Origin of the sequence: Actinoplanes subglobosus (assembly GCF_042650585.1) — a bacterium.
GTDB lineage: Bacteria > Actinomycetota > Actinomycetes > Mycobacteriales > Micromonosporaceae > Actinoplanes > Actinoplanes subglobosus.
In genome coordinates this window covers 57,672-110,563 of sequence record NZ_JBHSBL010000007.1, presented here as the reverse complement: position 1 = coordinate 110,563, position 52,892 = coordinate 57,672, and the positions used below count along the sequence as shown (strand labels likewise).

Genomic DNA, 52,892 nt, shown 5'->3' with positions numbered 1-52,892 from the left:
CCCGCCGGGATCGCCGTCTACGAGCGTCCCGACGCGGGCCTGACGGCGGCGTCGGCCAGCCTGGAGCGGCGCAGCGCCGACGGGGTGCGGCTGGCCGACCGGGTCGCGGTGCCGGGCGGCCGCGGCGCGCTGGTGCGGGTGCTGTCGGCGCCGGGCGCGTCGACCACGTCGACCACGACGTACCTGGTCACCGATCAGGGTGTGAAGTACGCGCTGCCCAGCGCGAACACTGCGGAGGTGCAGGCGACGCTCGGCCTGGGCGGCGCGGCGCCGACGCTGGTGCCCGCCTACCTGCTGGCGCTGATCCCGACCGGGGCGGCGCTGGATCCGGAGCGGGCGCGGCAGTTCATCGGCCCGGCCGCGGCCACGACGACCGGACCGGCGCCCGGTGGCACACCCGGCGGCACGCCGAGTGCCGCGGCCAGCACCGGCACGGGGCCGGGCGCCTGATCCAGGTCGATATATTTCGCCCGGGTGAAGTACCGTGACTCAGACGCCGGGAACGAACGGGGAGGCGACGGGATGAGTAGCGGCAATACCGACATCGACCTGCTGTCGCTGGAAGACTTCCACAAGACGCTGGACGCACGGCTGAGCGAGGCCAACGCCGTGGTCACCACGCTGACGACGGCGTTGGGTGACAAGACTCCGGCGCTGGGCGGTTTCACGGACGCGTCGAAGACGTCCGGCCGCTATCGACAGCTCTATCAGGAGCATCTCGACCGGGCCGAGCGGCTGGTCGAGGCACTGACCGCGGCGAAGACCGCGACGACGACGATCATGAGCAACTACCGGACCGCCGAGGAGCGCAACCACGCCGACGCGACCGACATCGCCAGTGTCCTGAACAGCGTGGGGACGGAGCTGAACGGTGACCGATCCGATGCCTGACGAGTACTACCAGCGGTACAAGCCGCAGAGCCACGAGACTCTCTTCAACCAGCTGATGGCCGGCTCGCCGACGCAGATCGACGGCATGGTCACGTCGTGGAAATCGGCCGAGGGCAGCGCCCGGTCGGTGTCCGACACTCTGAAACGCGATCTGGAGCGGCTGCAGCCGACGTGGAACAGTGCGGCAGGCCGTGAGTTCCAGCGCCGGCTCGGCCTGATCGTCTCGTTCGCCGACCACCTGGCCGGCGAGTTCACCACTATGCACACCGGTCTGACCAGCATGTCCGGGGCGCTGACGGAGGCGAAGAAGCAGGCCGAGGCGGTCGATCCGGAGAAGACCGACGACAACGACAAGACGGTCAGCGGCGCGGCCAAGGGCGCCGCGGTCGGCACCGTCTTCGGTCCGGTCGGCACGGTCGCCGGTGGTGTGGTCGGTGGTTTCCTCGGTCACGACCAGGACGAGGAGGAGAAGGCGAAGGCGCGGGAGCGCATGGTCGTCCTCGTCGCGACGCTGGCCGCCGGGTACGGGGTCACCGACCACGGCTGGCCGAAGACGGCGGTGCAGCCGCCGGCGGACCTGCCGGGCGGTAGTCCGGACGGCAAGGTGGCGCCGAAGTCGGCCCCGCACAGCGGCACCCCCCGCCAGGCTCCGGGCACCGGTTTCTCGGAGCGCACCTCGAAGACGACGGGCGCCGGCACCACCCGTGGTGACGACTCGTTCGGCTCCGGGGACGACGGCCTCGGTGGTCCGGGCGGCGCGACGACCGTGCCGGTCACCGGCCCGGGCGGCGACCAGACGGGCGGCTTCGGCCCGTCGGCCGACGACCCGTCGACCGGCACCGCCCTGCAGTCCGGCGGTGGCAGCCTGACCGGCACGTCGGGCCTGGGCGGCGGCTCACTGGGCGGTCCGCTGGGTGGCGGCTCCCTGGGTGGCGCGAGCCCGATCGGCTCCTCGGCGGGCACCGCCCTGTCCAGTGGCACGCTCGGTACGAGCGGCACCGGGCTGGCCGGTCTCTCCGGTGGCGGCACCGGTGGGGTCAACGGCACGGGTTCCGGTGACGGGCGGTCCGCCGCGGTCGGTGGCCGCAGTGCCGCCGGGAGCGGGAGCGGCCGGTCGGCGGCGGGTGCCGGGCGTGGCTCCGGCTCGGAGGAGCCGGTCGATGAGCGTCTGACCTGGTTGACCGAGGACGACATGGTGTGGGGCGAGGACGACGCCCCACCGGGGGTGCTCGGCGCGGTCGGCCCAGGCGAGGATTAGCGGTCGGCCCAGGCGAGGATCAGCGGTCGGCCCGGCCGAAGATCAGCGGTCGGCCCGGCCGAAGATCAGCGGTCGGCCCGGCCGAAGGTCAGCGGTCGGCCCGGGTGAGGATCAGACATCCACGTGGGTAAGCGTTCGGCGCGGATTCGGCCCCACTATGATCCCGTAGAACATTCGCGGGTTGGGGAGTCGAAATGCAGCCGGACAGTCCATACCAGGTGACCAAGCCGTTGGGATCCTCCCAGCTTGGCACGGTGTGGGCGGCACACGATCGGGACGGCCAGCAGCTGACCGTGGCGGTGCTCGAGGCCGGTGTCGCCAGTGACCCACGGTGGCGGCAGGCGTTCACCTCCGCGGCGAACGCGCTGCCGCCGCAGGCCGACGGCCGGCGGTATGTGACAGCCGACTTCACCGCGGATGCGCCGTGGGTGATCCGGGTCGCCGACGGTGGTCCCGGCGCGGAGCAGGTGCTGGTGGCGCTCGGCGCCGAGTATCGCCCGTTCACGACGGATCCGCCGACCGTGGTCATCCCGCGCCAGCAGGACGCGACGGTCGCGGTCGACGACCGGATGCCGGCCCATCCGGTGCCGGCTCCCGCCCCGCCGCAGCCCACGGTTCCCGTCCCGGCGCCGCCGACCGTCCCGGTTCCCGCACCGCGGCCGGCCGCTCCCGCGCAGGGGTGGCGCCGCCGGTCAGGCCGATGGGTGCTGGTCGCTGTGCTGGCCACGATCACCCTGACCGGTGCGGGCACACTGTTCGCGCTGACCCGGGGCGACGACCCGGGGCCGGGTAAGACCGGTTCGCCGCAGCAGTCAGCGGTGGCCGCGCCGGTGCTGACGCCGTCGGCGCTGCACCCGGGTCTCGAGCCGCCGAGGGTCGGTGACTGGCCCAACTGGGAGAAGTACACCGGTAAGGACAAGACCCAGACGCTGACGCTGGACCGCATCGGGTTCCCGGTGACCCTGCCGAAGGGCTGGACCTGCACGCCGGCGGCCGCCGGTGAGGACGTCGTGGAGTACTACTGCGGCATGTCGACGGGGTCCGACAACATCGGCGGCGAGCTGATCGTCCGGACCTGTGCGCAGCCGTGCGACGCCACCCGGCAGAACACCATGCGCAAGGTCGAGGAGGCCTGGGGCAAGCAGTGGCGGTATGCGGGGCCCAACGTGACCCTGGCCGAGGCGACGGAGATCGACGACGTCCCGCGGTACGGGATCGTGGTGCTGGCGTACATCCGCGACACCCCGCAGGAGCCGATCAACCGTCAGCTGGTGCTGCGGATGACGGCGCCGATCGGCTGGGAGAACGATCTGCGCAAGGTGGCGAACAGCGTACGGACCGCTGCGGAGTTCTGACCCTCACGGATGTGATCTTCGCCAGTGACACATGTGCCTCTATGATGACGCCCTGTCTCACGCGCCGGCCTTCCGCAAAGAGTGGTGAAATCGATCCATGGCTATCGCCGCTTCTGATGATCCGGTGGCCGGCCAGGACCCGGGGGCACCACGCCGGCACCGCAGGCTGGGTGCCGGCGGCCGGCTGATCGAGTTGCTGGCCCGGGCCACCGCGGCCGGGCAGATCTTCGTGATCCGGCTGCTGGCCAGCCCGAGCCGCTCGGCCACCGCTTTCCTGGTGCTGACGCTCGCGCTGGCACCGGTCGCGCTGGCACCCCGTGACCAGCAGATCTATGTCGGTATGGCGAGCGCCGTGCCGACTCTGTACAACTACACGATCGCGATCGTGGTGGCCGCCGTGGTGATGGCGGTGACGGCGCCCCGGCTGTTCCGGACGGCGCTGGCGGCGTGGGTGCCGTTCATCGCATGGGTGGCGACTCTCACACTTCTCGACTGGTCGCCGACCGAGCTGCACCTGTCCGGGCTGCTCCAGCTGGGTCTGGGCATCCTGGCGTTCGCGGTGGGTGTGGTGGTGGAGCGGCTGGACCGGCGGGACTCGCTGGTGCCGCTGGCGTTCGCCGCGGTCGCCTGGGGCCAGCTGGTGGCGGTCGGCCTGGCGGTGGCCGGGATGCCGCTGCGCACGATCACCGGGGCGCAGGCCATCGACATCCAGGGCCGGGCCACGGGGCTGACCGCGCATCCGGGCGAGCTGTCGAAGCTGCTGTTCTTCTGCGGGGTGTGCGCGCTGGTGCTGCCGCAGCGCAACCGGCGCGAGCGGTGGCTGGTGTGGTCGACGCTGGGCGTGGTGTTCCTCGGGGTGTTCCTCACCCAGAGCCGCACGATCCTGGTCGCCATCATCGCGATGGTCGGCATCTACATGCTGGTGGAGGTCGTGTTCGGGCGCTGGCAGCGCAAGCACTTCGCGATGCTGGGGCTGACCGTCGTGCTGGGCCTGGTGTCGCTGCCGTGGTTGATCTCACGTTTCGCCGCCGACCCGACCGGCGGCGCCCGCGGGCACGTGGCGGCGGTGGCGCTGGACGCGATCTCGGATCACCCGGTGGGTGTGGGGCCGAACGGCTACGTCGCCGTGGTGGGCCTGGTCGACCGTCTGACCCAGACCGGTGTCCCGGTTCACAACGCGTTTCTGCTGATCACGGCCGAGTTGGGCATCGCCGGCGGGCTGGCGTTCTGGCTTCCGGTCGGGCTGGTGGTGTTCCGGTCGTTCGGGCGTACCTTCCGCAGCCGGGGCCGTGATGTGCCGGCCCGTGTGGTCGTCGCCGCGACGCCCGGCATCGTGCTGATCTGCATGACCGGATGGGGCATCCTGCAGGGCCCGTACTTTGCTATCTTCCTGCTCGTGCTTGGCTACTTCGGTGCTCGGGCCGGGTCTGTCGGGGAGCTGGAAACGGCCTGGACCGAAGTGGACACCGATGCCCGCCGTTGACGATCCGGCTGCTACCCGGCGGTCGTCCTCTCTCGCGATCTCCTCGGGCCTGCTCGGCCTGGGCACCATCGTGACCCGTCTCACCACCCTGGTGATCATGGCGTTGCTGTCCCGGGGCGCCGGCGCCGAGGCGGTCGGTTTCTACGGTCTGGCGACGCTGGCCGCGTCGTTCACGGCCGCGGCGCTGTCGGTGGGTTTCCCGACCTATCTGACGCGCAACGTGCCGGCCGGCCTGATCTCCGCGGGCGAGGTCGCACGGATCCACTGTGTCCGGCTCGGGGTCCTGATGCTGGCCGCGGTGGTGGCCTATCCGGTCGCGGGCCTGCTCGTGCCGGCCGCGGTGCTGCTCGGGTTCGTGTTGTTCTTCCTGTCCAGCCTGCTGGAGCAGTGGAACGAGACGGCCTGGGTGCTGGTCCGCGGTACCGGCGACGCGTGGCGTGAGCCGCTGACGAACGCGGTCACGAGCGTGCTGCTGATCGGGGCGTGCGCGGCTGACGCGCTGTTCTCCGGCGCGTTGTCGTACGACCGGGCCGCGCTCTACCTGGTGGCCGCCTCGGTGTTCCGCTCGGTCATGGCGTTCGGGATGGCCGGGGTGGGCCGGGAGCTGCGTGGCCGGGTGCGGGTGGATCTGCCCGCCCGGACGCGGGAGGCGGTGCCGTACTTCGCCGCCGATCTTCTCGGTCTGATGTATTTCCGCGGTGACACCCTGGTGCTGGCGCTGTTCGTGGCGGCGAGCCAGGTCGGTGAGTATGTGTCGGCGACCGCCCTGATCGGCCCGGCGGTGCAGGTGGCCGCCGCGATGGGCACCGGCGCGCTGGCGTACGCCGCCCCGCGGATCGTGGGTGGCCGGACCGGTGAGCCGCTGACGATCTTCCGATTCTTCATGGTCACCGGGTTCACCGTGACCGGTCTGATGCTGGTGGCGCTGCCGGTCGCCACGGTCGTGCTGTTCGGTGACGCCGGTGACACCATCCTGCACCTGTCGATGATCCTGGCGCTGTTCCTGGCGATGCGGTTCGCCAACTTCGGCCTGTCGGCGCTGCTGCTGGCCGGCGGCCGGGCCAGCAGCCGCCTGATCGTGCTGGTCCTGAGCATCGCCGGCAACCTGGGCCTCAACCTGGCGCTGGACGGGCGGTTCGGGACGTTCGGTGCGGCCTGGTCGACGGTGCTGACCGAGCTGATCGTCGCCGGGTCGCTGCTGTACTTCCTGCGCGACCGCACGCTGGTGCGGGCGGTCGCCGGTTCGACGGCGTTCGTCGCGGTCACCGCCGCCGTGCTGGTGCTGACCTCGCTGACGATCTCGCTCACCCTCGCCGCCGTCGCCACGGGACTGGTGTTCCTGGCCGGCGCCGGCGTCCTGTTCCTCGCTCGTCAGAAGTCATCAACTGTGGAGGGTTCATGAGGGTCGGGATCGCCGGATGGTTCGGATCGGACAATCTCGGTGACGAAATGCTCCTGCACTCTCTGATCACCTCGGTGCGCACCACGGTGCCCGACGCGACGTTCGTGGTGCTCTCCCCCGACCCGGAGCGGGTCACCCAGCTGCACCAGGTCGACGCGGTGCACATGCCGGTGCTGCGGGCGCGGGGTGCCGGGGAGCGGCAGAAAGCCGTGCAGCGGGCGATGCGGGAGTGCGACATCCTGTTCCTCGGTCCGGGGACGGTGTTCCAGGAGCGGTCACCGAACCTGCCGTGGCCGGGCACGCTGCCGATGTTCGCGCGGATCGTCGCGATGGCCCGGCTCGCCGGGACGAAGGTGGCGGTCGCCGGGGCCGCGGTGCGCGAGGACGGTACGCCGGTCGGCGAGCGGGTGCTGCGGTGGATCGGTGCGCGCTGTGTCGCGGTCGGTGTCCGGGATCAGCGCAGTGCGAACGTGTTCGGCCGGGACGCGCAGGTGATCGGCGACATGGCGTACACGTTGCCGCTGCCGTCGGTGGCCGGGACGGCGCCCGCGCCGCGGTTCGGGCTGTCGCTGCGCCCGCTGGCGCCGGAGGTGGAGGCGTCGCTGGTGGCGGCGGCCTCCGGGGCGGTGCAGCGGCTGCGCGGGGACGGCCTGTCCGGCATGTTCCTGTCGATGGCGTACGGCCGTGGCGCGAACGGCGAGAACGACGGCACCGTCTACGAGCGTTCGTTCAGCGACGTGATGGGGATCGTGACGAGCCCGCTGGACGGTGACCGTCCGCTGTCGGCGACCCTGGACGACTGGCTGGCGGGCCTGGCGTCGTACCGGCTGGTGATGGCGACCCGCCTGCACGCGGCGCTGCTGGCGGTGGCGATGGGCGTGCCGACGGTGGCGATCGCCTACGAGCGCAAGGTCCTGGACGCCTTCCACGACCTGGGGCTGGGTGACTACGTGGTCGGCAAGGACGTCGACGCCGACACGCTGTACCGGACGTCGGCTGCCGCCCTGTCGGCACCGCACGTGTTCCAGGAGGCGGCCGAGCGGGTGTCGGCTCAGGGTGCGATCGCGCGGGCGTACATCGCATCGGTGTTGAAGGGTTTGAACTGATGCGTGTCCTGTTGCTCTCGCCGTTCGCTCCGGCCGGGCGGCACGAGCACGCCGCCGCGGACACCATCGTGCAGCTGGTGCCGCGGCTGGCCGCCAAGACCGAGCTGTTCGTCTACTCCCCCGAGCACGATGCGGAGTCGCGGGCCGACGGCTGGACGCCGCTGGCCCCGCAGGCGCCGCACGTGAGCGGCCCGCTGGACCGGCTCGGGGTCAATCCGGGCTGGCTGCGGCAGGCCTGGCCGCGGACCGCGACGCGTGAGGTGCTCGACCTGGTCCGGCGGCTGAAGCCGGACGTGGTGCACGCGGAGTATCTGCAGTCGGCCGAGGTGGTGACGTCGGTGGACAACACGGTGCTGACGCTGCACGACATCACCGAGAACGTGATGGCCGAGTCCTACCGGGCGTCGTCCGGGCCGGAGAGCGCCTATCGGCTGGCGGAGCTGCTGCGCACCAGGCGTTTCGAGCGTACGGCGATGCGCCGCGCCGGCTTCCTGATGACGCTCTCCGAGGCCGACCACACGATCGCGTCACGGTTCAACGCGCACACCGCGCTGGTCCGTCCCGGCATCGACATCGGCCCGGTCGCGTGGACCGCGCCGCCGGCCGGCACGCCGCCGCGCCTGGTGTTCGCCGGCGCGATGTGGCGGCGGGCGAACGTGCTGGCCGCCCGGCTGCTCGCCGACGAGGTGATGCCGCTGGTGTGGCGCACGTTCCCGGAGGCGGAGCTGCGGATCGTCGGCGCCCGGCCGACCGACGAGGTGCTGGGCCTGGCGCACGCCGACAGCCGGGTGGTGGTGACCGGGGCGGTGCCGGAGCTGCGCGACGAGATGCTGGCGGCGCACGCCGTGGTGGTGCCGTCGGTGCTCGGCGGCGGGGTGCTGATGAAGGTGGTCCACGCGATGGCGCTGGGCTGCCCGGTGGTCACCTCTCCCGGGCCGGCCGATTCGGTCGACGCCGACGAGACGATGCTGTTCACCGGCCGTACCGCCGAGGAACTCGCCGCCGGGATCCGCCTCGCCCTGGAGGACCCGCGGGTCGCCGCGGATCGTGGTGGCCGCGCCCGGGCGCACATCGACCGCACGTTCCGCTGGGACGACACCGTCCACGCCTACCTTGATGCCTACGCGATTGCGAGCCGACGTTGAGAATCGCGGCGATCATTGTCGCCTACAACTCCTCCCGTGACCTGCCCTACAGCCTGGGCTGCCTGGGCGCGCTGCCGATCGACACGGTGGTGGTCGTCGACAACTCGTCGACCGACGACAGTGTCGAGGTCGCGAGACGGTACACCCCGCACGTCATGTCGCTGCCGAACGTCGGCTTCGGCAAGGCGATCAACGCGGCCGCCGGGACACTGCCCGACGCGGACGCGTACTTCCTGCTGAACCCGGACTGCCAGCTCGACGCCACGGCGTTCGCGGCGCTGGTCACCGCACTGGAGACCGATCCGCGGGCCGGGGTGGTGGCGCCGCTGATGCGCTACCCGGACGGGAAGTACGGGGTGTCGTCCGGCTCGGACCCGAGCATGGCCAAGGAGTGGCTGGCCGCGCTGCGTGTCGACGAGATGGTGCCGGCCGGGGTGCGGCGGTCGCTGGCGCGGTCGGCGTTCCTCCGGTCGAAGATCCGGATGCTGGACTACCTGGACAAGGAGCCGACCGCGGAGACGCGTCAGGTGGACTGGGTGTCCGGCTTCTGCATGCTGGCGCGGGCGGAGGCGTTCCGGCAGATCGGTGGTTTCGACCCCGGCTTCTTCCTGTATTTCGAGGACGTCGACCTGTGCAAGCGGCTGCGCGAGGCCGGGTGGGGTGTCGCGTCGGTGGGCGCGGCCGTCGCCGAGCACAAGGAGAGCACCAGCACCGCGGCGGTGGGCAAGAACCGGCTGTACCGCGAGGGCATGGCCGCCTATTTCGATCGTCACGGCTCGCGCCGGCAGCAGCAGCTGGCCACCGCACTCCGGAGGTTCCCCGTATGAAGATCCTGTTCGTGGCCCCGTGGATGCCGTCGACGTACCGGCCGCGCAGCCTGGCGTTCCTGGAGATCCTGGCCGAGGAGCACGAGGTCGCGTTCCTGGCGTTGACCCACGACGACAACGAGGTGCGGGAGGCCGAGGCGCTGCCGGTGGCCAACCGCAGCCTCGTGCCGAACACGAAGGCCGGCGCGATGGTCCGTAGCCTGCGGTCGCTGGTCACCGGGCAGTCGCTGCAGACCGGCTACGCCGACCCGGGCGGGTTGCGGGCCGAGCTGCGCCGGATGCTCGACGAGTGGAAGCCGGACGTGGTGCACCTGAACGTCTTCCGCACCGCGCACCTGGTCGAGGAGTGCGGCGACGTGCCGGTCGTCATCGACCTGGACGAGTTCCGCAGCGAGTACTACGAGCAGCTCGCCGAGACGGGCTCCAATCTGGCGTGGCGGGCCCTGGGCCGGGTGGAGCAGCGCCGGATGAAGGCCCGGGAGGACAAGCTGGTCGACATGCGGGTGCCGATCATCCTGTCCGCGCCGGATCTGTCCGGGCAGGAGCGGCCGGGCACTTATGTGGTCCGCAGCATCTGTGACTTCCCGTTGCAGCCGCACACCGCGCAGGCGCCGACGGTGCTGTTCGTCGGGCGGCTCAGCTACGAGGCGAACATCGAGGGCCTGATGTGGTTCGTCCGCGACTGCTGGCCGGGCATCCGGCAGGCCGTCCCGGACGCGCGGCTGCGGATCGTCGGCCAGGACCCGCCCCGGTCGGTGAAGGCGCTGGTCGGCAACGGTATCGAGCTGGTCGCCAACGCGCCGCGGATCGAGCCGCACTACGGGGACGCGACGGTGGCGATCGCGCCGATCTTCCGGGGTACCGGCATCCAGATGAAGCTGATCCAGGCGCTGTCGGCCGGTGTGCCGACGGTGACCAGCGCCATGGTGGCGGCGCGGGCCGGGGTCCGCGACGGCGAGCACGTGCGTACGGCCGAGGATCCGCAGGGGTGGATCGCGGCGACGGCGGAACTGCTGACCTCACCGCGGGAGCGGGAGCGGCTGGCCGTCAACGGGCGCGAGTGGGCGGTGGCCAACCACAGTTCGGCGGCGGTGCGCGGGCAGCTGGCGGTGGCGTACGCCGCGGTCACCGACCCTCAGCGCGCGACCCGGCCCGGTCATCACATACATTGAGGCACATGGCCGGTGACATTGGACTGCTGCTGCACCGGGCGGGCTTCGGCCCCACCCCGGTGGAGCTGGCGGCGGCCCGCCTGGCCGGCTACGAGGCGACCGTCCGGGCGCTGACCGCTCCGTCCACACCGGATGTCGGCGCCTCGGCGTCGCCGATGCCGCAGATCGGCGCGGACCCGATCAACCGTTACCGCAATCCGACCGACGCGCAGCGGGCGGCGGTCGACGTCGAGCGCCGCCGGCAGACCCGGCTGATCACCCAGTGGTGGCTGGACCGGATGACGGTCGCCGACCACCAGACCAGGGAGAAGCTGATCTTCTTCTGGCACGGGCACTGGGCGACCTCGATCGGCAAGGTGATCCGCCCGCAGCTGATGATGCTGCAGCATCAGACGTTGCGCAGCACCACCGACTTCGGCGTGATGTCGCACCGGATGGTGCGTGACCCGGCGCTCAACTACTGGCTCGACAACCAGCTCAACACCCGCTCCGCGCCGAACGAGAATCTCGGCCGCGAGCTGATGGAGCTGTTCATGCTCGGCATCGGCAACTACACCGAGCAGGACGTCAAGGCCGCCGGCCGGGCGATGACCGGGTGGAAGATCGACTACAACCGGGCGGTCACCTACTTCTCGAAGGCGTCGCACGACCCGGGCGAGAAGACCATTCTGGGGGTCCGGCGCCGCTACACCTCCGACACCCTGGTGGATCTCCTGCTCTCCAAGGAGGTGTGCCGCCGGTTCGTGGCGGCCCGCCTGTGGTTCCGTTACGGGTCGACCCATCAGCCGATCCCGGCCGCGGTGGAGAGCGCGATGGTCGCGGCGTTCCCCGACTCGATGGCGATGCTCGCGGCGATGTTCGGCTCCGAGGGTTTCCAGGCGACCGCCGGCCAGATGGTGAAACAGCCGGTGGAGTGGCTGGTCGGGGCGATGCGCCAGCTCGGGCTGCGGCTGGGCAGCCTGCCCGAGGAGACCGTCGATCTGATTCTGTACGGTCTGGGCCGTCTCGGTCAGCTTCCGTTCTCCCCGCCGAGCGTCGGTGGCTGGCCGGCCGGGACGCTGTGGCTGACCGCGGGGACGGCGCAGTTGCGGCTGTCCACGGCGGGCCGGCTGGCGGGCCTGGCGAGTGTCGGTCCGCTCAGCCCCGAGTCGCTGGCGAGCCTGCTGGCCGTACCCACCTGGTCGAACCGGACCTTCGCGGCGCTGAAGCATGCCGCGAACCCCCGGGAGCTGCTGACCCTCGGCCTGATCAGCCCGGAATATCTAGTGACGTGACATGGACCTGGTGACGCGACGCAAGTTCCTGATGGCCTCCGGGGTGACCGGGGCGGCGGCCCTGGCCGCGGGTGCCGGCGCGATGGGGTTGCACGCCCTGTTCGCGAAGGCACCGGAGCAGCCGACGTTCAACGACGAGTGGGTCAAGCAGGGCAAACTGGTCATCGTCACGCTGTATGGCGGGAACGACGGCCTGAACACGGTGATCCCCTACACCGATCCGGCGTACCGGAAGGCGCGGCCCGATCTGGCGTATGCGCCGGAGGACGTGCTGCGCCTGGACGGCGAGGTCGGGCTCAACCCGGTGATGGGCGGCCTGAAACAGCTGTGGGACAGCAAGCAGCTGGCGATCGTGCGCGGGGTGGGCTACCCCCGCCCGGACCGCAGTCATTTCCGGTCGATGGACATCTGGCAGACGGCGGCGCCGGCCCGGCCGATCCAGACCGGCTGGATCGGCCGCTGGCTGGACGGGACGAAGGCGCCGGCGGAGACCGCGGTGAGTTTCGAGCCGGTGCTGTCGCCGCTGTTGGTCGGCGAGACCCGGGCCGGGGCGTGCATCGACATGGGCGGCCTGCGCCTGCCGGACGGGGTGACGGCGGCGATGCTGTCGGCGTTCAGCCAGGCCGAGCCGGGTGAGGCCGACCTGATGGCGCGGGTCGCGGGGACGTATGCGGACCTGATCCGTGTCGACAATCTGGTGCAGGAGACGAACCGGACGGTGCCGGCGTCGTCGACGGTCCCCGGTGATTCGCTGCCCGGCACCGGGACGGGCGGGGCGGATTCGCTGACCTCGCAGTTCGATCTGATCGCCCGGTGCGTGGAGGCCGGGGTGCCGACCCGAGTCTACTCGGTGAGCCTGGGTGGTTTCGACACACACGCCGGGGAACGGCCCGGTCACGAGCTCCTGCTGAAACAGCTGGACGGGGCGGTGACGGGCTTCCTGGGCCGGATGGCGCGCAGCGAGGCCGGCAAGCGGGTGTCGGTGCTGGTGTACAGCGAGTTCGGCCGGCGGGTGGAGGCGAACGCGTCGGACGGCACCGACCACGGCACGGCCGGTCCGGTGTTCCTGGCCGGTCCCGCGGTCACCGGCGGGCTCTACGGCGACGAGCCGAGCCTGACCGACCTCGACGACGGCGATCTGAAGGTGACCGTCGACTTCCGGGACGTGTTCGGCACGGTCCTCACCTCGGTGCTGAAAGCGGATGCGGACCGGTACCTCGACGGGTACCGGCCCACACCACTGCCGCTGTTCTCCGAGTGACGGTCAGCGGCCTCCGCCGCGCAGCACCTCGCTGATGGTCCGCAGGATGACCTTGACGTCCAGCCACAGCGACCAGTGCTGGATGTAGAAGTTGTCGAACCGGGCCCGGTCCGAGATCGGGGTGTCGCCGCGCAGGCCGTTGACCTGTGCGAGGCCGGTCAGGCCGACCGGCACGCGATGGCGCATCGCGTACTCGGGGTGTTCGGCGGAGAACCGGTCGACGAAGTAGGGCCGCTCCGGCCGGGGGCCGACGATGGTCATGTCGCCGCGCAGGATGTTCCACAGCTGGGGCAGCTCGTCGGCCGAGGTGCGGCGCAGGAACCGGCCGATCGGGCCGACCCGGCTGTCACCGGCGATCGACCAGGTGGTCTGCGAGTCGTTCTCGTCGCGGGGCATCATCGAGCGGAATTTGATGACGTTGAACGGCCTGCCGTAGTGGCCGACACGCTCCTGCTTGAAGAAGATACCGCTCCGGCCGCGGCCCTCCAGCCAGACCGCGATCGCGCAGAGCAGCAGGATCGGACTGAGCAGGATCAGCGCGGTCGCGGACAGGGCGATGTCGGACCCGCGCTTGACCGCCCACCGCGGGCCGCCGAACGCGTTGTGCCGCATGTGCAGCAACGGGATGGCGCCGATGTGATCGGGCACGTCGCCCTCCAGACCGGCACCCCACAGCCTGGGTACGATCCAGACGTCCCGGCTGATCCCGGCCGGGGTACCCAGCACCGCCAGGACGGCGTCGTCGGGACTGGCCGAGTCGGCGACGATCAGCACGTCGCAGTCGACCAGCTCGATGCTGCGGTCCAGACTGTCGAGCCCACCGAGCAGCGCGGCGACCGCCGGTTTGACGAGCGCCCCCTCGACCGGGACGGTGTCGATGCAGCCGGCGAACCGCAGGCCGTACTGAGGGTGGCGGCGCAGCAGGCGGGCCAGTTCGAGCGCGATCGGGCCGCTGCCGATGATGATCGCGTTGTGCTCGACCCAGCGTCGCCGGCGGGCCACGATGATGGCGGTCCGGGTGAGGGTCCGCCCGACGATGACCAGCCCCGCCGAGAGCGCCACCGACCGCATGAAGCCCTCGACGTAGCCGACCGAGTCGTGGCGCATCGCCGCGATGATCGCCACGACGGCCGACGACGCGAGCAGCCGCCCGCAGATGGTCGGCAGCTCGTCGAGGATGCTGACGTAGCGGCGGGCCCGGTAGAGGCCGCCGAGCGCGAAGAACGCGATCGTGACGACCACCATGGTCAGCGTGCCGCGCCAGTACTGCAGGGTCAGCAGCATCGGCGCGGCCAGCGCCGCGGCGTCGACCGGCGCCACCAGCATCCAGCCGCGCAGCCAGCGGGTCCGTTTGGACGGGCTGGACACCGCGTACGGAATGACCGACGTCGACGGCGGCGGTAGAGGTGGCAGGGTGGTGCTCGCCTCCGGCGCCGTGCGGGGCGCGGGGATGCGGGCGGTGATCGCCGGGTCAGGCTCCGGCTCCGGTTCCGACTCTGGCGGAGTGGTAGGGGGTTCCCCCCACCACGCATGCGCCGCCGCCACGGCGTTGTCGTGTCCGGATGATGCGGACGCGCTCCCCGTATTCACGTCTCTCCCCGTGTTCCTTATAGGGCTCTACATCGATTGCTCTATCACCGCGCGCATCGGAATCCGCCGCCGTGTCACTTCTTGGCGGCGGACAGGATCTCCGAGACCGAGTCGCGCTTGACCGCGTCGTACAACTCCTTGGCTTTCGCCTTGTCCTCGAAGACGACGCTCTCGCTGCCCACCCGGCCGGTCCCCTTGGTGGGGTTGGTCAGGAAGGTGAGGTTGCCGCTGCGCAGGCCGCGCATCTGGGTGGCCGTGTCGATGATCGACATGGTCTTGTCGACCGACACCGCGTCCGCGGTCGCCTCGAGGAAGTCGGTGAGCTTGCTCGGGTTCGCCAGGGTCCCGCCGGTGGCGGCCTTGTCCAGGATCGCCCGGATCACCTGCTGCTGGTGACGGATGCGGGCGAAGTCGCCGTCGGCGAACTGCTTGCGCTGCCGGGCGTAGTCGAGCGCCTCGGCACCGTCCAGGTGCTGCATGCCCTTCTCGAACTTGCGGAACGGCTCGTGGATCGAGGTGAAGTTCTGCTCGATGTCGACGTCGATGCCACCGAGGGCGTCGACGATCTCCTTGAAGCCGGCGAAGTCGATGATCGCCACGTTGTCGATCCGGACACCGGTGTACTTCTCGACGGTCTGCACGACCAGCGGGATGCCACCCCACGCATACGAAGCGTTGATCTTCGCATCGCGGCCGCCGTGCTGACCGTCCTTGCTCTTCGGCACGTTGACCCAGGTGTCACGCGGGATCGAGATGAGCTGCGCACTGGACCGGTCGGCGGTCAGGTGCGCCACGATGATCGTGTCGCTCCGGGAACCACCGGTGTTCTCCGGGTCACGCGAGTCACTGCCGAGCAGCAGGATGTTGCGGGCCTCGGTGGCGACCTTCTGCGGGCGCTCCGCCTCGGGCACGTCGTCGAAGGCATCGACGCGCTCGATGCCTTTCTCGACGGAACGAAGGTAGAGGCCACCGGCGAGGGCGCCGCCGACACCGAGCAGCACGACCACCAGCAGACCGATGAGGACGTACCGCAGGCGCTTGCGCGGCTTCTTGTGCTTGGGCGGCTGTGGCACCTGCCCCGGCAGGTTGATTTTCTCGGTCTCCGCGAGGTGCGGCTGGCTTGACATGGCGAGGATCATACGAGTCCGCCAGCGCCTGCAGTTACCCGCTCATCCATATATGCCCAAGCTTGGAAGCGGTTTGTGACGAACATGACCCTGAGTCCGGCCCGTACACATGCCTGAGATAGGGATTGCCGGAATTCGCACCTACTGATCGGTAGGTGCCGGAGAGGGCAGATGATGCACGGCCCCGCTCCGCCCGGAACCGCACATGAGAAAGGCCGGGCATCCACGGGGGGAGATGCCCGGCCTTTCGCTCCAAATCGAACCACACGCATCGGCATTTCGCTAGCCGCACGGCACTTCTTTGATCGATTCCAGTCTTGCTAGGCCGGAGAGTCCGGGTCACTCCAGGCCGTCTGCACCAGGGTGACGCCGTCGGAGCGGCGCACCAGGAAGCCCCGGCCGGGTGGCTGCGGGCTGGGCCGTACGGTGCCGAAGAGCTGGCCCTCCTCCCGATTGCCGGACATGATCAGCGCGGGGACGGAGAGTTCACGCAGGCGCAGCAGCAGCGGCTCGTACAGGGCCCGGCCGGCGCCTCCGGCCCGCCGCGCGATGATCAGGTGCAGTCCGATGTCGTGCGAGTAGGGCAGCAGCTCGGCCAGCCGTCCCAGCGGATTACCGCCACCGGTGGCCACCAGGTCGTAGTCGTCGACCAGGATGTACAGCTCAGGACCGCTCCACCAGCTGCGGTCGCGCAGCTGCTCGGCGGTGACGTCGGGGCCGGGCAGCCGCCGGGCCATGGCCGCGTAGATCGACTCGATGTTGTCGGCCAGGTGCTGGCCGGTCGTGGCGTGGACCAGCAGGTGCTCGCCGTCGATGGCGCCGCGCAGGTTACGCCGGTAGTCGACCAGCACCACCCGGGCCTCGGCGAGCGTGTACCGCGCGGCCACGGCGCGGGCGATCAGGCGCAGCAGGTTCGTCTTGCCGCACTCGCCGTCGCCGAAGATCACCAGGTGGCGGTCGGCGACCGGGTCGAACGAGACCGGCGCCAGGCCCGCCTCGTCGAGACCGAGAGGCAGGCCGGGTGCGCCGGCCAGGTCGGCGGCCGGGATCAGGGCGGGCAGCAGCCGCACCCGGGGTGCCGGGTCGTCGGGCCAGGCCGCCTTGACCCGGCCGGCCAGGTCGGTGACGCCCTCGCCGATGTCGGTGGGCTCGGTGGATCCGTCGATGCGGGGCAGCGCGGCCAGGAAGTGCAGCCGGTCCGGGGTCAGGCCGCGGCCCGGGCGCCCACCGGGCACGTCGCTCGCGGCCCGGCGGTCGATCACCGAGTCGGCCGGGTCGCCGAGCCGCAGTTCCAGCCGGTCGCCGAACAGGTCCCGCATGCCGAGCCGGATCTCGCTCCACCGGTTCGTGGCGATCACCACGTGGACGCCGAGGCCGAGACCGCGGGTCGCCAGGTCGACGACGGCCTGCTCCAGTTCCTCGAAGTCGCGGCGCAGCGCCGCCCAGCCGTCGACGACCAGGAAGACGTCGCCGAACGGGTCGTCGGTCACCTCGCCGGACGCCCGCTTGCGCCGGTAGGCGGCGAACGAGTCGATCCGTCGCGCGGACCGCTCCTCGACCAGGGCGCTCACCTCGGCGACGATGCGGCGGACGGTGTCCGGCTCGGTCCGCCCGGCGACGCCGGACAGGTGCGGCAGCCCGTCGAGGCTGTGCAGTCCCCCGGCGCTGAAGTCGAGGCAGTAGAACTGCACCTCGCGGGGGCTGTGGGTGAGCGCCAGCGCGCTGATCAGGGTCCTCAGCAGGGTGCTCTTGCCCGACTGCGGGGCGCCGACCACGGCCAGGTTGCCCGGCTCCAGGACGAGCGTGTCCCTGCGCTGCTCGAACGGCCGGTCGACGACACCGAGCGGCACCCGCAGCCGCCCGCTGTCCGGCCAGCCGTCGGCGACCAGGCCGCGCCCGGCGACCACGTGCAGGTCACCGAGCAGCTCGCCGAGGCTCGGTGCCTCGGTGAGCGGCGGCAGCCAGACCTGGTGGGCGGGCCGCCCGTGCCCGGCGAGACGGCCGATGACCACGTCGGCGAGGCTGGGGCCCCAGACCCGGCCGTCATCGTGGGCGAGGTCGTGGCGGCCGGAGACGTAGGTGGCGCGGAACGGGATCACCGGGTCGGCGCCGACGCGCAGCAGACCGGTGCCGGGCAGTCGCGGCAGGTCGTAGGCATCCGGGACGCCGAGCACGGCCCGGCTCTCGGCGACGGAGAAGGTGCGCAGGGCGATGCGGTACGACAGGTGGGCGTCCAGGCCACGCAGGCGGCCCTCCTCGAGCCGCTGCGTGGCCAGCAGCAGATGTACGCCGAGCGCATGCCCCGACCGGCCGATCTCGACGAACAGGTCGAGCAGATCGGGCCGCTGCTCGATCAGCTCGGTGAACTCGTCGCAGATCACCAGCAGCCGGGGCAGCGTGGCGCCGTCGCCGATCGCCCTCTGCCGCCGGTCCAGCTCACCGGCGAGGGCGCTGTGCAGGCGCGCGACGGCGGCCGGCTCGTCGGTGTGGCCCATCACGGCACTGATGTGCGGCAGCGGCGCGAACCCGGCGAAGGTCGCGCTGCCGCGGTAGTCGACCAGGACGAGATTGAGGTCCTCGGGCGGGTTCGTGACGGCGAGAGCGGTGACGATGGTACGCAGCAGCTCGCTCTTGCCGGAGCCGGTGGCGCCGACGACCAGGCCGTGCGGACCCATGGTGCCGAGGTCCAGGTCGACGACCGCGCCGCCCGGGGACAGGCCGAGCGGGATGCGCAGCCCGGTGCCGCGCGCCCGGACGACGTCGGGGTCGAGGGTGGCCGGGTCGCCGAGGTCCAGCAGATCGGGCAGCTCGTTGACGCGCGCCGGAACCGGCGGCTCCTCCTCGACGGGCGGCACGGGCTCGACGGGCGGCACGGGCTCGACGGCCGGGACGGGCTCCATCGGTGGCACCGGATCGGTGGACGGACCGGACAGGTGGTTGAGGGCGATCTGCTGGGCCGTCTGCTCGGCCTGCATCGCGCTCAGGGTGTCGGGCCGGCCCAGGGACGTCACCCAGAGCCCGGTGTCGACGGTGAGCGACGCCGGCGAGACGTCCAGCCGCAGCAGCGAGGGCATGGCACCGGACCCGGCACCGGGCTCCGGCGGGCCGGCGAGCTCGACCACCGTCAAGCTCTCCGGAACCGGCCCGGCGTGGTCGGCACCGTCCAGGACCGCCACCACCGGGACGCCCGGTGGCTCGGCCGCGAGAGCCCGATCGAGATCGGCCACGGTGTCGAAGATCAGACGGCCGCCGGCGACCCCGGTGTGGGTGTGCGGCAACCACAGCAGCCAGTCCCAGCCGGCGCGGCGCTCCGGGGCGGCGACCACGGCCAGGCGCAGATCGTCCGGGGCGTGCAGGGTGGCGAGCTGGCCGATCAGAGCCCGGGCCAGGCCGGTCACCGGCTCGCGGTGACCGCGTAGCAGCACCCTGCGGTACTCGCGGAGCCGCACCGCGACCGGCAGGCCCGGCAGCGGCCCGGCGGTGGACGGCGCCGCCTCGGGGACGACGAGGCCGGCCGGCAGCCGGTGCCCGCCCACCGCGACGCGGACCTCGGCGAAGTCGTCGTCACCGGCCCGGCGCTCCCACATCCGCGGCGATCCGGCCACCGACGCCAGCGCCTCGGGCTCGGGGTGCCGCCACAGCAGGGCGGTCCGCTGCCCGGCGAGGAACCGCAGGTAGTCCCGCGACTCGAGTAGCACCTCCGCACCCGGTGGCGGGGGTCCCGCCTGACGTGGCGGCCGTCGGAACACCTCTGCACTCACGCTGCGTCCTCCCGCGAATCGACGCCCATCGTATGTGCTGCCCGACGTGATCGCGGGGTGACCGCCGGTGCCGGCGGTGAGCTCGGGTTGACGGGGCGACGACGCCGGCTTCCTCGGCCGGGCCCGCTCCTGTACCGGTAGCTGGTCAGATCGCCGGCCGTCGCTCAGGCCGGTTACCGGCCACTCATGATGTGTCTGAGCGACGGCCGGCGATCTGGCGTCAGCCGCCCTTGACCGGGTGGAACGGCCTGGGTGCGGTCCGGGGTGCCGCCTCGCGGAGCGCCGGGGCCGGGGTGGGCAGGTTGTCGAACAGGGTGCGGCCGATCCTGGCGTGCGCCTCGACGGCCGGGTGGGTGGCGCCGTAGTTCTCCGGGTCGCCGAGGCCCTCGGCGAACATCGCGTACGTCAGCAGCGGCGTGCCGTCGGCACCGAACATGATGCCGGCCTCGTGCCGGGACTCCCCCAGCTCGTTGAAGTCGGCGCCGTACTTGGTGGCGACCCGCTCCCGCTCCCGTGACGACATCACCCGGCGGACCCCGTCGTGGTAGCCGTTGAGCCAGCGGGTGACACCGAGCAGGAAGTCGCACGACGACGGTGACAGCAGCGTCTTGGTGGCCAGCCGCCACAGCAGGTCGTGCATCTCGCGCGGGGTGGTCGTACCCAGGAAGAAGCGGTTGGGGTTGGCGACCGGCTCGACCCGGGTGTGCACGAACCCCTTGGCTGCCAGGATCTCGTTGATCTCCAGGGCCGGGACGACACGGCCGCACATCCGCACGGCCGTGTTGTCCGAGACCAGCAGCATCGCGGTGAGGAAGTTGGCGACGGTGATGTCGTCACCCCACACCCGGTGCAGGTGGTAGATGCCGGAGCCGCCGAGGATGATGTCGGCCTGCAGGTCCAGCTTGGTGCCGAGGGTCAGCTGCCCGCGGTCGATCTTGTCCATGACCGCCGTGGCCACGGCGAGTTTCTGCACGCTGTAGCCGTAGGTGACGTGGTCGGCGTCGTCCTCGACGATCGGCTCGGGGCCGCCGCTGGCCCCGACCGCGGCGATGTGGGTGTGCCAGACCCCGCCGGCCTTGCGTTTCTCCTTCTCGTACACCTTGCGGATGCGTGCCGGTCCTCTCGGCGCGGCCTGGGCGGGGCTGCTCACACCGGCTCCGGCGGCAGCTGCCACAGCGCCCAGACCGAGCGCCGATCTGCGGGACATGCTGGCTGACATCGCTCTCCCTCAATGCGAAAACGGTGAACCAGCGGCAAGGTACACCACACCCGCACATAGGTCGCGTTTCAGCGTCGGCCGAGCCTGCGGGCTCCCGTAGGTCCCGCCTGGTAGGGCAGTCCGTAGTGAGCGAAGACCGCAGGCTCGTCAGCGGCCGCCAACTCCCCGTCGAGGTCGATGCCGGGCGCGTTGCCGACCAGCTTCTTGTCGTAGCGGACGCGGATCGCCTTGGGACTCACGGTCGCGCCGGCCAGGGGGACGAAGACGAGCCGGTGCCGGCCGATGAAGCCGACCCGCACGGTGGCGAAGGCCGGCTCGTCGTCGACCGTGTCGACGTAGACCGCCTCCAGGTCGCCGATCTTGTCGCCTTGCGGGTCGACGACGTTCTCGCCACGCCAGTCACGCAGGTTCTCCGCTGGGAACATGCCCTGTGGATTGCCCGGTGACCGCCATCGGAAACCCGGGTGTCAGCTCCCCTCGATCAGACCGGCGGCGAACTCCGCGGCCTGCTGGACGGTGCCGTTGCGCGGGTAGGCCAGGTGTGCCGCGAAGTTGTTGCCGCCGCCGCAGACCGGGTCGCCGTTGTTGCAGAACTCCTTGGCCTTCGGTCCGAACTCGGCACTGCTGCCGGCGATGGTGCGCCGCTGGAGGCCCAGTGGGTTGCCGAAGACGACGACGGCCGACACCCGGTCGGTCAGGTTCGCGTCTATCGCCTCGCCCGCCGTGCCGGCGCCGCGGATGCCCATCGCGATGTCGGTGACGCTGGCGCCCTGCGAGTAGCCGCCGATGACGAACCGCGTCTCCGGACACGCGGCGGCGACCGACGCGATGTGCTGGCTCATGTTGGTGGCGCCGGGCCCGGCGCTGCGCTGGTTGCCCGCGGCCGCGTAGACGACGGCGAACGAGCTGACCGTCCGGCCGGGCAGCTCGGAGGCGAGCTCCTGGGCCAGGGGCCGGCCGACGATACCGAGGCCCTGCGGTTCACCGGTGCCACGGGCGAAGACGAGTTGCACATCGGTGCAGTCGCCGTCGCCCGCGGCCGGTGCGGCCGCGTTGTTGCGGGAGCCGAAGAAGCCGAACCGGGTGGCGGCGAACGCCTGGGGCGTCACCGCCGCTCCGACGACCACGACCGCCGTGCTGATCCCGAACAGCATGATGCGTCGAGACCGATTACTCCGTGTAGCCATTTGCCTCACCCTTTCCGCCATGGGTATGCGTTGAGGGGTACGGCGGGACCTGGGCAGAGGCTCAACGGCCGCCGCGGTGCGCGACGGCCGTCTCAGGATGGTCGTCACTCCTTGCGCTGGGCGCCGATCTCGTTCTCACTGACCCGGGCCGGTTCGAGCACCCGGTGCAGGAACGCGCGGGTGCGCTCCTCGCGCGGTGTGCCGAACACCTCGGCGGGCGGCCCCTGCTCGACGATGACACCACCGTCCATGAACACCACCCGGGAGGCGACCTCGCGGGCGAACGCCATCTCGTGGGTGACGACGAGCATGGTCATGCCCTCGGCGGCGAGGCCGCGCATGACGGCGAGCACCTCACCGACGAGTTCCGGGTCGAGGGCGCTGGTCGGCTCGTCGAAGAGCATCAGCCGCGGGTCCATGGCCAGGGCCCGGGCGATGGCGACCCGCTGCTGCTGCCCGCCGGACAGCTGCGCCGGGTAGGAGCCGGCCTTGTCGAGCAGCCCGACGCGGGACAGGTTCGCCGTGGCGATCTCGGCGGCGTCGGCGCGGCTGCGCTTGAGGACCCGCCGCTGCGCGATGGTCACGTTCTCCCGCACGGTCAGGTGGCCGAACAGGTTGAACTGCTGGAACACCATGCCGATCCCGCGGCGTACGGCGTCGATGTCGCAGTCCGGATCGGTGACCTCGACGCCGGCCACCCGGATCGAACCGGACGTCGGCTGCTCCAGCAGGTTCACACAGCGCAGCAGTGTCGACTTGCCGGAGCCGGACGGCCCGATGACGCAGACCACCTCGCCGGGCTCGACGGCCAGGTCGATGCCGCGCAGCACCTCCAGCGCGCCGAACGACTTGTGCAGGCCGCTGATCTCGATCGTCGACATCACCTCTCCCTTCCGGCGCGGCGTTCCAGCCCGCGGACCAGCTGTGACAGCGGCAACGTGATCGCCAGGTAGAGCAGCCCGGCGATGACCAGCGGGGTGGGGTTGACCCGGGTGTTGAGGGTGTCCCCGGCGAACTTGGTCAGTTCGATCGTGGTCGCGGTGACGCCCAGCACGTACACCAGGGAGGTGTCCTTGGTCAGCAGGATGATCTCGTTGGTGAGCGGCGGGATGACGATCCGGAACGCCTGCGGCAGGATGATCGAGATCATCGCGCGGGGATGCGACATGCCGAGCGTGCGGGCGGCTTCCAGCTGCCCTTTCGGGACGGCCTGGATGCCGGCCCGGATGGTCTCGGCCATGTAGGCGGCGGCGGTCAGGCCGAGGCCGACGGCCACCGATCCGTAGACGCCGCCGGGAATCTCCCGGTCCGGGAACGCCAGGGGTACGCCGTACCCGACCATGAACAGCACGAGCAGGGCCGGCAGCCCCCGGAACAGCTCGATGTAGCCGATCGCGAACCACCGGTACGGCAGGATCGACGACAGGCGCATCAACGCGAGCCCGAGCCCGAGCGTCAGGCCGAACACGAAGGCCAGCAGCGTGTAGACGATCGTGTTCCACAGGGCGACGGTGATCGCCTCGGGGAACATGCTCCCGGCGATGTCGAGCCGCAGGAACGCGTCGGACAGCCGCCCCCAGTCGGCGGCGAGGACCACGGCGCCGATCGCCGCGGCGAACAGGACGTAGCCGGCGGCACGGAAGATCTGCCGCCGGCGTCGTGGGCTCAGGCTCATGCGGTGGGTTTGTCCCCGATCCAGGTGGCGTAGAGCTTGTCGTACGTACCATCCGACTTGGCGGTCCTGATGGCTTCGTCGACCGCGGTGAGCAGCGCCGCGTTGCCCTTCTTGACGGCGAAGCCGTACTGCTCGCCGGTGTCGAAGCCGGCCGCGACGGTGACCTTGCCCGGGTTGGCCTTGATGTACTCGTTCCAGACCGGCAGGTCGTTGACCGCGCCCTCGACCTGGTTGGTGGCGAGAGCCTGCTGGAGCGCGGCGAGATCCTTGTAGGAGACCACCTCGACGTCGAGCTTCTTCTCGGCGACCTGGGTCTTGATGTACTCCTCGCCGGTGGTGCCGCCCTGCACGCCGAGGCGTTTGCCGGCGAACTCCTCCAGCGTCTTGAGCGTGCTGCCGGTGCCGACGGCGAGCGCCTGGGTGGCGTCGAAGTAGGGCACGGAGAAGTCGAGCACCTTCTTGCGCTCGTCGGTGATGGTCATGCCGGCCGCGGCGACGTCGCACTTGCCGGCGTTGAGGTCGGTACCGGACTTGATGCCCTCGAACGGCGTGTCGACGATCTCCTGGGTGACGCCGAGTTTCGTGGCGACCAGGTCGATGAGCGCGACGTCGAAGCCGACGACCTTGCCGGACGCGTCCTTGGACTGGAACGGCGCGTAGGGCAGGTGGGTGCAGGTGGTCAGTGCACCGGTCTTGATGAGCGGAACCCCGCTCGCGGTGGTGCCGCCGGTGTCCTCCTTGGCGCATCCGGTGATCGCCAGTGTCACGGCCGCCGCGAGCAGCGCCGCCTTTCGAGTGCGTCCCAGCATGTTCGTCTCCCCGGCCATTCCCTATCGGACTACCAGAGAATAGTCCAATGTGGTCGACTTCTCAGGCCGCCGGGACGATCACGACCTTGCCGAGTGCCCGGCCCTCGCCGACGTGGGTCAGCGCCTCCGGCACCTGATCGAGGGTGAAGGTGCGGTCGAGGTGGATGACCAGGTCACCGGCCACGCAGCGGTCGGCGACCGGAACGAAGTGGGCCGGGCCTTCCCTGACCGCCAGCACGCCGATCCGGCGGCCGGTGAACGGGCCGATCGTCAGGACCCGCAGCAGCGTGCGGGTGGAGCCGCCGACACAGCGATAACGGCCGCCGGCGGCCAGGGCCCGGCGGTAGGCGAAGACGGAGCGGTGGGCGACGAGATCGAGGATCAGATCGTACGGTCCGGTACGGGTGAAGTCGTCGCGCCGGTAGTCGATGACGTGATCCGCGCCCACCGAACGCATGAAGGCGAGTTTGTGCTCGTTGTCGACACCGGTCACGTCGGCGCCGGCCTGCTTGGCGAGCTGGATGGCGAACGCCCCGGAGCCACCGCCGGCCCCGTTGATCAGGACGCGCTGTCCGTGGCCGGCACCGGCGACGCCCTGCATCGCGATCACTCCGGCCTGCGGGATCGCGGAGGCCTCGGCGAACCCGAGCTCCGGTGGCTTGTGGGCGAGGGCCTTCTCGCCGGCGACGGCGTACTCGGCGAATCCGCCTTTGAGGGCGAGATTGTCCCCGTACACCTCGTCGCCGGGCCGGAACCGGGTGACGCCGGGGCCGACCGCCTCGACCCGGCCGGCGATGTCGGAGCCGAGGACCGGGCGGGCCGGGCGGCGCAGGCCGCCGAGGCGCGAGTAGAAGGGCGTGCCCCGCAGGGTCTCCCAGTCGCTGAGGTTGACCGAGGTGGCCGCGACCCGGACGAGCACCTGCCCGGCGGCGGGCACCGGGACGGGTATCTCCTCGACGCGCAGCACGCCGGGCGGTCCGTACCGGTCGTGCAGGACGGCTCTCACCGGCCCGAACGTAGCACCGCGACGCTCGCCCGGAGCGCCCCGATGCCCGCTCCCGGGACGGGGAGCGGGCATCGGTCCTCCGGCCGGCTCAGCAGGCTCCGGGACCGCCGTAGCGGAAGGTGCGGCCGCTCAGTTTGGCGACGTCGTAGTGGTTGCTGAGGCTGCGCACGTACAGGTCGACGGCGGGGCCGTTGATGAAGCTGACGCTGCCGATGCGCGCCGAGCCGCTGTCCGAGGCGCCGTGCAGGCCGTTGCCCATGGCGGAGCAGGGGGAGTTGCTGGCCGCGGCCACCTCGCCGAAGACCTGGACCATGCCGCTCTGGGTGAAGTTGTTCGACCAGCGGGAGCCGGGGAAGTAGCCGACCCACTCGGTGTCGTAGGCGATCCACCAGGCGCCGCTGTAGTACTGCACGCCCATCCGCTTGGTGGTGTCCTGCGGCAGCGTGTCGCCGGGGCTGACGTTCGAGCTGTACTGGACGAAACCGCAGCCGTTGTAGCACTGGGACTGCCCGTTGATCCAGTGGTAGACGAACAGGTGCGGGTCGGAGTCGCCGTTGACGACCCGGTCGACGTTCCAGCCGACCTCGACGATCTGGGTGCCGTCGGCCGACTGCACGGCCACCTCGGCCAAGGTGTGGTAGTCGGCGGTGGCCAGGGTGGGCTTGTTGATGGAGAAGTTGGCATAGGCGCCGTCAGTAACCGCGGACTGGGAACCGACGTTGTAGTGGAAGTAGACGGTCTGCGTGGCCAGGGCCTGGGCGGCGGCGGTTCCGGCGGCCGGCGGCTTCGGCGGGACGACCTCGGTCGGCGCGGACCTCAGGACCCCGGAGCGGGAGGAACGCCCTTTGGGCGCGTACTCCTCGGTGGCCGGTTCGCCGTCGGGGCCGGGTGCGGCCGCGTCCAGGCCCTCCGCCTTGAGCACCTGGCTGCTGGCGCCGTCGGCACCGACCTCGAGACTGTTCGGCGTCTGCCCCCAGGGCAGTCTCGGTGGAGGCACGAGTTCCGGCTCGGGTTCGGCCTCCGGAGTCGCCGACTCGGTGACCGGGGGCGGCGCCGGAACCTCCTCCGCTCCGGCGTTGAGGGTGGAGGCGAGCCCGATCGAGCCGACCACTGCGGCGACCAGGGCGGCGGCGAACGCTCCTCGGCGTGAATTCGACACTTGTCAGTCCTTGGTTTTGTCGGAAGCCGGAAATCATCTCTTCAGCGGCGCCGGTCACCGTATAGCGCTCGCGTGGCGCTCAGGAATAGCCCGGGAAGCCTTCATCGACGGATTATTCGAATGGGTTAGTCCGAATCGGCGAGCAATCACGTAGGCACCCCCGCTTCGCCTGGACCTGCGGCGATGAGAAATTCTCGGGTCTCGTGTGACATTGCCACCCTGGAGCGCGGTTCGACTTTCGGATGACCCCTGACGAACGATTACTGAAAGAGCCGTCACGGCTTACGGTTCTTTCCAATCATTCGCCTGGAGTCTCCGGAGGAAGGTAGCCGTACGATGAAGATCGTCTCCGTTTTAATGATCAGGTGGCCGTTGTTCGCCGTCCTTCCGGCGCTGGCCGCGATCGTCTGGTGGCTGCTCAGCCCGTTCGGCCCGGCGCGCCGGAGCAGTGCCGGCGGCACCCGCGCGCTGACCTCGGCAACCCTGCGGCTCGGCTGCAACGCCGCACTGCCCGGGTTACCGGGACCGCGTAAGGACTGCCGCTCGGAGCCGCCTCTGCCGGAGCCCATGCCGGCCCCGCCGGCGGCCACCCCGCCGGCACCGGTACGCAAGCCGGCGAAGTCCGCCTACCGCGCCAACTCGGCCGCGCACCGCCTGTCGTCGGCCCCGTCCGTTTCACGCAGATCACACGCGTTGCATTAATTGACATAGTTCGATACGCAGGTGACGATACGACCCACCGCTGTCTGGGAACGCTCCCAGGGAGGAGTCGTGTCATGCGAGGTCGTCTGCTCGGGGCCGTCCTGATCGCCCTGGCGATCGTGGCCCCCGCCGCTCCGGCCCGGGCCGCGGCCGGTGACGGCACCCCCGGCGACACCAACATCAGTTTCGTCGGGCGATGGAACACCACGAACGCCTCGGCATACGTGCCGTACTGGGCCGGGGCGTACCTCCGGGTCGGTTTCACCGGCCGGACCGTGAAACTCAAGCAGCGCAACACCGTCGACCTGTGGGCCTCCATCGACGGTCGGGCGTTCACCGCGTTCAAGGGCTCCGGCACGATCAACCTGACGCCGACCGCGCTGGCCGCGGGCAACCACACGCTGATCGTCAGCTACCGGCAGGTGGCCGGCTCCTACACCGGCGACGCGGTCTTCCAGGGCCTCACCCTCGACGCCGGCGCCACCACGTTCAAGGCGCCGGCCCGCACCGGACTCGTCGAGTTCATCGGCGACTCGATCACCGCGGGCACCACGAGCAGCCAGCTGGCCGTCACCGGCTACGGCTTCCGGACCGGTGAGCGGCTCGGCCTCGACCACACCCAGATCGCGATCGGTGGCATGTGCCTGTCCGAGACCGCCGACGGGTGCTGGGCGCACGAGACCCGGTACTGGATGGCCAGCGGCGGGCAGGCCGGCACCGCGGCGTGGGACTTCGCCCGCTACACCGCCGCCGGCGTGGTGATCAACCTGGGCACCAACGACCGCAGCCACGGCGTGACCGGCCCGGACTTCCAGGCGAAGTACACCACCTTCCTCACCCGGGTCCGGGCGAGGTTCCCGAACGCCAAGATCTTCGCCCTGCGTACGTTCATCGGCCGCTACGCCACCGAGACGCAGGCCGCCGTGCAGGCCCGCAACGCCGCCGGTGACGCCGCGGTGTTCTACGTCGACACGACCGGCTGGCTGCCGCCGGACGGCCTCAGCGACTCGGTGCACCCCAACGACAAGGGCCATCAGGCCGTCACCGACCGGCTTGCCCCGGTCCTCACCGCGAAACTGTAGGAGCGATCATGCTGGCTTCCCTCGCGGCCACCGCCATGACCCTGCTGGCCGGCTGCCTCAGCGCCCCCGCCGCACACGCGGCCACCCCGACCTGCGCCGTCCCCGGCACGCCGGTGGCCGCGGCCGCCCCGGCCGTCAAGGTGTGGATGGCCGGCGACTCCACGATGGCCAACGCGAGCGCGTGCCCGATCGGCTGGGGAAGCCAGTTCGGGTCCTACCTGACCACCGACGCCACCGTGCAGAACAGTGCGGTCGGCGGCCGCAGCATCCAGACGTGGCTCTACGAGGGCAACGTGACGAGCACCAAGGACTCCACCGGCGAGTGCGTGCTCAGCTCCACCGCCTACAGCTCGCGGTGGACGGCGATGCTGAACACCAGCACCGGCTTCAAGTCCGGCGACTACCTGATCATCCAGTTCGGCATCAACGACGGCTCCACGACCTGCCCGCGGCACGTCGGCCCGGCCCGGTTCAAGCAGCTGCTCGGGGTGATGGCGTCGGCGGCGAAGGCCCGAGGTGTGAAACCGATCCTGGTCACCCCGGTCGCCGCGATCACCTGCAGCGGCAGCACCGCCGTCGGCAACCGTGGCTTCGTCACCGAGACCAGGGACGCGGCGGCCGCCAACGGCGTACCGGTGATCGATCTGCACGCCCGCAGCGTCGCCCTCTACAACCAGCTGAAGTTGTGTCCGAACAACGGCGACTACACCTCGGGCGCGGTCGGCGCGTTCTTCTGCAACGACCACACCCACTTCGAGGCGGCCGGGGCCAACCGGATCGCCGGCCTGATCGCCACCGCCCTGCGCGAGCAGAACATCCCGCTGTCCGCCTACCTGAAGTAGGGGGCGCTAAGCGGCAGCGGCGGCCAGCCGGTCGCGGCCCGATCGTTTGGCGACGTAGAGGTGCGCGTCGGCACGGTCGTACAGGTCGCGGCCGGGTTCGCCGGGCCGGCACGCCGCCAGGCCCATGCTGAGCGTGACCGTCAGACCGGGCATGATCGTGTTCCAGTCGCGCGCCTGGATGACCCGGCGGATCCGCTCGGCCACCTCCCGGGCCTCGTCCTCGCCGGTGGCCAGGAACAGGGCGAACTCGTCGCCACCGAACCGGATCGCCACCTCGTCGTGCCGGCAGTGCGAGCGCAGCACCGCGGCGATCTCGCCCAGCACCCGGTCGCCGACGCCGTGCGAGTAGCGGTCGTTGATGTCCTTGAAGTGGTCCACGTCGATGAGCAGCAGCGAGCCGCCGACCACGACCGTGTTGATCCGGCGGTCGAACATCCGCCGGTTGCCGAGCCCGGTCAGCGCGTCCGAGGTGGCGGCCAGGTCGGCGGTCGTGCGGGCCGCCTCCAGCTCGACCCGGCGGTACGCCTGCCGCAGCATGGTGCGCCGGTCCATCCGCAGCTGCCACAGCGCCTCGACGTGGGTACGCAATGCCTCCAGCATCGCCTGGGCCGCCTCGCCGGGGATCTCGAGGGCCGCGGTGGCCGCCAGTTCGTGCTGGAAGAGCAGCCGTTCGGAGTTCAGCGCGGCCAGTTCCAGGCCGGCCCGGAACTCCCGGCGAGCGGCCCGCCACTCACCGGTGGCCCGCATGGTCAGGCCGTGCGCGAGGTGCAGCAGGCGCGACTCGTGGTGCTGCCCGGCCGCCCGCATCTGCGGCAGCAGCTCGGCGACCAGGATCAGCGCCTCCGGGTGCCGGCCCGACTTGGCGTGGCAGACGGCGAGCAGCGCGGCGCCCAGCGGCGAGTCGATGCCCGCCTCCAGCCAGTACCGCAGCACCGGCTCACACCGGCTGATCAGGACCGCCGCCTCCTCGGCGCGGCCCACCTGCTCCAGGCGCAGCGCCCACTCCAGCCACAGTTCGGCGTGGGTCAGCTCGACGCCGGCCTGGTAGAGCTCGTCCGGGGTGTCGAACGACTCCAGGCTGCGGCGCATCGCGTCGTCGGCGAGCTCGAACAGGTCGGCGCTGCGGGCCGCCTCGGCCAGCGAGGCCATCGCGGAGAAGTAGCGGGGACCCTTGCGGGGCGCCACGTCGAGCAGGGCCATCGCGCGGGCGACATGATGCAGCCCGTCGTCGATACGACCGAGATGGATCAGCACCCGGGCGGTGTCGGCGAGGATCTTCGCGTCGGTGGCCTTCGGGCCGCCGAGCACGGACTGGTCGGCGACCAGATCCTCGGCGATCTGCAGCGCCTCGTCGTGGCGGCCGAGGGCGTTCAGGGCGTACATCCGGCCCAGCCGGCTGATCCGGTGGGTCCGCAGGTCGCCGAGCGCCCCCGTGATGGCCTCGGCCTCGTCGGCGGCGAGCAGCGTCTCCGCGTGGTGGCCGCGAATGGTCAGATCATGCACGTGCAGCGCGAGCCCGGCATAGGCGCCGTAAGGCGACACCAGCACCGGCAGCCGGTTCATCGTCTGACCCCAGATCCCATGGCCCTAAGGTCGGCCACCACGATCGCGATGTGAGGTTCCCGGCCACCGCCGTCGCCGGACATGGATCGCCAGAAACATCAAAACCACGATCAGGACCGGAGCGGTGACGGTACGGGCGGAGCCGGCACAATCCTCCGCGGGATCGTCGTGGGTGAGCACACATGTCATGGTCGCGGCCTGGCGTGGGCCGTACTCCCGCCGCAGTGCCTCGCCGAAGGCCTGCCACTGGTGACGTGTCTCGACCACGGCTCCGGTCACGGCCTTGGCGAAGTTGTCCCCGACCCGGCCGCGCGGAGTGGACGGACTCGTGGCGACGCCGGTGACCGGGTCGATGAGCCCGGTGTCCTTGTTGAGGGCCGCGTGGGTGACCCGGCGCCCGCACCCGCCGACACCGGGCGAACTGTCCGGGACGACGAAACAGCCGGCCGGGACCGACACCTCGGTGCGGTCCGGCGCACCGACCGCGCCGAACCCGTTGCCGTGCCCGGCCAGCTGGTCGATCGACCGCGGCTGGAAGCAGTCCTCGCTCGCGTCCGCGGCGGCGCAGGCCACCGCGGCCCGGGTGATCCGCTCGTGTTCGCGGTGCTGTCCGCCTCCGTCGATCGTCCCGAACCCGGGCAGTGCGGCGCCCGCCGACAGGACCAGCGCGGCGAGCCCGGCCCGCGCGTTCATCAGCTGATACGTGTCCCGTGGGACCGCGCCTCGTGCGGGAACTCCCCGTGCGGCAGCCCGGCCGGCCCGACCCGCTCGTTCTGGTAGCGCAACTCCTCGGCCGCCGACCCCCACCGGGCCACCAGTGCGAACAGCACCACCGTGTCCAGGGCGATCATCAGCAGGGACCAGACCGGATAGGCGCCGAGCGAGACCACCTGGACCACGGCGTGCAGACCGATCACGACGACCGCGACGATCCGCGCCCAGTTCCTACCGGCGAGCAGGAACCCGCCGACGGTGAGCATCACGATGCCGAAACCGACCAGCGCCCAGCCCCAGGAGGTGAGGTCCACCAGGACGAACGCGTCGGGGGTGGCGACCACCCGTTCGTCGTCGAGCAGCGCCACCATTCCTTGCAGGATGTTGATCAGACTGTTCACGACCATGATCACGGCAGCGAAGGCGATCCATCCCGCCCACGCCCTGCTTCGTTCCTCTGTCATCAGGGGCCTCCCGTCCCGGGCCCTCATGCTCACCGGGCGACCCGGGCGGCACACCACCCTGGGCGGATGACCCGGCGGCCGCATATTGTCGGGTTCGTGGGTGAGCCGGACGGAGACCTGGGCCGGTTGGAGGCCTTCACCTACCTGACCGTTCCCGAGCGCGGCTCCTACCTGGCCGTCATGCGACTGTTCACCGCCTCGCTGATGATCGACCTGTCCGCCCAGCAGGTGGTCGAGGGTGCTGCGCGGTCTGGCGCCGGCTCTCACCGACCACGGTGCTGACCTGCGGTTTGCGCCCGCACGGTGTCGCCTGGCTGCACGAACGCGCCGACCTCGATCCGGCGCTGGCCGGGGCCATGACCGCAACCGGCGTCACCGTCCGCGAGGAGACCCTGATCGATTCCCTCCTCGCCGATCTCCGGTCCACTCCCTCCGAGGATCACATCGAAGGCGGCTAGGGTCTCTCCTCATGAAGGCAATGGCCTGGAGCCTCGTGTCCGCCATCGTCGCGTCCGCTCTGGCGGTCAGCGTGAACCTGGCCACCGACCTGAAGCGCTCATGGTGGGCATGGATCGCCGTGGTCCTGCTGACCGCGGTGACGGGCCTGATCACCTTCCGACTGGCCGCCCGCCGGTCCGGCCCCGAGCGATCACTGGAGGAGAACGCTGCCTCGGTAGCGAACACGATTGCAGGCGACGTCACCGGTAAGGCTGTACAAGCGGGCCGGATCGACGGCGACGTCAACCTGTGAGATCACCTCCGGATTCGCCGGACGCAAGTTGAGCGAGCCGGGCCTGCACGTCATCCACTCGCGGATCCTTCAGGTCCTGGTAGAGGACGGCAGCTCGGGACCATCTGCGGAGTGCGCTCTGGTGTTCGCCACGGCGATGGTGGATGTCCCCGAGAGCAGCAGCGGCAACGGCCTCATCCTCCTTGTCCCCGAAGTCGGCGAAGGTCAGGGCTGCCAGTTGCCACTCTCTGATGGCTCCGTCCTCGTCCCCGCCGTCGACCAGGGCAGGCGCCAGGCTGAGGCGCACCAATGCCGCGCTCCAGGCATCGGCGAGGTCGTCCAGCTTTCGGATGGCATCGGCGCAGAGTCGCACAGCCCGGTCCGGTTCTCCCGTGAGCCGGGCCAGATTGCCGAGGCTCATCGTCGCCATGGCCTCTCCACGCCCGTGCTCAGCGCGCCGGAAGGCTTCGCGTGCCTGCTGGTATCGGGTTGCCGCGCTCACGTAGTCCGACCTGCCTTCGGCGACGAAACCGAGCCCGCGGTGCATGAAGCCTTCCAACCAGGGCAGCGGAATGCTCTGCGCCAAAGCGAGTGCCTCACGGTATCGGTCTTCAGCCTCGTCGAATCGGGTGGCCCGTTCCGCCACATCTCCCAGCAGTGCCGTGTGCGCGGCCTCTCCGATCGGGTCACCGAGTAATTGCGCCGCCTCGAGCCCGAGCCGGTGATTCTGCTCCCATTCAGCCCAGTAGCATTGCACCTCGAAAAGGGGACTGACCGCGGACGCCATCTTCCAGCAGATGTCATATTGGCCGATGTCGTGTGCGATACGGATCGCCGCCAGCAGGTTGACTCTTTCCTTGTCGAACCACAGGGAAGCCGATCGCGAATCCCTGAAGGCAGGGACGCTCAGGTCCCGAGCCGGGACGAGCGGAAAATCGAAGGAATACGGAAGAACAGCCCTTCTGACAGCATCCGCCGCGAGCAGATACCAGGACAGGCAACGCCGTAAAGCGCGAGTGCGAGCATCCGTCGGCTCACTCGATACGCATTCTCTGGCGTAGGAGAAGAGCAGGTCGTGCATGGAGAACCGGCCCTGCTGCTCTACGACGAGATGCACGTCGGCGAGTTCCCTCAGAGTGCGCCGGGCAGTGGTGACGGGCATCCCGATGAGTGCGGCAGCGGCCTCGAGGCTGATGTCCTTGGTGGGGTGGAGGCCGAGAAACCGGAAGGCGGCGGCCTGTTCGGCGGACAGCTTGCGATACGACCAGGAGAAGACGGCTCGCGTGTCGCTGAGCTCGTCTTCGGAGGAGGCCACGGCGTCGAGGCGACTCTGCTCGCCGACGAGCTCGTCGACTACCGAAGCGAGCGGATCCTCCGGGCGCGAGGAGATGCGCTCGGCGACGACCCGCAGGGCCAGTGGAAGGAACCCGCAGAGCTCGGCGATCTGCTCAGCGGCCGCGGGATCCTCGGAAAGGCGTGATCTGCCGATCAACCGGGCGAGTAGCTCCATGGCGTCCACCGGCGTGAGGACATCCACATCCAGCCGCACAGCACCCTCCCGTGAGGAAAGCCCACGCAGACGGCTTCTACTCGTCACCACGACGAACGACCGTGACGATGACGGGATCAGGCGACGTACCTGCTCCGACGACGACGCGTTGTCCAGCAGCAAGAGCATGCGCCGATTACCCGTCAGACTACGGAACAGACTCGCGCGCTCGTCGAGGTCCTCCGGTATGCGATCCGGTGGGACGTCCATCGCGCGCAGGGCGGCATCCAACGCCTGACCAGCCGAAACCGTAGCGACAGACCCATATCCTTTGAGGTCGATGTAGAGGTTTCCGTCCGGGAAGTCGTCTTTGACCTTGTGGCACCAATGGACCGCAAGCGCTGTCTTGCCCACTCCGGGCGAGCCGGTGACGGTGGTGACCCGGGTCGAGCCGAAGACATCACGCGCATCGTCGCGTAACGCCGACAGCCTTCGTATGGCGGTCGTACGGTTCACGAAGGCTGTCGGCGCCGGCGGGACCTGATCGGGTCGCGGCAGGCGTGCCGCGAGGTGAAGGTTGACGTCCCCATGAATCGATCCCGCCTGCACGACTCCATCGGCCGCCCCCGAGAAGTCGTTACGGACCTCTCGGCTCTCCATCAGGACGGAGTCACGGGGACGTGGCGGTCCGGCCGGTAGTCACTGTGATCCACAGCGCGCTCCCATACGGCCGCGAACGCGTCACGGCAGAGGGAGACGACGCCGGGATCGTCGACCACCTCTTCACCGACGTAGTCGCCGTTGCCCGCGAAGTAGCCGAACCGGACGATCCGGTCGTCGAAGAGCCAGAAGTCGTTACCCGGCAACGCAAGACCGGAAGCCTGGCGGCGAGGAAGCCAACGAACTTCCTCGCCGGCCTTCAGGTTCAGCTTCGGAGTGATCTCGTATTCGTGCCGGATCCAGTCCGAAAGGGGCTCGGAAACAATCCGGGCCCGCCGGATCGCAACGCCACGATTGACGGTTTCAGCGGCCATTTCGAACCAATCCCGCTCATGCTGGATCGGATCGGTGTCGCGCCCCGCCAGCCAATCCAGGAAGATCGGATCCTGCGGCGAATAGCCGTCACGCATCTCGAGATGCGAGGCCTGGCGGGTACAACTCCTCAGCAGGTCGTCAAACGTTGGTGCCGCCATCGCTGAAAGCCTCCTGGATCAGGGAACGCATACCAGCAGGCAGTCTAACGATCTTCTCATTCGGAGCGACAGGCCCGAGAACGGACAGTTCTGCCGCGTCGGTGATCTCCCAGCCCTGGATCACCACGTCGCCGGTCTCCTCGTCCAGCCAGACCGCAGGACAGTTCTTGCCACTACACTCCGGGTCTCGACCGATAAAGCGCAGCCCCATGAAGTCCTCCTAGAAAACTCTTACGCCTACCACGAGACAAGCTACCGGGAGCCCCACCCATCCCCCACCGAATAACAAGGGCGAAGCCGGTAACTGACAACTCGGTCCATCCAGCAAAATGCCCCTACCTGCAGATGATCGAGCTGTGATCTCCGGACCATCGCAATCGCTGTTCACATCGCTGCCCGATCACCGGCGCGCCGGGCGGCGACCTCGTTGATCAGCGTGTTGTCCAGCCGGCGGGGCACGGTCTGCGGCGCATGCAGCATCTCCAGCGTGGCGTACGCGATCGCGTCGGTCGTGGTGACCTGCTTCGGGAACAGTCGCTTGATCAGTGGATGGAACGGCGTGAGGACCGCGTAGGCCACCCGCTGCGCCCGGGTGGCCGGCCGCGCGCCCCGGCACGGCCGGATGAACCCGGGCCGGAGCAGGAAGACGCGCGGGTGCGCCGCGGTGAGCGCCTCCTCGGCCCGCCCTTTGATCCGGATCCACATCGTGCCGCTCCGGCTGTCGGCACGGTTGGCGGACACGTACACGAAAAGGCCCTGATGTGCGGCCTCGGCCGCCGCCACCGCGAAGTCCCGGGTGATCCGGGTGTAGGCGGCCTCGCTGAGCCCGGCCGACGGCGTGCCGAGGCAGAACAGTGTGGCGTGCGCCCCGGCGAACACGTTGCCGAGCCCGCTGAAGTCGGTGAAGTCCCGGTGCAGGATCTCGCGCAGCTTGGGGTGGGAGCGCCCGGTCCGCCGCCGGGAGATCGCGGTGACACCGGTGACCGCCGGGTCCTCGAGCAGCGCGGTGAGGACGCCGTGGCCGACCATCCCGGTCGCGCCGAAGAGCACGACCCTCATCGCGGGAGCGCCAGCAGGCTCTCGGCGGTCTCGACGACGGTGTCCTCGATCGGGCGGGCCTTCCACCCGAGCAGGCGCTCGGCTTTCGCGGACGTCGCGTCGAGGTTGCGGCCGAGCAGCATCTTCAGCGCGCCCATCTGCGGGTTGACCAGGGCCAGGCCACGCGCGACGGCCAGCGGCATCTCGCGGGTGGGCACCTTGGCGGCCCGCTCGCCGAGCCGCTCGCGCATGATGCGGGCGATGTCGCGCTGCCACAGGCTGTGCCCGGCGGTCGCGATGAATCGTTCACCGGCGGCGGCCGGCTCGGTCATGGCCAGCAGGTGCAGCGAGGCCACGTCACGGACGTCGACGTATCCGGTCGCGAACTTGAGCAGCGTCGGCATCGACCCGTCGAGCATCCGGGCGATCCCGTTGAGCGACGGGGAGTAGTCGGGGCCGAGAACGGGGCCGAGAACGGCGGTCGGGTTGACCGTGGCGAGTTCGAGCCCACGGCCCTCGCCGGCCACGAAGTCCCACGCGGCCCGCTCGGACAGGGTCTTGGATTTCTGGTACGGCCCGATGCCGGCGTCGACGTTCGTCCAGTCCCGCTCGGTGAACGGGGTGTCGCGCGGCGGGTGGCCGTAGGCGATCGCCCCGATCGCCGAGGTCATCACCACCCGCCGCACACCGGCGTCGCGGGCCGCCCGCAGCACCCGCAGGGTGCCGTCGACGGCCGGGCGGACCATCTCGTCGTCGTCGCGGGGCGGCCGGGTCAGTGTCGGTGACGCGACGTGCAGGATCGCGTCGCACCCGTCGGCCGCCGCGCGCCAGCCGTCGTCGGCGGACAGGTCGGCCCGGACCACTTCGAGATTCGCGCCGGGCCGGTTCAGCGTCGCGCGGAGCTGCGGCTCGCGGGCCGGGTCCCGGACCGTGGTGCGAACCGTGAATCCGGCGTCGAGCAGCGCCAGCGTGCACCAACTGCCGATGTAACCGGAGCCGCCGGTCACCAGTACGTGTGTCATGCCGACAACGCTAGTGGAGACCTCTCCACTTAGTCAACGAGAAACGGAGACATCTCCGTTTTTGCCGAGACCGTCGAGGATCAGGGCCAGCATCGGCTCCGACCGGTCCGGGGCGGCACGCCACAGAGCACCGGTGAGCTGGAGGAAGTCAACGGGCTCGGCGTCGGCCCGGATGACCCCGGCAGCCTTGCCCGCGTCGAGCAACCGGGTGATCGCCGCAATCACCGGCCCGTAGCTCTTCTCCGCCATCGACTGGTGCGCGTCGGGGCTGAGGGCCGCGCCGAGAGAATGCTTCGTCCGCATGCCGTCGACCAGGTCGAGGGTCCAGCGGCGCAGCGCCTCCACCGGCGTCGCCGTGGCGAGGAGTTCGTCGACCGTACCGATCAGGCGCTCGATCTCCTCCTGGTAGATCTCCAGGATCAGCACCTCACGTGACGGATAGTTGCGGTACAGCGTGCCGGGCCCGACGCCGGCCAGCTGCGCTATCCGGTTCATCGACGTGTCGTCGTCCTCGGCGAAGGCCTGGCGGGCGGCCGCGAGAATGCGGGCCCGGTTCTCGCGGGCATCTGAGCGGACCATGCCCCTCCTTGTCATCCGGAGAGGTCTCCGATACTTTTATGGAGACCTCTCCGAAACCATAAAGGAGCAGCATGCGCCACATCAAGCGACGGATCGCGGCCGGACTGGGCGCGTTGCTGCTGCTCGGTGTGGCGGGTGGGCTGGCCTACGTGCGCACCACACCCTTCGGCGGATCCCCGTCCGGCGACCTGATGGCGCGTTCACCGCAGTGGCGCGACGGCGAGTTCGTCAACCCGCAGCCGCAATGGCTCTCCCTCTGGGATGCGACGACCAGTTCCCTCTTCAGCGGCGGCTCCGTCAGCAGCCCCGCCGAACCCCTCGACATCAAACCCACAGACATCCGGCTGTACGACACCCGCCCCACCACCGGACTGAGGATCACCTGGTTCGGCCACTCGTCCACGCTGGTGGAGATCGACGGTGCCCGGGTCCTGCTCGACCCGTTCTGGGGCGAGTACTCCGGCCCATCCAGCCTGCTCGGCACCGCACCCTTCTTCGCCCCGCCGGCCGCACTCGACGCCATCGGCCCGGTCGACGCCGTCCTCATCTCGCACGACCACTGGGACCACCTCGACCAGGCGACGGTCAGCGCCATGTCCGGCTGGCCGACCGTCTTCGTGGTCCCGCTCGGCATCGGCGCGCACCTGGAGCGCTGGGGCATCCCGGCGGAGCGCATCCGTGAGCTCGACTGGTGGGAGAGCACCACGATCGGCGCGGTGGAGCTCACCTCCACCCCGGCCCGGCACAGCTCCGGGCGCGACCCGCTGCACAGCAACGAGACACTGTGGTCCGGCTGGTCGCTGCGCGGCCCGGCGCACCGGACGTGGTATTCCGGCGACTCCGGCTACTTCCCCGACATCGAGGAGATCGGCCGGCGGCTCGGCCCGTTCGACGTGACGCTGATCGAGTCCGGCCAGTACGACCCGGGCTGGCCCGACAACCACCTCGGCCCGGAACTGGCCGTGAACGCGAATGCACTGGTGGGCGGCAAGCTGATGATCCCGGTCCACTGGGGACTGCTGAACCTGGCACCGCACAACTGGACCGAGCCGGTCGAGCGGGTCCGCGCCGAGGCCCAGTGCCGCGGCCAGAGCCACCTGGTGCTGGTCCCGGGCGTGCCGACCGAGCCCACCCCCACGGCCGTCGCCACCCAGCGTCAGTGGTGGCCGGCGCTGCCGTGGCGTACCGCCGCACAGACCCCGGTCACCCCGACCGCCGCCGGCGACCCCGACCACCGGATCGACTTCACCCCATGCGTCCTCGGCGGCCGCTAGTTCACTGGTGCGGCATGATGCCGGGATGGATCACCGGCGTACGGAACTCGCCCGGACACTCCGGGATCTGGGGTGGTGGCAGCACCTGCCGGCCGAGGACGCCGCCGCCGGGGAGCGTGCGGTGGCGGAAGGCGCGCACCCGCTCGGCGGCCGGGCGACCCTCGACGAGGAGCCGGGCGTCCGGTATTTCGACGTCGACGGCGAGACCATGGCCGAGGGCGGCGTGGCCCGCACGCTGATGGAGATGGCTCCGGCTCTGCGCGACCACGGCGTGGAGTTGCGCGTCGAGCTGGTGAGCCATCCTGGCTACGTGGAGGACGGCGACTACGTCGTAGCGATCAACGGCCGCCCTTGCCTGGTGTGGACCCCGGAGGACTGGACGGCGGTCAACCCGTGGTGGGTGTCCACGGTCCGCCCGCTCGCCGCGGTCAATGACCTGCTGGCCGAGGCCGGCGCACTCCCCCGCCTCCACACCCTCTACCCCGGCAGCAACCAGGGCGAGGCCTGGCTCCTGAACCCACGAATAGCCGCCGCCATCGCCGAAAGCGGTTTCTTCGACCCGGAATCCCTGCCCACCCTCCCGCCGCCGGTCACTCCGCGTACAGCCGGTCCAGGCCGATGAGCTGAATGCCCGGATCTGCGGCGGCCGCCGCGCGGAGCTCGTCGGTGAAGCCGCCACCACTGAACAGCAGCAGACGGCACCGGTCGGCGAGGATGCCGTCCCGGCGGTCGAGCAGGGCCCGGATGTGCGCCAGCCGTTGCAGATGGCCGACCCCGACGGTCTCGTTCCACTTGGCCTCACCGATGGCGAGAAGGCGCTCGCGATCCTGCTCGTCACGGCCGAAAACGGCAACGTCAACCTCGTGCTGGGTACGGGCCGCGGGATCGCTGACGACACCGGCCGCCACCCGTCCCGGATAGCCGCCGAGAACCTCCGGATCGGCCTCCCACCGGGCCCACGCACGGCAGACGCTCTCGAAATGCGGCCCGACGACCTTGCTCAGGAACGTGCGCTGCAACCGCGGCCACACCTGGCGGGCACGGCCGGCACGTTCGAGATCGCCCCATGCCGGCCGCATGACAGCGTGATAGAAGGTCACCAGCGGCTCAGCCGTACGGTAGACGCCTCTGTTGCTCTTGAAGGCGTCCTCCTCCCGCACCACCAGCCCGACGTCCTCCAGAACGCCCAGGGGATGGGCCAGGTCGGACGGCTGGCGGCCGAGGAAGTTGGCGATCTCACCACGGCGGGTCCGCCCGTCGGCGATCGCGGCGAGAACCGAGTGGTACAGGGCGGGATCGCGGATGTCGGGTTCCTCGGCGAGCAGATACCGGGCCTCCCGGAACAGGGGACGAGCCGGGTTCAGCACCGCCCGGACGACCCAGTCGTCGAAATCGTCCGGCCCGTCCGGAGAATCACCCTGCGTGAACTCGTGCCGGTAGGCGGGCGTGCCTCCGACGATCGCGTTGACGAGCAGCGCGGTACGAGGATCACCGATACCCCAGAACCGTGCGGCGACCCGGTAGTCCAACGTCCGGACCACCAGCTCCAGACCGGCCCGTCCCCGCAGCGGCGCGGTCCCGGACAGGAGCCCGCCCATGAACGACAGAGCCGACCCGCACAGCAGCAGGCGCTGGCCACCGACCAAGCGCTCGAAACTCAAGCCGGGCAGAGCCTCAGGCGATCTGCCGGAGGTCGCTGCCGTAGTCGCAGACATGGGGCGGATCGCAGACGGACGTCAGTCGCGGTGTCGGCGGCGTAGCAATGCCGCCACCTCAAGCTTGAACGGAAACGGCTCGTCGGAGGCAAGCGTCTGACCGGGGCGCACGACCTCGGCAAGGGCGTAGTGACCGTCGACCAGCTTGTGAAGGTGCAGTTCGACGGTGTCCTGCGGCTGCTCGACCCGCAAGTACCATGCGATTCCCGCTGCCGCGTACAGCTGAGGCTTGAGGAGCCGATCCGTTCCGGCGTTGCTCGGTGAGACTACCTCGACGACGAGCCTGGCCTCACCGGCCTCGACCGTGGTACCGACGTCATCGGTATCGGCCACAACGATGTCGGGCTGGAGGATGCGCCCGCCGGCCAGGCGGAGATTGACGTCCTGCAAGACCAGAAGTCCCGCCTGCTCAGCCGCCGTATAGAGCCCCATGGCGAGCAGGAACGCGATGTGCTGGTGCCGTTTGCTCGGCGCGGGACTCACCCACAGGCTCCCATCGATCAGCTCGATCCGATTCGAGGTCTCACCGAGCGCGAAGTATTCGTCCTCGCTCCATGGCTCCGGGTGCTCCAGCAGTGCCACACTCATCGGATCACCTCACCTTCTCGGCAGTTTCTGCCCCAAGCGTGCCATGCCGGACCGTGCCCTCGCGAGGGCAACAGGCGCCATCAGTCCTACCGGCCATCCACTACGAGACGGCCCGCCTTCAGGCAGCCATGCCCCGCCCGCAGGAAGGACTCCACCGGCCGTACGGATCGGCAGCCGCGGCGATATCAACTCTCCTGCGCTATTGACGCAACGATATGCGAACCACCGCCCCGCCATCAGGGCTCGGTGGTTCGCATGCAAGATCGACGTGGGCCGGACGTTGCACCACGCGAACCGCCCGACCAGCCTTACCGGCCACCCGTTATCAGGGCGTTTGACCAGATCACGCAACAAATCGATAAAGCCGTGACCCGGTGCCATGACCATGCCGATCGACTGATACCCGATACTTCAGTCAGCTTCGCCCGGGCTATACGGATCTGTCGGGATCAGGCTGATATCCGGAATCACGGCTGCTCGTTCTTCCGGTGTCGCGTCAAAGGGAAGCATCTCGGCACCGGCAGGGATACCCACGCGCGGAAGAAAGATACCGTTGCGGCCTGCATCGCACCATAACGTCGCGAAGCCGACCCTGGACTCTGGATTCCCCGTGTACGTGATGTGCAGCCGTCCCTGATCACCGTCCGGACACGGAACATCGACTTGGGCGGGCCAAGCGTCTCGCATCGCCGTAAAGGCCTCGAACCATGCCTCCCACCTGCGGTTGGAGTCCGTCATTTCACGCATCGGGGATCTACTCCTGGTCGAGTAAGTGCTTCTTCGACTGCCACCACTGCTCCTCATGCGCGTAGGCGCGAACCTCGTAGGCCGCGCGGTCCGCTTCGTTCCAGGGAAACTCCATCCCACTGCGTAGTTCGTCGAGGTGGAATCTCTCATGCGCCAACGTCCGAGCCAGCTGTTCTTCATCCATGAACGCATCACGGGCCAGCTTGATATCACCATTGGGCATCGTCACCCCGTAAAACTCCTTGCCGGGCCCTGACCCTCGCCGAACTTTGTCCAAGGAGAAGCGAACACCAATCATGTCAATTCCGAACTTCTCCGCGACCGCCAGAACGTTCTCCCTGCTCATCAGGAGCCGCTGTCCGTTACGGACGATACCGTCGCCTTCCCTGAACAGCCCGCCCGCCGTAGAGACGTTCCCGCTGGAAGCTGCACTGCGGCCAGCCGGTGCCGCGACCGGATCGGCTCGGCTGAGTCGTGCGAGTAGTTGCTTGAGCCGGGCGAGGATGCCGGCGAGCTCGCCGAGTTTGCCGTTGAGGCGACGCAGGCTGTTGAACAGGGCCCGGATGAAGTGCTGGATCCGGTTGGCCCACTGGGCGACCAGAGAGGCGACCTGAGCAGCCACCACCGGAGTAGCCAGACCGAGCGTGACCCCCGCCTCGGCCAGCCACTGCGGCAACCGCACCGCCAACGTCGCAACGAACTGCGCGACCAGATCCCGGACGATCTCCCGGACCAGCCCGACCAGCAGACCAGCACCCTCGACCGCATACGAGATCGCGTTCGTGACCGTCGCGATCCCATCGACAGCGGCGAGCTGCTCACCCGCATGGGCACGATAGGCGTCGCCGGACGCGCCGTACCAGTCAGCGGTCTGCACACGAACCGCAGCCGCGTACCGCTGATGAGCCTCCGCCGCGGACGCGGCGACGTTACGCCAGGTCGCCGCATGCGCGGCGATCTCGTCCGGCTTCCCAGCCAGCCAGTCAAGGGCGTCCCTGAGCGGCTTGACGTGCTCCATCAGCCAGCCGACGCCCCAGGCGAACAACGACCCGAGCGGATCCACCGCCACCGCGAGCACGTCGAGGCTTCCGCCCACCCCACCAAGGGTGGCGTCCACCCAGCTGTTGTTCTGGATACCGGCGCTGAGCTCACGGGCGTTCTCGACCAGCCCGAGGCCGGTGGACCAGGTGGTAGAACTGTCCGCGGGAACTATCAGCGGATTGTCACTCACGACGACAGCTTCGGATCACGGCCCGCCTCGGTCAGCCGGTAAGCGCTCTCGACATCCGTGGCCTCGATCGCCTCCGCGGTCACACCCAGCTTCAACGCCGTCTCCGACAACGCATCGACCGCCCCGTTCAACACCTCGACAGCGGCACCGAACAGCGGACTCAGCAGACCAGGCAGAAACCCGCAGATCTCGCCGTACGCCCCAGCATCCATGCTCACCTGACGCACCGCCGACCGGGCCACCGCCATCTGATCAGCCACCTCGCCGACCAAAGACGCGTGCTGCCGGACCGCCTCTGCCGGGAACCGGATCCCCGCACTCACCCGGCGTCCCTGCCATCCGGCGCCGGGAACCGGGTGTCGAACGAGCCGATCACGGCCCGACCGGCCTCACTGTCGGCACCCACCGTCACTCGCACCTGCTCGACCACCTCAGCCGACAACACGGCCTGCGCCCGCCGCATCACCGCCAGGATCTCCCGAGCCAACTGCGGACCCGGCAACTCGTGCACACGATCATCCAAGTCCAAGGCTTCCACCTGACCGGCCGACCCGACCGTCACCCGAATCGCCCCATCACGGCCCTCAGCCGAACCGACCAACCCGGCAACCCGCCGCGACAACTCCACCGCCTGCTGCGCCTGGGCATCCACCTGCGACACCCACGAATCCAGCCACTGCTCAGCCGCGTCAACTTCGTTCACCGGCGTCCCACCTTCACCGACACCCAGCCCACGCTATCGACACCGCACCAGGCAGAGAAGACACCCGAGCCCGGGATCCTGACGATCCCGGGCTACCCACCGCGACCACACGCTCGATACCGGCTCACCACACGAACCCCACCTGGTTCGCGCAATGCATCATTCGATGATCGCAAACATCCCGGCCAACCAGGTTGTGGGCCGCGCGAGTCTCGAACTCGTCGTGCAGCCGTTCCCGCACCCGGAGTGGGCAAGATTCTGGGGAATCACCGACCCGCGGCTCGCCGCTCTGGTCCATGTGCTCGTCGGTGGCACTCCCGCCTGCCGCTACGAGTTCACCCAGGGAGCGGCCGCCCGGACCGACGAGCGCATCCTCCTCATCGACCTGGACCGCTTGTACTCGGCGACGAGGTAGGGACGGAGCGGAGTCCGAGGGCCAGCGGCACCGTGAGCCAGGCGGTGACCGCGACCGCGCCCAAGGCCCATCGCAGGCTTGTCGCCTCGGCCAGGAAACCGATCGCCGGTGGGCCGACCAGCAGGCCGGTCGTGCTCATCGCCGCCGCCGCGGTGAGCGCCGCCGGGCCGTGGCGGGCGGCCGCCACGTAGAGGCATGGGCTGACCGCCGCCATCCCGAGGCCCACGCAGGCGAACCCGGCGAGTGCCGGCACCACCCCGCCGGCCAGCAGTGCCGTGAGCAGGCCCGCACCGGCCAGCCCGCTGCCGGCCACGACGACGGTCCGGTCACCCCAGCGATCGCGCCATCCGTCGGCGAAGAGCCGGGCCAGCAGCATCATCCCGGACGTGACGGCGATCCCCAGCGGCAGCAGATGCTCGGTGGCACCGACGGACGCGAGATACAGCGCCGACCAGTCGGTGATCGCGCCCTCGGTGATCGTGGCCAGCAGCATGGCCGCCCCGAGCAGGACGACGACGCCGGACGGCCGGACCCAGCGGCCCCGGGTCTTCTCCAGGACGGGCCGGTCGTCGGTGAGCAGCCCCGGCCCGGCCGCCGTCACCGCGACCAGGACGGCTCCGGCCACGGCGAAGTGCACCCCCACCGACCCGGTGACCGCGGTGATCGCCGATGCCAGCAGGGCGGCACCGAAGATCCCGCCACTGAACGTGGCGTGCAGCCGGGCCATCGTCGTGCGCCCGGACCGCTGTTCCAGTGCCGCGCCCTGGGCGTTCATGGCGACGTTGAGACAGCCCACGGCGACACCGTCGATCAGCAGGACCGCCAGCGCCCACCGATAGCCGGGCGCGGTCTCCAGCCCGGCGAGCGCCGCGGCCAGCACGAGCACCGCCGACAGTGCGAGGCGACGTGACCCGACCCGCGTCATCAGTTTCGGGACCAGCGGCGCCGAGATCAGCGCGCCGACGCCGGCGGCCAGCAGCAGTACGCCGACCTCGGCCGGCGACAGGTGCAGCCGCTCGGTGATCGCGGGGATCCGGGACGCCCAGGTCGAGTACTGGAAGCCGAGCGCACCGAACAGTGCGGCGATCGACAGTTGTGAACGGCGGAACGACATGGCGCGCTATCCGATCTCGCTGGACATGTAGACGGCGGCCGGTCCGTACGAGCCGGGCAGCGCGACCTGCGGATGGGGGCGGAACCCGCACGCCGCCCAGAACCCCTCGGTGGCACCGACCGAGACGAGCGAGATCCGTTCGTACCGCTGAGGTCTCGCTATCGCCGTGAGATGCCGGACCAGAAGCCTGCCCCAGCCCCGGGCGCGGAGGCCGGGGGCGATGACGAGGTCGTGCAGGTGCAGGTTGCCGGAGCGGCAGGCCCCGGCCTCGGGCCGGGTCAGATCGGGGAAGGATCCGTCGGGGTACGGCAGCGCGAGCAGGTATCCGCCGAGGCCGCCACCGGTGTCGAGGACGAACGAGGTGTCCGGGTTCGCCCGCGTGCGCAGCGTCTCCGGGCCTTCGGCAAGACCTTTTCCGCTGTACGTGTGAGCTTCCAGCGTGGTGATCGCGGGCCAGTCGTGGTCCTCGATGGGACGCAGGCGCGCGGCCTCAGACATGTGGCAGCGGGGTCTCGCGGGCGGCGGCGACGAGCCCGGCCCACGCGTCGATCAGGTGCGCGTAGTCCTCGATGTCGCGGCGGGCCTCGGACAGCAGCGTGTCACGCTCGTCGCGGATCCGGTCGGCCACGGCGGCGAACCGCCCGCCCAGTCGCCGGTAGGCCTGTTCCATCAGGTCGGCCTGCACCTCGTTGGGCTCGCCGGGTTGCCGGGCGCTGGCCCGTACGATCGCGGAGATGGTCTTCGGATCGTCGTCGGTCATCCGCTGGTAGATGTAGTGGAAGTAGTACATCGACAGGATGAACTTGGCGAAGCGCATCTGGTAGGCGAGGAACCCGTCGTCGCTCTTGCGCTCGGCGGTGTGGAAGTTGACGATGTGCCGGTTGTGCAGGACGCCGGGCAGCCCGGCCCGGTCGGCGACGTGGATGAGGAAGTAGTCGCTGCCGATGGTGTCGGTGGCCGGCGGCAGCGGCACCCGCTCGTGCAGGCCGTGGAAGCTGATGTTGTGCATGTCGACGCGCATCGGGTCGACCACCGACAGCACCGTGTGGTCGCCGTCGTAGGGCGCGCTGCCGGTGAACGAGTCCTCGACCAGGGCGCGTTTCTCGGCCTCGGTGCTGCCCGGCGCGGCCCAGAGGCTGACCAGGTCGTAGTAGCCGTCGGCGTCGCGGATGTCCTCGACGTCGACCGACATGTCCCCGACGAACGACGCGCCGACCATGGCGACGGTCATGTCCCGGCGACTGTCGTCGAGCCGGTCCTCGGTGGCCATGACGTCGCGGGCGGGCCGGCCGAGTGCGGCCAGTTCGGCGTGGATCGGGAAGACCTTCTCCCCGGCGTACGTCTGGAAGTACAGGTCGGAGTCGCGGCGGTGCACGGACTCGCAGCCCAGCGCCGCGGCGATCAGGAAGGCCCGGTTGGTGCAGGCGCCGTACGACAGCCTGGCCGGGAGCAGCAGGTCCAGCATCCGGTCCGGCCCGGTCGTGCCGGAAGCCGCGACGACCCGCCGCAGGAACTCGCGCTGCGTTGCCTCGTCGAGGTGCCGGACGTGGCGCGCGGCGCCGAGCACCTCGGCGTGGGCGGCGAAGTCGGCGGAGGAGTCGAGGACCAGCAGGTGCACGTCGACGTCGAAGTGGCGTTCGGCGTATGCCGCCTCGGCCACCACCTCGGCGAGGGTGGCCGTGCACTCCCGGTTGGTCGGTACCACCAGACAGATCCGGCGTTTCACGCGTTTCACTCCCGAATACAGTGACCGGGGACGATCCGCAACGAACCTAGTGGGCGTTCTCGCACCCCACAAGGACAGATGTAACGCAATGCCGGAAATAGCAGGTCATCATCGGTTCCGGAACCCGGACCGGTACGAACCGGTCCGGGTTCCGCGAAACGATCAGGGCTTGGTGAGCAGACAGCCGGAGACGGTCAGGTCGATGGTGCGGCTGGAGTTGAGGCAGGTGGTGAACCAGTAGGTCTGCTGGCCGTAGCTGCGACCCGACAGCACTGTCACGTTGCCGGCCGCGTCGACCTCGCACGGGTTGTTCAGCGTGCAGCGCGCGCCGTCCTCGTTGCTGGTGTTGTTGATACCGACCAGCTCACCGGTGACGGTGCTGACGATCGGCGAGCCGGAGGTGCCGCCGATCGTGTCGCACCCGGTGTTGTAGCGGATCGAGTCCTTCCAGGTCCAGGTGTCCTCGCGCAGCGTGTTCACGAAGCCGTCGATGGAGCAGTTCCAGACCCGCTTCCAGTAGCCCGAGGGGATCCCGATCCCGGTGCCGGCGGTCGGGTGCGCGGCCGAGATGGTCAACGGAACGGCGCCGTACGACGAGGACAGCGCCGCGAAGGTGGTGTTGAGCCGGTAGAGCAGGACGTCGCTGCCGGTCATCGTCCCGTAGAGGACCCGGTTGGCCCGGACCCGGACGACCGAGCCGCCGGAGCTGTTCAGCAGCGTGCCGGTGCGGGTGCTGGAGACGTTCTGGATCACCCGGCCGGCGGCGATGAACCCACCCTCGTAGCAGTGCCCGTTGGTGAGCATCATCGCGCTGTCGGTGCCGACCGAGGAGGGGAACCGGACGAGCGAGGCCGAGCAGTTGCTCAGCGCGATGGTGTTGGCCAGCGTCACCGCGACGGCGACCGGCGCCGGTGCGGCGGCAGCCTGGGCCGGGGCGGCCGGCCCGGTCAGGATGCCGGCGATCGCGGCGAGCGCGGCCACGCCGATTGCTGATGCCCGTCGGAAGCGCATGAAGGTTCCCCTCACTGCGGGGCGGCAGCCGTGCACGGCCTGCCGCACTGGTGGCGGCGGGGCATGACGGGTCGACGGCACGCCTACGCCGGTGTTCCTGGCGTAGGCACCGTCCCATCAGATATTTACATGTGTCAATAACTCAAAGAACCCCTGATACCGGCCTTATGGAACCGCTCAGCGCACCTTCTCGGCGTTGAACTGCATCCGCGGGTCCGCATAGAACTCCTGCGCCTGCACCAGCCGCAACTCCCGCTCCCCCGACCGATAGGTCAGATCGATCAGATCAAAGACGCTGGACGCGGTACGTTCCAACGCCACCGCCGCATCCCCGGTCCGCACGTAGTGGGCGGTGAACAGGGCCGCCGTGACGTCCCCGGACCCGTTGGCCTTGAACGGCAGATGCGGGGTGCTCACGATCCACGCCCCGGCCGGGTCCACGACCAGCATCTCGATCGTGCCCTCGGCCCGGTCCGGCCGTTCCACACTGGTGACGAGCACCGTCGACGGCCCCATCCCCCGCGCGAGATCGGCCGACGCCAGCGTCGAATCCAGGTCGGCCGGCTCGGTACCGGTCAGGAACCCGAGCTCGAACTGGTTGGGCGTGATGATGTCGGCCACCGGCACGACCCTGTCCCGCAGCAGCACCGGGATCTCGGGGGCCACGAAACACCCCGACTTGGCGTTACCCATGACCGGGTCACAGGCGTAGACCGCCGACGGGTTGGCCGCCTTGACCCGGCGCACCGCGTCGATGATGACGTCGGCGATGCCCACCCCACCCTGATACCCGGACAGCACGGCGTCGATCTGCGGAAAGACCCCACGCTCCTCCACCCCGACCAGGATCTCCGCCACATCCGGCGGCGGGATGAGCGGGCCGCGCCAGGCCCCGTACCCCGTGTGGTTGGAGAAGTTGACGGTATGGACCGGCACGACCTCGACACCGATGCGCTGCAGCGGAAACACAGCCGCGGAGTTGCCGACATGCCCGTGGGCCACCGCCGACTGGATGGACAGAACCTTCATGCCCCCAGCCTAGAGACCCCCACCCGCCCACTGTGCCGGTGACGGCGTGGAAGGGTCCAGCAGCGCGGCCAGCGGCAGCGACCGGGCGGCCTCGTGCACTACCTGCCCCGGATCGAGACGCCCGCGCCGCACGACGGCCAGGTGGTTGCCACGAACACTCCACGCCGCCGGAAGGGCCCCAGCGACCTGCGCCTCGATCAGCGCCACGGGAAGCCAGCGGATGTCGGCCGTACGGATCCGGAAAGCGTCGTCGAAGTCGGCCCTTCCGGTCCTCAGCCCGGTGCCGAGCCAACGGGACACCGTCGAGCGCGGCTCCACCTCGACGTCCGGCAGCGCTCTCCGCAGCACAGCCACGGTGGCCACGAAGAACGTGGTGTTCGTGTCGGCGTCGGTGACCGCGCACTCCGCCACCGTGACGTGCCGGCCGTCCAGCACACCGGACACCGCCAGGCGAACCTCACCGGGCACCTGCCGGCTCCAGCCGACCCGGGGCCGGATGCCGACGGTCCACCCGTGCCGGTCGGCCCAGTACCGCCACCGCTGATGTTCTCTCCGGTCACGGCGACGCCGGGCCATCGCGATCGCGCCGACGAACACCACCATGACCAGGCAGAGCAGGCCACCGGCGGCGACGATCGGTTCACCCATCGCGGGTCCGGCGGACCGCCGCCCCGGCGACGATCAGCCCACCGGCCGCATCGCCCAGGGCCAGCACGACGCCGAACGCAGGGAAGACCGAGGCCACCGCGGCGCCGTACGTCAGCGCGCCGATGCCCAGCACGAGAATCACGCCACCCAGCCGCAGCCACGCCAGGTTGGCCGTGACACGGGCGAGGCCGTGGCCATGCCGGCCGCGCAGCAGAGCGATCAGCGCCAGCAGCGCCAGCACGACACCGATCACGGCGGACACACCCATCACGGTGAACGGCATGGCGTTCTCGGGCGTGAAACTGCCGTCCCGGCCGCCCTCCCACGCCGTCGCGCCGAGCAGGGCGAGAAGGCATTCGGCCAGCACCACCACCACGATCAGGACGACGAGCAGTACGTTTCCGGCCCGCTCGGCCCGGGCGGCCGTCATGCCGTACCTGCCGGCGGCCAGTGTCCCCGGAAGAAGCCGGTGTCATCGAACTTCTGCCGCAGTGTCGTGTTGGCCGAGGTGCATGCCCGCTTGAGGGTCTCGCAGCCGACGATCAATGCGATCGAAGCCGTCACCGCGGCGCCGGCCGCGATGAACGGCGCCGCCGGCAGGCCGAGAATCGTGGCGCTGGAAGCGATCGCGCCGACAAGCCCCACCGCCAGCGCGGCCAGTGCCCCGGCCAGTCCGGTCCAGAAGAGGAAGACGCCGTTGTGCACCTGATCCAGAGCCGTGGCAAGGCCGTCGGTGAGGGTCGTCTTGACCTTCTCCAGCGCCGTCTTCTGCAACGGCAGCATCTGCCGGTAGGCGTCCGCGGCCTCCCCGTCCCAGTTGGTGTCGACGGTGAGCAGCCCGGCGTCGGCGGCCTGCACCTGACCGCTGACCGGTACACCGACCCGGTCGCTCCAGGCCTGCGCGGTCGCCGACAGCGCCGACAGCGAGCCCATGTTGGACAGGATCGTCGTCAGGTTGTCCCAGATGCGCTGCATGAACGCGCAGAACTCGTCCCAGCCCTGGCGGATGCCGGACCGCAAGGGCGAGGGGACGTACGCCATCTTGTCGTCGATCGAAGTCTGCAGCTCGACGGTCTTGGCGTCGATACGGGTGATGGTCGAGTTGATGCGCTCGATCAGGACGGCCTCGGTGCTACTCACGGACTTCCCACACTCCCTCCAGTTCCCGGGCGGCTCGGTCGTTGTTCGTCTCGTACTCGTAGGCGACCCTGTCGAGCTTGACGCTCAATCCGCTGTACACCTCGCTCGCCTCGTCCAACAGGGTCACGACCTTGCGCTGGAGTTCGGCGTAGGTGTCCAGCAGGCCGCTCGGCAGCGACGCCCAGGACAGCTCTGCAGGCCCCAGCGTCAAGCGGCCGGCCTCCTGTGCGGCCTGCCGTGTCACCGCCGCGACCTGCTCCCACGAGGCGGCGTCACGGTGCAGCGCGTCCAATGCGGCCTTCAGCGTCATCAGCCGGCCATCCCGAACCGGCGGGCGAATCCGAACGGATCCTGCATCACCCACTGCGCCTCTCCGAGCGGGCTGTCGGCGATCAACCGCTGCACCCCATGTGTGGCAACCTGCTCGTACGCCGCCCGGAACGCCGCGATGACCTGCCGGGCGATGTTGGCCTCGTGGGCGTCCTCCACCCAGGAACGCCTGAGCCGCACCGCCACGACATCGCCGCTCCCGGTCAACTCCACGGTCACCTCGCGGTGTGGGCTGTGGCCGATGTGCGTCGCGTCCAGAGTCTGTCGCATCCTGCCGGAAACCTCGTCGAGCCCCTGCTCGATCGACTCGACCACCCGGAGCAACGCCACCAGAGCGGCTTCCCGCTCGGCACCGGATATCCGAGTGGACGTGATCGACTCCAGCCGCTGGTGGAACTCACCCGTCGAGGGCACCGGCTCGTGCACGACGGGTTCGCAATACGCCTGGGACCACGCGGCCAGTCGTCGCACCGAGGCGTCCCGCACCGCTTCGGCGACGGCCTCCCCTAACCCGGCGCCCACCAGGTGCGATCGCCACCGGTTCGCGACCGAGACGGCGGCGACCCGCCCGTTCTCGTCGAGCGTCACGGTCACCGATCCGGTCGGGTCGGATCCCGCCTCACCCGGGGCGCGCGCCGCTGACCGCGCCCGGCGCAGCAGGGCCTCACCGTCGTCCCTGAGGCCGGTCAGAGCCTCCAAACGATCATCGAACATCGGAAATCCCCGTCTCGGCACCGACCTGGCTTCGCATCGTCTCGATTCCCAGTACCGCATGCGACGCCAGGCGGTTCAATCTCGTCGGCGCCACCGCGGGGACTCCTGCTTGGCCGGGCGTGTGGAATCTGCGCGATATCAGGTGGAAACAGTTCGCGGTTAGCTTCGTGCCAGGTTTCCCCGTCGCGAAAGGAGCAGGTCGTGAATCTTCTCCTGCTGACCGATGACCACGTCGATGTGCTGCCGGCGCTGGATCTGCTGCCGTACACCGTTCAGGTCGCTCCTCTGACCAGGGGGACGGAGGCCGCCAAGGACCCGCAGCGGGCCGCTGTCCTGGTCGACGCGGGCACCGACCTCAGCCAGGCCCGCGCGGTCTGCCGGG

Annotated in this window: 58 protein-coding genes (1 of these 58 only partly in view); 22 read left to right on the top strand and 36 right to left on the bottom strand. The window is 70.0% G+C overall.

Translation table 11 applies throughout. The features are described from left to right. The 12 genes from ACFO0C_RS09450 to ACFO0C_RS09395 form a co-directional block, all read left to right on the top strand. On the top strand, window positions 1-450 hold a 450-nt coding region (locus ACFO0C_RS09450), incomplete at its 5' end, for a type VII secretion protein EccB (protein WP_378066191.1). Between the two features lie 72 nt (window positions 451-522). Beyond that, complete coding sequence (locus tag ACFO0C_RS09445) at window positions 523-891, top strand: hypothetical protein (RefSeq protein ID WP_378066190.1); 369 nt, start codon at window positions 523-525, stop codon at window positions 889-891. Continuing rightward, a complete protein-coding gene (locus tag ACFO0C_RS09440) occupies window positions 872-2,149 on the top strand; it encodes a WXG100 family type VII secretion target (RefSeq protein ID WP_378066189.1) in 1,278 nt (425 codons plus the stop codon). The genes ACFO0C_RS09445 and ACFO0C_RS09440 overlap by 20 nt, the downstream gene beginning before the upstream one ends. Window positions 2,150-2,367: 218 nt before the next feature. After that, window positions 2,368-3,504 carry a hypothetical protein gene (locus ACFO0C_RS09435; RefSeq protein WP_378066188.1) on the top strand — a complete coding sequence of 379 codons (1,137 nt, stop codon included), beginning with the start codon at window positions 2,368-2,370 and terminating at the stop codon, window positions 3,502-3,504. Between the two features lie 97 nt (window positions 3,505-3,601). Further along, window positions 3,602-4,987: an O-antigen ligase family protein gene (locus ACFO0C_RS09430; protein WP_378066187.1), complete on the top strand. Its 1,386-nt coding sequence runs from the start codon at window positions 3,602-3,604 to the stop codon at window positions 4,985-4,987. Then, a complete protein-coding gene (locus ACFO0C_RS09425) occupies window positions 4,974-6,389 on the top strand; it encodes a lipopolysaccharide biosynthesis protein (RefSeq protein ID WP_378066186.1) in 1,416 nt (471 codons plus the stop codon). The genes ACFO0C_RS09430 and ACFO0C_RS09425 overlap by 14 nt, the downstream gene beginning before the upstream one ends. Continuing rightward, window positions 6,386-7,495: a polysaccharide pyruvyl transferase family protein gene (locus ACFO0C_RS09420; RefSeq protein ID WP_378066185.1), complete on the top strand. Its 1,110-nt coding sequence runs from the start codon at window positions 6,386-6,388 to the stop codon at window positions 7,493-7,495. The genes ACFO0C_RS09425 and ACFO0C_RS09420 overlap by 4 nt, the downstream gene beginning before the upstream one ends. Continuing rightward, the gene (locus tag ACFO0C_RS09415; RefSeq protein WP_378066184.1) at window positions 7,495-8,640 is read left to right on the top strand and encodes a glycosyltransferase; all 1,146 of its coding nucleotides are present in this window, start codon (window positions 7,495-7,497) and stop codon (window positions 8,638-8,640) included. The genes ACFO0C_RS09420 and ACFO0C_RS09415 overlap by 1 nt, the downstream gene beginning before the upstream one ends. Further along, window positions 8,637-9,467: a glycosyltransferase family 2 protein gene (locus ACFO0C_RS09410; protein ID WP_378066183.1), complete on the top strand. Its 831-nt coding sequence runs from the start codon at window positions 8,637-8,639 to the stop codon at window positions 9,465-9,467. Before ACFO0C_RS09415 ends, ACFO0C_RS09410 begins: the two co-directional genes overlap by 4 nt. Then, window positions 9,464-10,639: a glycosyltransferase gene (locus tag ACFO0C_RS09405; protein ID WP_378066182.1), complete on the top strand. Its 1,176-nt coding sequence runs from the start codon at window positions 9,464-9,466 to the stop codon at window positions 10,637-10,639. Before ACFO0C_RS09410 ends, ACFO0C_RS09405 begins: the two co-directional genes overlap by 4 nt. A 5-nt stretch (window positions 10,640-10,644) precedes the next feature. Continuing rightward, window positions 10,645-11,913 carry a DUF1800 domain-containing protein gene (locus ACFO0C_RS09400; protein ID WP_378066181.1) on the top strand — a complete coding sequence of 423 codons (1,269 nt, stop codon included), beginning with the start codon at window positions 10,645-10,647 and terminating at the stop codon, window positions 11,911-11,913. Between the two features lies 1 nt (window position 11,914). After that, the gene (locus ACFO0C_RS09395) at window positions 11,915-13,174 is read left to right on the top strand and encodes a DUF1501 domain-containing protein (protein WP_378066180.1); all 1,260 of its coding nucleotides are present in this window, start codon (window positions 11,915-11,917) and stop codon (window positions 13,172-13,174) included. 3 nt (window positions 13,175-13,177) lie between these two features. Here the strand turns inward: ACFO0C_RS09395 and ACFO0C_RS09390 are convergent, their stop codons facing one another. The 11 genes from ACFO0C_RS09390 to ACFO0C_RS09340 all read right to left on the bottom strand — a co-directional run bounded on the left by ACFO0C_RS09390 (window position 13,178) and on the right by ACFO0C_RS09340 (window position 26,707). Continuing rightward, window positions 13,178-14,542 (bottom strand): sugar transferase, encoded by a 1,365-nt coding sequence (locus ACFO0C_RS09390; protein ID WP_378066179.1) that lies wholly within the window; start codon window positions 14,540-14,542, stop codon window positions 13,178-13,180. 296 nt (window positions 14,543-14,838) lie between these two features. After that, window positions 14,839-15,891, bottom strand: a complete 1,053-nt coding sequence (locus ACFO0C_RS09385) for an LCP family protein (protein WP_378066178.1) — start codon at window positions 15,889-15,891, stop codon at window positions 14,839-14,841. Window positions 15,892-16,211: 320 nt separating this feature from the next. Then, a complete protein-coding gene (eccCb, locus tag ACFO0C_RS09380) occupies window positions 16,212-19,589 on the bottom strand; it encodes a type VII secretion protein EccCb (protein WP_378066177.1) in 3,378 nt (1,125 codons plus the stop codon). 283 nt (window positions 19,590-19,872) lie between these two features. After that, window positions 19,873-20,871, bottom strand: a complete 999-nt coding sequence (locus tag ACFO0C_RS09375) for a serine hydrolase (RefSeq protein WP_378066176.1) — start codon at window positions 20,869-20,871, stop codon at window positions 19,873-19,875. 68 nt (window positions 20,872-20,939) lie between these two features. Next, window positions 20,940-21,296 (bottom strand): PRC-barrel domain-containing protein, encoded by a 357-nt coding sequence (locus ACFO0C_RS09370; protein ID WP_378066175.1) that lies wholly within the window; start codon window positions 21,294-21,296, stop codon window positions 20,940-20,942. 42 nt (window positions 21,297-21,338) lie between these two features. Further along, the gene (locus ACFO0C_RS09365; protein WP_378066174.1) at window positions 21,339-22,025 is read right to left on the bottom strand and encodes a cutinase family protein; all 687 of its coding nucleotides are present in this window, start codon (window positions 22,023-22,025) and stop codon (window positions 21,339-21,341) included. 137 nt (window positions 22,026-22,162) lie between these two features. Beyond that, entirely contained in the window at window positions 22,163-22,939 is a 777-nt protein-coding gene (locus ACFO0C_RS09360; RefSeq protein ID WP_378066173.1) for an amino acid ABC transporter ATP-binding protein, read from the bottom strand. Continuing rightward, window positions 22,939-23,733 (bottom strand): amino acid ABC transporter permease, encoded by a 795-nt coding sequence (locus ACFO0C_RS09355; protein ID WP_378066172.1) that lies wholly within the window; start codon window positions 23,731-23,733, stop codon window positions 22,939-22,941. The genes ACFO0C_RS09360 and ACFO0C_RS09355 overlap by 1 nt, the downstream gene beginning before the upstream one ends. Continuing rightward, complete coding sequence (locus tag ACFO0C_RS09350) at window positions 23,730-24,542, bottom strand: transporter substrate-binding domain-containing protein (protein WP_378066171.1); 813 nt, start codon at window positions 24,540-24,542, stop codon at window positions 23,730-23,732. The genes ACFO0C_RS09355 and ACFO0C_RS09350 overlap by 4 nt, the downstream gene beginning before the upstream one ends. Before the next feature lie 61 nt (window positions 24,543-24,603). Further along, a complete protein-coding gene (locus tag ACFO0C_RS09345; protein ID WP_378066170.1) occupies window positions 24,604-25,548 on the bottom strand; it encodes an NAD(P)-dependent alcohol dehydrogenase in 945 nt (314 codons plus the stop codon). Window positions 25,549-25,636: 88 nt separating this feature from the next. Beyond that, complete coding sequence (locus tag ACFO0C_RS09340) at window positions 25,637-26,707, bottom strand: neprosin family prolyl endopeptidase (protein ID WP_378066169.1); 1,071 nt, start codon at window positions 26,705-26,707, stop codon at window positions 25,637-25,639. Window positions 26,708-27,043: 336 nt separating this feature from the next. Between ACFO0C_RS09340 and ACFO0C_RS09335 the strand changes: the two genes are divergently transcribed. The 3 genes from ACFO0C_RS09335 (at window position 27,044) to ACFO0C_RS09325 (ending at window position 29,333) form a co-directional block, all read left to right on the top strand. After that, complete coding sequence (locus ACFO0C_RS09335) at window positions 27,044-27,409, top strand: hypothetical protein (RefSeq protein WP_378066168.1); 366 nt, start codon at window positions 27,044-27,046, stop codon at window positions 27,407-27,409. A gap of 74 nt (window positions 27,410-27,483) precedes the next feature. Beyond that, entirely contained in the window at window positions 27,484-28,491 is a 1,008-nt protein-coding gene (locus ACFO0C_RS09330) for an SGNH/GDSL hydrolase family protein (protein WP_378066167.1), read from the top strand. An 8-nt stretch (window positions 28,492-28,499) separates the two neighbouring features. After that, complete coding sequence (locus tag ACFO0C_RS09325) at window positions 28,500-29,333, top strand: GDSL-type esterase/lipase family protein (protein ID WP_378066166.1); 834 nt, start codon at window positions 28,500-28,502, stop codon at window positions 29,331-29,333. A gap of 6 nt (window positions 29,334-29,339) precedes the next feature. On the opposite strand, the gene ACFO0C_RS09320 is transcribed toward ACFO0C_RS09325, so the two are convergent. Genes ACFO0C_RS09320 through ACFO0C_RS09310 form a run of 3 tightly spaced genes read right to left on the bottom strand, consistent with a single transcriptional unit; the run spans window position 29,340 to window position 32,074 of the window. Then, entirely contained in the window at window positions 29,340-30,896 is a 1,557-nt protein-coding gene (locus tag ACFO0C_RS09320) for a GGDEF domain-containing protein (protein WP_378066165.1), read from the bottom strand. Between the two features lie 24 nt (window positions 30,897-30,920). Then, on the bottom strand, window positions 30,921-31,589 hold the full coding sequence (locus tag ACFO0C_RS09315; protein ID WP_378066164.1) for a hypothetical protein: 669 nt from the start codon (window positions 31,587-31,589) through the stop codon (window positions 30,921-30,923). Then, window positions 31,589-32,074, bottom strand: a complete 486-nt coding sequence (locus tag ACFO0C_RS09310) for a DUF7144 family membrane protein (RefSeq protein WP_378066163.1) — start codon at window positions 32,072-32,074, stop codon at window positions 31,589-31,591. The genes ACFO0C_RS09315 and ACFO0C_RS09310 overlap by 1 nt, the downstream gene beginning before the upstream one ends. A gap of 96 nt (window positions 32,075-32,170) precedes the next feature. Between ACFO0C_RS09310 and ACFO0C_RS09305 the strand changes: the two genes are divergently transcribed. From ACFO0C_RS09305 to ACFO0C_RS09295, 3 genes are read left to right on the top strand one after another with little or no spacing between them, the layout of a single operon-like run. After that, a complete protein-coding gene (locus tag ACFO0C_RS09305; RefSeq protein ID WP_378066162.1) occupies window positions 32,171-32,356 on the top strand; it encodes a hypothetical protein in 186 nt (61 codons plus the stop codon). Between the two features lie 8 nt (window positions 32,357-32,364). Further along, window positions 32,365-32,532, top strand: coding sequence for a hypothetical protein (locus ACFO0C_RS09300; protein WP_378066161.1), 168 nt, complete (start codon window positions 32,365-32,367; stop codon window positions 32,530-32,532). 11 nt (window positions 32,533-32,543) lie between these two features. Beyond that, window positions 32,544-32,825 carry a hypothetical protein gene (locus ACFO0C_RS09295; RefSeq protein ID WP_378066160.1) on the top strand — a complete coding sequence of 94 codons (282 nt, stop codon included), beginning with the start codon at window positions 32,544-32,546 and terminating at the stop codon, window positions 32,823-32,825. Here the strand turns inward: ACFO0C_RS09295 and ACFO0C_RS09290 are convergent. From ACFO0C_RS09290 to ACFO0C_RS09265, 6 genes are all read right to left on the bottom strand, one after another. After that, window positions 32,815-34,953 carry an ATP-binding protein gene (locus ACFO0C_RS09290; protein ID WP_378066159.1) on the bottom strand — a complete coding sequence of 713 codons (2,139 nt, stop codon included), beginning with the start codon at window positions 34,951-34,953 and terminating at the stop codon, window positions 32,815-32,817. The two genes, ACFO0C_RS09295 and ACFO0C_RS09290, sit on opposite strands and share 11 nt — an antisense overlap. Continuing rightward, window positions 34,953-35,423 carry a DUF6879 family protein gene (locus ACFO0C_RS09285; protein WP_378066158.1) on the bottom strand — a complete coding sequence of 157 codons (471 nt, stop codon included), beginning with the start codon at window positions 35,421-35,423 and terminating at the stop codon, window positions 34,953-34,955. The genes ACFO0C_RS09290 and ACFO0C_RS09285 overlap by 1 nt, the downstream gene beginning before the upstream one ends. Window positions 35,424-35,466: 43 nt before the next feature. Next, a complete protein-coding gene (locus tag ACFO0C_RS09280) occupies window positions 35,467-35,697 on the bottom strand; it encodes a hypothetical protein (RefSeq protein WP_378066157.1) in 231 nt (76 codons plus the stop codon). Window positions 35,698-35,870: 173 nt separating this feature from the next. After that, entirely contained in the window at window positions 35,871-36,545 is a 675-nt protein-coding gene (locus ACFO0C_RS09275) for an NAD(P)H-binding protein (protein ID WP_378066156.1), read from the bottom strand. Further along, window positions 36,542-37,546, bottom strand: a complete 1,005-nt coding sequence (locus ACFO0C_RS09270; RefSeq protein ID WP_378066155.1) for an SDR family oxidoreductase — start codon at window positions 37,544-37,546, stop codon at window positions 36,542-36,544. The genes ACFO0C_RS09275 and ACFO0C_RS09270 overlap by 4 nt, the downstream gene beginning before the upstream one ends. A 33-nt stretch (window positions 37,547-37,579) precedes the next feature. Then, on the bottom strand, window positions 37,580-38,125 hold the full coding sequence (locus ACFO0C_RS09265) for a TetR/AcrR family transcriptional regulator (protein WP_378066154.1): 546 nt from the start codon (window positions 38,123-38,125) through the stop codon (window positions 37,580-37,582). Between the two features lie 71 nt (window positions 38,126-38,196). Between ACFO0C_RS09265 and ACFO0C_RS09260 the strand changes: the two genes are divergently transcribed. Together ACFO0C_RS09260 and ACFO0C_RS09255 are read left to right on the top strand one after the other, a co-directional pair. After that, the gene (locus tag ACFO0C_RS09260; protein ID WP_378066153.1) at window positions 38,197-39,399 is read left to right on the top strand and encodes an MBL fold metallo-hydrolase; all 1,203 of its coding nucleotides are present in this window, start codon (window positions 38,197-38,199) and stop codon (window positions 39,397-39,399) included. 25 nt (window positions 39,400-39,424) lie between these two features. After that, window positions 39,425-40,021, top strand: a complete 597-nt coding sequence (locus ACFO0C_RS09255; protein WP_378066152.1) for a hypothetical protein — start codon at window positions 39,425-39,427, stop codon at window positions 40,019-40,021. Here ACFO0C_RS09255 and ACFO0C_RS09250 read toward each other — a convergent pair. The 6 genes from ACFO0C_RS09250 to ACFO0C_RS09225 all read right to left on the bottom strand — a co-directional run bounded on the left by ACFO0C_RS09250 (window position 39,990) and on the right by ACFO0C_RS09225 (window position 44,332). Next, complete coding sequence (locus ACFO0C_RS09250) at window positions 39,990-41,060, bottom strand: AAA family ATPase (protein WP_378066151.1); 1,071 nt, start codon at window positions 41,058-41,060, stop codon at window positions 39,990-39,992. The genes ACFO0C_RS09255 and ACFO0C_RS09250 overlap by 32 nt on opposite strands. Before the next feature lie 75 nt (window positions 41,061-41,135). Then, entirely contained in the window at window positions 41,136-41,702 is a 567-nt protein-coding gene (locus ACFO0C_RS09245) for a Uma2 family endonuclease (RefSeq protein WP_378066150.1), read from the bottom strand. Between the two features lie 411 nt (window positions 41,703-42,113). Then, on the bottom strand, window positions 42,114-42,449 hold the full coding sequence (locus ACFO0C_RS09240) for a hypothetical protein (RefSeq protein ID WP_378066149.1): 336 nt from the start codon (window positions 42,447-42,449) through the stop codon (window positions 42,114-42,116). 7 nt (window positions 42,450-42,456) lie between these two features. Beyond that, entirely contained in the window at window positions 42,457-43,680 is a 1,224-nt protein-coding gene (locus tag ACFO0C_RS09235) for a WXG100 family type VII secretion target (RefSeq protein WP_378066148.1), read from the bottom strand. Further along, complete coding sequence (locus ACFO0C_RS09230) at window positions 43,677-44,003, bottom strand: type VII secretion target (RefSeq protein ID WP_378066147.1); 327 nt, start codon at window positions 44,001-44,003, stop codon at window positions 43,677-43,679. Before ACFO0C_RS09230 ends, ACFO0C_RS09235 begins: the two co-directional genes overlap by 4 nt. Further along, window positions 44,000-44,332, bottom strand: a complete 333-nt coding sequence (locus ACFO0C_RS09225; protein WP_378066146.1) for a YbaB/EbfC family nucleoid-associated protein — start codon at window positions 44,330-44,332, stop codon at window positions 44,000-44,002. Before ACFO0C_RS09225 ends, ACFO0C_RS09230 begins: the two co-directional genes overlap by 4 nt. Before the next feature lie 217 nt (window positions 44,333-44,549). Here ACFO0C_RS09225 and ACFO0C_RS09220 point away from each other — a divergent pair, with 217 nt between their 5' ends. After that, window positions 44,550-44,798: a hypothetical protein gene (locus ACFO0C_RS09220; protein ID WP_378066145.1), complete on the top strand. Its 249-nt coding sequence runs from the start codon at window positions 44,550-44,552 to the stop codon at window positions 44,796-44,798. Here ACFO0C_RS09220 and ACFO0C_RS09215 read toward each other — a convergent pair. From ACFO0C_RS09215 to ACFO0C_RS09170, 10 genes are all read right to left on the bottom strand, one after another. Continuing rightward, the gene (locus tag ACFO0C_RS09215) at window positions 44,761-45,912 is read right to left on the bottom strand and encodes an MFS transporter (protein WP_378066144.1); all 1,152 of its coding nucleotides are present in this window, start codon (window positions 45,910-45,912) and stop codon (window positions 44,761-44,763) included. The genes ACFO0C_RS09220 and ACFO0C_RS09215 overlap by 38 nt on opposite strands. 6 nt (window positions 45,913-45,918) lie before the next feature. After that, a complete protein-coding gene (locus tag ACFO0C_RS09210) occupies window positions 45,919-46,410 on the bottom strand; it encodes a GNAT family N-acetyltransferase (protein ID WP_378066143.1) in 492 nt (163 codons plus the stop codon). Further along, window positions 46,403-47,638 carry a DUF6271 family protein gene (locus ACFO0C_RS09205; RefSeq protein WP_378066142.1) on the bottom strand — a complete coding sequence of 412 codons (1,236 nt, stop codon included), beginning with the start codon at window positions 47,636-47,638 and terminating at the stop codon, window positions 46,403-46,405. The genes ACFO0C_RS09210 and ACFO0C_RS09205 overlap by 8 nt, the downstream gene beginning before the upstream one ends. Before the next feature lie 162 nt (window positions 47,639-47,800). Further along, window positions 47,801-48,649 (bottom strand): trypsin-like peptidase domain-containing protein, encoded by an 849-nt coding sequence (locus ACFO0C_RS09200; RefSeq protein ID WP_378066141.1) that lies wholly within the window; start codon window positions 48,647-48,649, stop codon window positions 47,801-47,803. A 177-nt stretch (window positions 48,650-48,826) separates the two neighbouring features. Beyond that, window positions 48,827-49,678 carry a pyridoxal kinase PdxY gene (gene pdxY, locus ACFO0C_RS09195; RefSeq protein WP_378066140.1) on the bottom strand — a complete coding sequence of 284 codons (852 nt, stop codon included), beginning with the start codon at window positions 49,676-49,678 and terminating at the stop codon, window positions 48,827-48,829. Between the two features lie 9 nt (window positions 49,679-49,687). Continuing rightward, on the bottom strand, window positions 49,688-50,326 hold the full coding sequence (locus ACFO0C_RS09190) for a hypothetical protein (protein WP_378066139.1): 639 nt from the start codon (window positions 50,324-50,326) through the stop codon (window positions 49,688-49,690). Next, window positions 50,319-50,756 carry a hypothetical protein gene (locus tag ACFO0C_RS09185; RefSeq protein WP_378066138.1) on the bottom strand — a complete coding sequence of 146 codons (438 nt, stop codon included), beginning with the start codon at window positions 50,754-50,756 and terminating at the stop codon, window positions 50,319-50,321. The genes ACFO0C_RS09190 and ACFO0C_RS09185 overlap by 8 nt, the downstream gene beginning before the upstream one ends. Then, window positions 50,753-51,466: a WXG100 family type VII secretion target gene (locus ACFO0C_RS09180; protein ID WP_378066137.1), complete on the bottom strand. Its 714-nt coding sequence runs from the start codon at window positions 51,464-51,466 to the stop codon at window positions 50,753-50,755. Before ACFO0C_RS09180 ends, ACFO0C_RS09185 begins: the two co-directional genes overlap by 4 nt. After that, on the bottom strand, window positions 51,459-51,776 hold the full coding sequence (locus ACFO0C_RS09175) for a hypothetical protein (RefSeq protein ID WP_378066136.1): 318 nt from the start codon (window positions 51,774-51,776) through the stop codon (window positions 51,459-51,461). The genes ACFO0C_RS09180 and ACFO0C_RS09175 overlap by 8 nt, the downstream gene beginning before the upstream one ends. Continuing rightward, complete coding sequence (locus ACFO0C_RS09170) at window positions 51,776-52,510, bottom strand: hypothetical protein (protein ID WP_378066135.1); 735 nt, start codon at window positions 52,508-52,510, stop codon at window positions 51,776-51,778. Before ACFO0C_RS09170 ends, ACFO0C_RS09175 begins: the two co-directional genes overlap by 1 nt. Window positions 52,511-52,711: 201 nt before the next feature. Between ACFO0C_RS09170 and ACFO0C_RS09165 the strand changes: the two genes are divergently transcribed. After that, window positions 52,712-52,892: the 5' portion of a winged helix-turn-helix transcriptional regulator gene (locus ACFO0C_RS09165; RefSeq protein ID WP_378066134.1), read on the top strand. Its footprint extends 563 nt past the window's final position; 181 of the gene's 744 nt are visible here — the first part of the coding sequence; its start codon is at window positions 52,712-52,714; the stop codon falls past the right edge of the window.

Excerpts from the sequence above, each read along its gene's own strand:
- ACFO0C_RS09445 (WP_378066190.1), top strand. The coding sequence starts at position 523 with ATGAGTAGCGGCAATACCGACATCGACCTGCTGTCGCTGGAAGACTTC.
- ACFO0C_RS09430 (WP_378066187.1), top strand. The coding sequence starts at position 3,602 with ATGGCTATCGCCGCTTCTGATGATCCGGTGGCCGGCCAGGACCCGGGG.
- ACFO0C_RS09425 (WP_378066186.1), top strand. The coding sequence starts at position 4,974 with ATGCCCGCCGTTGACGATCCGGCTGCTACCCGGCGGTCGTCCTCTCTC.
- ACFO0C_RS09420 (WP_378066185.1), top strand. The coding sequence starts at position 6,386 with ATGAGGGTCGGGATCGCCGGATGGTTCGGATCGGACAATCTCGGTGAC.
- ACFO0C_RS09415 (WP_378066184.1), top strand. The coding sequence starts at position 7,495 with ATGCGTGTCCTGTTGCTCTCGCCGTTCGCTCCGGCCGGGCGGCACGAG.
- ACFO0C_RS09405 (WP_378066182.1), top strand. The coding sequence starts at position 9,464 with ATGAAGATCCTGTTCGTGGCCCCGTGGATGCCGTCGACGTACCGGCCG.
- ACFO0C_RS09400 (WP_378066181.1), top strand. The coding sequence starts at position 10,645 with ATGGCCGGTGACATTGGACTGCTGCTGCACCGGGCGGGCTTCGGCCCC.
- ACFO0C_RS09395 (WP_378066180.1), top strand. The coding sequence starts at position 11,915 with ATGGACCTGGTGACGCGACGCAAGTTCCTGATGGCCTCCGGGGTGACC.
- ACFO0C_RS09385 (WP_378066178.1), bottom strand. The coding sequence starts at position 15,891 with ATGTCAAGCCAGCCGCACCTCGCGGAGACCGAGAAAATCAACCTGCCG.
- ACFO0C_RS09375 (WP_378066176.1), bottom strand. The coding sequence starts at position 20,871 with ATGTCAGCCAGCATGTCCCGCAGATCGGCGCTCGGTCTGGGCGCTGTG.
- ACFO0C_RS09370 (WP_378066175.1), bottom strand. The coding sequence starts at position 21,296 with ATGTTCCCAGCGGAGAACCTGCGTGACTGGCGTGGCGAGAACGTCGTC.
- ACFO0C_RS09365 (WP_378066174.1), bottom strand. The coding sequence starts at position 22,025 with ATGCTGTTCGGGATCAGCACGGCGGTCGTGGTCGTCGGAGCGGCGGTG.
- ACFO0C_RS09360 (WP_378066173.1), bottom strand. The coding sequence starts at position 22,939 with ATGTCGACGATCGAGATCAGCGGCCTGCACAAGTCGTTCGGCGCGCTG.
- ACFO0C_RS09355 (WP_378066172.1), bottom strand. The coding sequence starts at position 23,733 with ATGAGCCTGAGCCCACGACGCCGGCGGCAGATCTTCCGTGCCGCCGGC.
- ACFO0C_RS09350 (WP_378066171.1), bottom strand. The coding sequence starts at position 24,542 with ATGCTGGGACGCACTCGAAAGGCGGCGCTGCTCGCGGCGGCCGTGACA.
- ACFO0C_RS09335 (WP_378066168.1), top strand. The coding sequence starts at position 27,044 with ATGAAGATCGTCTCCGTTTTAATGATCAGGTGGCCGTTGTTCGCCGTC.
- ACFO0C_RS09330 (WP_378066167.1), top strand. The coding sequence starts at position 27,484 with ATGCGAGGTCGTCTGCTCGGGGCCGTCCTGATCGCCCTGGCGATCGTG.
- ACFO0C_RS09325 (WP_378066166.1), top strand. The coding sequence starts at position 28,500 with ATGCTGGCTTCCCTCGCGGCCACCGCCATGACCCTGCTGGCCGGCTGC.
- ACFO0C_RS09320 (WP_378066165.1), bottom strand. The coding sequence starts at position 30,896 with ATGAACCGGCTGCCGGTGCTGGTGTCGCCTTACGGCGCCTATGCCGGG.
- ACFO0C_RS09315 (WP_378066164.1), bottom strand. The coding sequence starts at position 31,589 with ATGAACGCGCGGGCCGGGCTCGCCGCGCTGGTCCTGTCGGCGGGCGCC.
- ACFO0C_RS09310 (WP_378066163.1), bottom strand. The coding sequence starts at position 32,074 with ATGACAGAGGAACGAAGCAGGGCGTGGGCGGGATGGATCGCCTTCGCT.
- ACFO0C_RS09295 (WP_378066160.1), top strand. The coding sequence starts at position 32,544 with ATGAAGGCAATGGCCTGGAGCCTCGTGTCCGCCATCGTCGCGTCCGCT.
- ACFO0C_RS09290 (WP_378066159.1), bottom strand. The coding sequence starts at position 34,953 with ATGGAGAGCCGAGAGGTCCGTAACGACTTCTCGGGGGCGGCCGATGGA.
- ACFO0C_RS09285 (WP_378066158.1), bottom strand. The coding sequence starts at position 35,423 with ATGCGTGACGGCTATTCGCCGCAGGATCCGATCTTCCTGGATTGGCTG.
- ACFO0C_RS09280 (WP_378066157.1), bottom strand. The coding sequence starts at position 35,697 with ATGGGGCTGCGCTTTATCGGTCGAGACCCGGAGTGTAGTGGCAAGAAC.
- ACFO0C_RS09275 (WP_378066156.1), bottom strand. The coding sequence starts at position 36,545 with ATGAGGGTCGTGCTCTTCGGCGCGACCGGGATGGTCGGCCACGGCGTC.
- ACFO0C_RS09270 (WP_378066155.1), bottom strand. The coding sequence starts at position 37,546 with ATGACACACGTACTGGTGACCGGCGGCTCCGGTTACATCGGCAGTTGG.
- ACFO0C_RS09265 (WP_378066154.1), bottom strand. The coding sequence starts at position 38,125 with ATGGTCCGCTCAGATGCCCGCGAGAACCGGGCCCGCATTCTCGCGGCC.
- ACFO0C_RS09260 (WP_378066153.1), top strand. The coding sequence starts at position 38,197 with ATGCGCCACATCAAGCGACGGATCGCGGCCGGACTGGGCGCGTTGCTG.
- ACFO0C_RS09255 (WP_378066152.1), top strand. The coding sequence starts at position 39,425 with ATGGATCACCGGCGTACGGAACTCGCCCGGACACTCCGGGATCTGGGG.
- ACFO0C_RS09245 (WP_378066150.1), bottom strand. The coding sequence starts at position 41,702 with ATGAGTGTGGCACTGCTGGAGCACCCGGAGCCATGGAGCGAGGACGAA.
- ACFO0C_RS09240 (WP_378066149.1), bottom strand. The coding sequence starts at position 42,449 with ATGCGTGAAATGACGGACTCCAACCGCAGGTGGGAGGCATGGTTCGAG.
- ACFO0C_RS09220 (WP_378066145.1), top strand. The coding sequence starts at position 44,550 with ATGATCGCAAACATCCCGGCCAACCAGGTTGTGGGCCGCGCGAGTCTC.
- ACFO0C_RS09215 (WP_378066144.1), bottom strand. The coding sequence starts at position 45,912 with ATGTCGTTCCGCCGTTCACAACTGTCGATCGCCGCACTGTTCGGTGCG.
- ACFO0C_RS09210 (WP_378066143.1), bottom strand. The coding sequence starts at position 46,410 with ATGTCTGAGGCCGCGCGCCTGCGTCCCATCGAGGACCACGACTGGCCC.
- ACFO0C_RS09200 (WP_378066141.1), bottom strand. The coding sequence starts at position 48,649 with ATGCGCTTCCGACGGGCATCAGCAATCGGCGTGGCCGCGCTCGCCGCG.
- pdxY (WP_378066140.1), bottom strand. The coding sequence starts at position 49,678 with ATGAAGGTTCTGTCCATCCAGTCGGCGGTGGCCCACGGGCATGTCGGC.
- ACFO0C_RS09190 (WP_378066139.1), bottom strand. The coding sequence starts at position 50,326 with ATGGGTGAACCGATCGTCGCCGCCGGTGGCCTGCTCTGCCTGGTCATG.
- ACFO0C_RS09185 (WP_378066138.1), bottom strand. The coding sequence starts at position 50,756 with ATGACGGCCGCCCGGGCCGAGCGGGCCGGAAACGTACTGCTCGTCGTC.
- ACFO0C_RS09175 (WP_378066136.1), bottom strand. The coding sequence starts at position 51,776 with ATGACGCTGAAGGCCGCATTGGACGCGCTGCACCGTGACGCCGCCTCG.
- ACFO0C_RS09170 (WP_378066135.1), bottom strand. The coding sequence starts at position 52,510 with ATGTTCGATGATCGTTTGGAGGCTCTGACCGGCCTCAGGGACGACGGT.